The sequence below is a fragment of the Pseudomonas sp. EU05-FHT14B02 genome (assembly GCF_058791055.1).
In genome coordinates this window covers 1-57,127 of record NZ_JBYTDD010000007.1, presented here as the reverse complement: position 1 = coordinate 57,127, position 57,127 = coordinate 1, and the positions used below count along the sequence as shown (strand labels likewise).

General features: G+C 57.1%; 51 protein-coding genes and 2 pseudogenes (1 of these 53 cut by a window edge). 23 read left to right on the top strand and 30 right to left on the bottom strand.

Going from position 1 to position 57,127, the window contains the following annotated elements; translation table 11 throughout:
* The 6 genes from fadB to AC3WTM_RS09050 form a co-directional block, all read left to right on the top strand.
* Nucleotides 1–994, top strand: the final stretch of a protein-coding gene (gene fadB, locus AC3WTM_RS09075) for a fatty acid oxidation complex subunit alpha FadB (protein WP_102668931.1). Its footprint begins 1,154 nt before the window's first position; the window shows 994 of its 2,148 coding nt (coding positions 1,155–2,148); its start codon lies off the left edge, out of view; its stop codon occupies nt 992–994.
* Between the two features lie 29 nt (nt 995–1,023).
* On the top strand, nt 1,024–2,199 hold the full coding sequence (gene fadA / locus AC3WTM_RS09070) for an acetyl-CoA C-acyltransferase FadA (RefSeq protein ID WP_008023006.1): 1,176 nt from the start codon (nt 1,024–1,026) through the stop codon (nt 2,197–2,199).
* 99 nt (nt 2,200–2,298) lie between these two features.
* On the top strand, nt 2,299–2,535 hold the full coding sequence (locus tag AC3WTM_RS09065; protein ID WP_057715655.1) for a DUF1653 domain-containing protein: 237 nt from the start codon (nt 2,299–2,301) through the stop codon (nt 2,533–2,535).
* A gap of 114 nt (nt 2,536–2,649) precedes the next feature.
* The gene (gene topA, locus AC3WTM_RS09060; RefSeq protein WP_102668930.1) at nt 2,650–5,277 is read left to right on the top strand and encodes a type I DNA topoisomerase; all 2,628 of its coding nucleotides are present in this window, start codon (nt 2,650–2,652) and stop codon (nt 5,275–5,277) included.
* A 247-nt stretch (nt 5,278–5,524) separates the two neighbouring features.
* On the top strand, nt 5,525–6,049 hold the full coding sequence (locus AC3WTM_RS09055; RefSeq protein ID WP_102668928.1) for a DUF6586 family protein: 525 nt from the start codon (nt 5,525–5,527) through the stop codon (nt 6,047–6,049).
* A 94-nt stretch (nt 6,050–6,143) separates the two neighbouring features.
* Complete coding sequence (locus tag AC3WTM_RS09050; RefSeq protein ID WP_046041430.1) at nt 6,144–6,377, top strand: hypothetical protein; 234 nt, start codon at nt 6,144–6,146, stop codon at nt 6,375–6,377.
* A gap of 92 nt (nt 6,378–6,469) precedes the next feature.
* Here the strand turns inward: AC3WTM_RS09050 and sulA are convergent, their stop codons facing one another.
* Together sulA and lexA are read right to left on the bottom strand one after the other, a co-directional pair.
* Nucleotides 6,470–6,946: an SOS-induced cell division inhibitor SulA gene (gene sulA / locus AC3WTM_RS09045; protein ID WP_102668927.1), complete on the bottom strand. Its 477-nt coding sequence runs from the start codon at nt 6,944–6,946 to the stop codon at nt 6,470–6,472.
* A 10-nt stretch (nt 6,947–6,956) separates the two neighbouring features.
* The gene (lexA, locus tag AC3WTM_RS09040; RefSeq protein ID WP_007995278.1) at nt 6,957–7,565 is read right to left on the bottom strand and encodes a transcriptional repressor LexA; all 609 of its coding nucleotides are present in this window, start codon (nt 7,563–7,565) and stop codon (nt 6,957–6,959) included.
* A gap of 229 nt (nt 7,566–7,794) precedes the next feature.
* Here lexA and AC3WTM_RS09035 point away from each other — a divergent pair, with 229 nt between their 5' ends.
* The 3 genes from AC3WTM_RS09035 (at nt 7,795) to AC3WTM_RS09025 (ending at nt 10,421) form a co-directional block, all read left to right on the top strand.
* A complete protein-coding gene (locus AC3WTM_RS09035) occupies nt 7,795–8,502 on the top strand; it encodes a TetR/AcrR family transcriptional regulator (protein ID WP_102668926.1) in 708 nt (235 codons plus the stop codon).
* A gap of 158 nt (nt 8,503–8,660) precedes the next feature.
* A complete protein-coding gene (gene nagZ / locus AC3WTM_RS09030; RefSeq protein ID WP_102668925.1) occupies nt 8,661–9,671 on the top strand; it encodes a beta-N-acetylhexosaminidase in 1,011 nt (336 codons plus the stop codon).
* A gap of 12 nt (nt 9,672–9,683) precedes the next feature.
* Entirely contained in the window at nt 9,684–10,421 is a 738-nt protein-coding gene (locus AC3WTM_RS09025) for an S-methyl-5'-thioinosine phosphorylase (protein ID WP_102668924.1), read from the top strand.
* A 146-nt stretch (nt 10,422–10,567) separates the two neighbouring features.
* On the opposite strand, the gene AC3WTM_RS09020 is transcribed toward AC3WTM_RS09025, so the two are convergent.
* From AC3WTM_RS09020 to mfd, 3 genes are read right to left on the bottom strand one after another with little or no spacing between them, the layout of a single operon-like run.
* Complete coding sequence (locus AC3WTM_RS09020) at nt 10,568–13,261, bottom strand: DEAD/DEAH box helicase (protein ID WP_102668923.1); 2,694 nt, start codon at nt 13,259–13,261, stop codon at nt 10,568–10,570.
* A 10-nt stretch (nt 13,262–13,271) separates the two neighbouring features.
* Nucleotides 13,272–13,850, bottom strand: a complete 579-nt coding sequence (locus tag AC3WTM_RS09015; protein ID WP_102668922.1) for a CsiV family protein — start codon at nt 13,848–13,850, stop codon at nt 13,272–13,274.
* Nucleotides 13,851–13,860: 10 nt separating this feature from the next.
* Nucleotides 13,861–17,310, bottom strand: a complete 3,450-nt coding sequence (gene mfd, locus AC3WTM_RS09010) for a transcription-repair coupling factor (RefSeq protein ID WP_102685542.1) — start codon at nt 17,308–17,310, stop codon at nt 13,861–13,863.
* Between the two features lie 363 nt (nt 17,311–17,673).
* Between mfd and AC3WTM_RS09005 the strand changes: the two genes are divergently transcribed.
* The 3 genes from AC3WTM_RS09005 to sthA all read left to right on the top strand — a co-directional run bounded on the left by AC3WTM_RS09005 (nt 17,674) and on the right by sthA (nt 22,072).
* Nucleotides 17,674–19,137 carry a glyceraldehyde-3-phosphate dehydrogenase gene (locus tag AC3WTM_RS09005; protein WP_102668920.1) on the top strand — a complete coding sequence of 488 codons (1,464 nt, stop codon included), beginning with the start codon at nt 17,674–17,676 and terminating at the stop codon, nt 19,135–19,137.
* 295 nt (nt 19,138–19,432) lie between these two features.
* Nucleotides 19,433–20,470, top strand: a complete 1,038-nt coding sequence (locus AC3WTM_RS09000; protein ID WP_102668919.1) for an FAD:protein FMN transferase — start codon at nt 19,433–19,435, stop codon at nt 20,468–20,470.
* Between the two features lie 207 nt (nt 20,471–20,677).
* Nucleotides 20,678–22,072: a Si-specific NAD(P)(+) transhydrogenase gene (gene sthA, locus AC3WTM_RS08995; RefSeq protein WP_007984277.1), complete on the top strand. Its 1,395-nt coding sequence runs from the start codon at nt 20,678–20,680 to the stop codon at nt 22,070–22,072.
* 42 nt (nt 22,073–22,114) lie between these two features.
* On the opposite strand, the gene AC3WTM_RS08990 is transcribed toward sthA, so the two are convergent.
* Nucleotides 22,115–22,837: a glycerophosphodiester phosphodiesterase gene (locus tag AC3WTM_RS08990; RefSeq protein WP_102668918.1), complete on the bottom strand. Its 723-nt coding sequence runs from the start codon at nt 22,835–22,837 to the stop codon at nt 22,115–22,117.
* Nucleotides 22,838–22,851: 14 nt separating this feature from the next.
* Nucleotides 22,852–23,433 carry a PilZ domain-containing protein gene (locus tag AC3WTM_RS08985; protein ID WP_102668917.1) on the bottom strand — a complete coding sequence of 194 codons (582 nt, stop codon included), beginning with the start codon at nt 23,431–23,433 and terminating at the stop codon, nt 22,852–22,854.
* Nucleotides 23,434–23,527: 94 nt separating this feature from the next.
* On the opposite strand from AC3WTM_RS08985, the gene AC3WTM_RS08980 reads away from it, so the two are divergent.
* The 3 genes from AC3WTM_RS08980 to AC3WTM_RS08970 all read left to right on the top strand — a co-directional run bounded on the left by AC3WTM_RS08980 (nt 23,528) and on the right by AC3WTM_RS08970 (nt 26,780).
* On the top strand, nt 23,528–24,778 hold the full coding sequence (locus AC3WTM_RS08980) for a lipoprotein-releasing ABC transporter permease subunit (RefSeq protein WP_102668916.1): 1,251 nt from the start codon (nt 23,528–23,530) through the stop codon (nt 24,776–24,778).
* Between the two features lie 7 nt (nt 24,779–24,785).
* Nucleotides 24,786–25,469, top strand: a complete 684-nt coding sequence (gene lolD, locus AC3WTM_RS08975; protein ID WP_173677889.1) for a lipoprotein-releasing ABC transporter ATP-binding protein LolD — start codon at nt 24,786–24,788, stop codon at nt 25,467–25,469.
* Nucleotides 25,470–25,535: 66 nt separating this feature from the next.
* Nucleotides 25,536–26,780, top strand: a complete 1,245-nt coding sequence (locus AC3WTM_RS08970; protein ID WP_057715642.1) for a lipoprotein-releasing ABC transporter permease subunit — start codon at nt 25,536–25,538, stop codon at nt 26,778–26,780.
* Between the two features lie 106 nt (nt 26,781–26,886).
* Here AC3WTM_RS08970 and AC3WTM_RS08965 read toward each other — a convergent pair whose 3' ends face one another.
* Nucleotides 26,887–28,236, bottom strand: coding sequence for a heavy metal sensor histidine kinase (locus AC3WTM_RS08965; protein WP_102668915.1), 1,350 nt, complete (start codon nt 28,234–28,236; stop codon nt 26,887–26,889).
* Nucleotides 28,236–28,916: a heavy metal response regulator transcription factor gene (locus AC3WTM_RS08960; RefSeq protein ID WP_102668914.1), complete on the bottom strand. Its 681-nt coding sequence runs from the start codon at nt 28,914–28,916 to the stop codon at nt 28,236–28,238. The genes AC3WTM_RS08965 and AC3WTM_RS08960 overlap by 1 nt, the downstream gene beginning before the upstream one ends.
* Nucleotides 28,917–29,071: 155 nt before the next feature.
* Between AC3WTM_RS08960 and copI the strand changes: the two genes are divergently transcribed.
* A complete protein-coding gene (copI, locus tag AC3WTM_RS08955) occupies nt 29,072–29,593 on the top strand; it encodes a copper-resistant cuproprotein CopI (RefSeq protein WP_102668913.1) in 522 nt (173 codons plus the stop codon).
* 61 nt (nt 29,594–29,654) lie between these two features.
* The gene (queF, locus tag AC3WTM_RS08950) at nt 29,655–30,485 is read left to right on the top strand and encodes an NADPH-dependent 7-cyano-7-deazaguanine reductase QueF (protein ID WP_102668912.1); all 831 of its coding nucleotides are present in this window, start codon (nt 29,655–29,657) and stop codon (nt 30,483–30,485) included.
* 51 nt (nt 30,486–30,536) lie between these two features.
* On the opposite strand, the gene AC3WTM_RS08945 is transcribed toward queF, so the two are convergent.
* Together AC3WTM_RS08945 and pcrP are read right to left on the bottom strand one after the other, a co-directional pair.
* A complete protein-coding gene (locus AC3WTM_RS08945; RefSeq protein WP_102668911.1) occupies nt 30,537–30,800 on the bottom strand; it encodes a DUF4404 family protein in 264 nt (87 codons plus the stop codon).
* Between the two features lie 121 nt (nt 30,801–30,921).
* On the bottom strand, nt 30,922–31,542 hold the full coding sequence (gene pcrP / locus AC3WTM_RS08940) for an HAD superfamily inactivated hydrolase PcrP (RefSeq protein WP_102668910.1): 621 nt from the start codon (nt 31,540–31,542) through the stop codon (nt 30,922–30,924).
* A 201-nt stretch (nt 31,543–31,743) separates the two neighbouring features.
* Here pcrP and AC3WTM_RS08935 point away from each other — a divergent pair, with 201 nt between their 5' ends.
* From AC3WTM_RS08935 to rssC, 3 genes are all read left to right on the top strand, one after another.
* Entirely contained in the window at nt 31,744–32,433 is a 690-nt protein-coding gene (locus tag AC3WTM_RS08935; RefSeq protein WP_102668909.1) for an MlaA family lipoprotein, read from the top strand.
* A gap of 392 nt (nt 32,434–32,825) precedes the next feature.
* Nucleotides 32,826–34,007 (top strand): two-component system response regulator RssB, encoded by a 1,182-nt coding sequence (gene rssB, locus AC3WTM_RS08930; RefSeq protein ID WP_102668908.1) that lies wholly within the window; start codon nt 32,826–32,828, stop codon nt 34,005–34,007.
* Nucleotides 34,007–34,489, top strand: a complete 483-nt coding sequence (gene rssC, locus AC3WTM_RS08925) for an anti-sigma factor antagonist RssC (RefSeq protein WP_102668907.1) — start codon at nt 34,007–34,009, stop codon at nt 34,487–34,489. The genes rssB and rssC overlap by 1 nt, the downstream gene beginning before the upstream one ends.
* Before the next feature lie 103 nt (nt 34,490–34,592).
* Here the strand turns inward: rssC and tal are convergent, their stop codons facing one another.
* A complete protein-coding gene (tal, locus tag AC3WTM_RS08920; protein ID WP_102668906.1) occupies nt 34,593–35,519 on the bottom strand; it encodes a transaldolase in 927 nt (308 codons plus the stop codon).
* 473 nt (nt 35,520–35,992) lie between these two features.
* On the opposite strand from tal, the gene AC3WTM_RS08915 reads away from it, so the two are divergent.
* Both AC3WTM_RS08915 and AC3WTM_RS08910 read left to right on the top strand, forming a co-directional pair.
* Entirely contained in the window at nt 35,993–36,361 is a 369-nt protein-coding gene (locus tag AC3WTM_RS08915; RefSeq protein ID WP_102668999.1) for a hypothetical protein, read from the top strand.
* A gap of 71 nt (nt 36,362–36,432) precedes the next feature.
* Nucleotides 36,433–37,062 carry a hypothetical protein gene (locus AC3WTM_RS08910; RefSeq protein ID WP_371918568.1) on the top strand — a complete coding sequence of 210 codons (630 nt, stop codon included), beginning with the start codon at nt 36,433–36,435 and terminating at the stop codon, nt 37,060–37,062.
* Between the two features lie 37 nt (nt 37,063–37,099).
* Here AC3WTM_RS08910 and AC3WTM_RS08905 read toward each other — a convergent pair whose 3' ends face one another.
* The 14 genes from AC3WTM_RS08905 to AC3WTM_RS08840 all read right to left on the bottom strand — a co-directional run bounded on the left by AC3WTM_RS08905 (nt 37,100) and on the right by AC3WTM_RS08840 (nt 52,570).
* A complete protein-coding gene (locus AC3WTM_RS08905) occupies nt 37,100–37,561 on the bottom strand; it encodes a phosphohexomutase domain-containing protein (protein ID WP_256585980.1) in 462 nt (153 codons plus the stop codon).
* Nucleotides 37,562–37,629: 68 nt separating this feature from the next.
* Nucleotides 37,630–38,463, bottom strand: a complete 834-nt coding sequence (gene galU, locus AC3WTM_RS08900) for a UTP--glucose-1-phosphate uridylyltransferase GalU (RefSeq protein ID WP_102668905.1) — start codon at nt 38,461–38,463, stop codon at nt 37,630–37,632.
* 122 nt (nt 38,464–38,585) lie between these two features.
* The gene (locus tag AC3WTM_RS08895) at nt 38,586–38,897 is read right to left on the bottom strand and encodes a hypothetical protein (RefSeq protein WP_102668904.1); all 312 of its coding nucleotides are present in this window, start codon (nt 38,895–38,897) and stop codon (nt 38,586–38,588) included.
* Nucleotides 38,894–40,972, bottom strand: a complete 2,079-nt coding sequence (locus tag AC3WTM_RS08890) for a YjbH domain-containing protein (protein WP_102668903.1) — start codon at nt 40,970–40,972, stop codon at nt 38,894–38,896. The genes AC3WTM_RS08895 and AC3WTM_RS08890 overlap by 4 nt, the downstream gene beginning before the upstream one ends.
* Entirely contained in the window at nt 40,969–41,736 is a 768-nt protein-coding gene (locus AC3WTM_RS08885) for a capsule biosynthesis GfcC family protein (protein ID WP_371918569.1), read from the bottom strand. Before AC3WTM_RS08885 ends, AC3WTM_RS08890 begins: the two co-directional genes overlap by 4 nt.
* A complete protein-coding gene (locus AC3WTM_RS08880) occupies nt 41,733–42,392 on the bottom strand; it encodes a YjbF family lipoprotein (RefSeq protein WP_102668901.1) in 660 nt (219 codons plus the stop codon). The genes AC3WTM_RS08885 and AC3WTM_RS08880 overlap by 4 nt, the downstream gene beginning before the upstream one ends.
* Nucleotides 42,393–42,405: 13 nt before the next feature.
* Nucleotides 42,406–43,518 (bottom strand): polysaccharide biosynthesis/export family protein, encoded by a 1,113-nt coding sequence (locus AC3WTM_RS08875; RefSeq protein ID WP_173677890.1) that lies wholly within the window; start codon nt 43,516–43,518, stop codon nt 42,406–42,408.
* 1,131 nt (nt 43,519–44,649) lie between these two features.
* Complete coding sequence (locus tag AC3WTM_RS08870) at nt 44,650–45,753, bottom strand: glycosyltransferase (protein ID WP_158247439.1); 1,104 nt, start codon at nt 45,751–45,753, stop codon at nt 44,650–44,652.
* Between the two features lie 184 nt (nt 45,754–45,937).
* Nucleotides 45,938–46,426 (bottom strand): hypothetical protein, encoded by a 489-nt coding sequence (locus AC3WTM_RS08865; RefSeq protein WP_102668897.1) that lies wholly within the window; start codon nt 46,424–46,426, stop codon nt 45,938–45,940.
* The gene (locus AC3WTM_RS08860; RefSeq protein ID WP_102668896.1) at nt 46,423–47,433 is read right to left on the bottom strand and encodes a hypothetical protein; all 1,011 of its coding nucleotides are present in this window, start codon (nt 47,431–47,433) and stop codon (nt 46,423–46,425) included. The genes AC3WTM_RS08865 and AC3WTM_RS08860 overlap by 4 nt, the downstream gene beginning before the upstream one ends.
* 9 nt (nt 47,434–47,442) lie before the next feature.
* Nucleotides 47,443–48,600 carry a polysaccharide pyruvyl transferase family protein gene (locus tag AC3WTM_RS08855; RefSeq protein WP_158247438.1) on the bottom strand — a complete coding sequence of 386 codons (1,158 nt, stop codon included), beginning with the start codon at nt 48,598–48,600 and terminating at the stop codon, nt 47,443–47,445.
* Nucleotides 48,597–49,772, bottom strand: a complete 1,176-nt coding sequence (locus AC3WTM_RS08850) for a polysaccharide biosynthesis protein (RefSeq protein WP_158247437.1) — start codon at nt 49,770–49,772, stop codon at nt 48,597–48,599. Before AC3WTM_RS08850 ends, AC3WTM_RS08855 begins: the two co-directional genes overlap by 4 nt.
* Before the next feature lie 96 nt (nt 49,773–49,868).
* Nucleotides 49,869–52,094 (bottom strand): polysaccharide biosynthesis tyrosine autokinase, encoded by a 2,226-nt coding sequence (locus AC3WTM_RS08845; protein ID WP_102668893.1) that lies wholly within the window; start codon nt 52,092–52,094, stop codon nt 49,869–49,871.
* A gap of 35 nt (nt 52,095–52,129) precedes the next feature.
* Nucleotides 52,130–52,570, bottom strand: a complete 441-nt coding sequence (locus AC3WTM_RS08840; protein WP_102668892.1) for a low molecular weight protein-tyrosine-phosphatase — start codon at nt 52,568–52,570, stop codon at nt 52,130–52,132.
* Between the two features lie 682 nt (nt 52,571–53,252).
* Here AC3WTM_RS08840 and AC3WTM_RS08835 point away from each other — a divergent pair.
* A pseudogene (locus AC3WTM_RS08835) lies at nt 53,253–53,381 on the top strand (transcription/translation regulatory transformer protein RfaH); the annotation flags it as partial.
* A 343-nt stretch (nt 53,382–53,724) separates the two neighbouring features.
* Here the strand turns inward: AC3WTM_RS08835 and AC3WTM_RS08830 are convergent.
* The 4 genes and pseudogenes from AC3WTM_RS08830 to AC3WTM_RS08815 all read right to left on the bottom strand — a co-directional run.
* A complete protein-coding gene (locus AC3WTM_RS08830; RefSeq protein ID WP_102668890.1) occupies nt 53,725–55,119 on the bottom strand; it encodes an undecaprenyl-phosphate glucose phosphotransferase in 1,395 nt (464 codons plus the stop codon).
* Between the two features lie 348 nt (nt 55,120–55,467).
* On the bottom strand, nt 55,468–56,154 hold the full coding sequence (locus tag AC3WTM_RS08825; protein ID WP_102668889.1) for a winged helix-turn-helix domain-containing protein: 687 nt from the start codon (nt 56,152–56,154) through the stop codon (nt 55,468–55,470).
* A 34-nt stretch (nt 56,155–56,188) separates the two neighbouring features.
* Nucleotides 56,189–56,749, bottom strand: a complete 561-nt coding sequence (locus tag AC3WTM_RS08820; RefSeq protein WP_492587602.1) for an EAL domain-containing protein — start codon at nt 56,747–56,749, stop codon at nt 56,189–56,191.
* A 212-nt stretch (nt 56,750–56,961) separates the two neighbouring features.
* A pseudogene (locus AC3WTM_RS08815) lies at nt 56,962–57,048 on the bottom strand (winged helix family transcriptional regulator); the annotation flags it as partial.
* Nucleotides 57,049–57,127: the final 79 nt, after the last annotated feature.

The window sequence follows — 57,127 nt, the reverse complement described above, 5'->3', positions numbered from 1 at the left end:
CCTGTCCTACGGTGATTTCGGTCACGTGGATCTGGTGGTCGAAGCGGTCGTCGAAAATCCGAAGATCAAGCAAGCGGTACTGGCCGAAGTTGAAGACAAGGTAAAGGAGGGCACCATCCTGGCGTCCAACACCTCGACCATTTCCATCACCTTGCTGGCCAAAGCCCTCAAGCGTCCGGAAAACTTCGTCGGCATGCACTTCTTCAACCCGGTGCACATGATGCCGCTGGTGGAAGTGATCCGTGGCGAGAAGTCCAGCGAGCTGGCTGTTGCCACCACCGTTGCCTACGCCAAGAAAATGGGCAAGAACCCGATCGTGGTCAATGACTGCCCGGGCTTCCTGGTCAACCGCGTCCTGTTCCCGTACTTCGGCGGTTTCGCCAAGCTGGTCAGCGCTGGTGTGGACTTCGTCCGTATCGACAAGGTCATGGAAAAATTCGGCTGGCCGATGGGTCCGGCCTACCTGATGGACGTGGTCGGCATCGACACCGGCCACCACGGTCGTGACGTGATGGCCGAAGGCTTCCCTGATCGCATGAAAGACGACCGTCGCTCGGCCGTTGACGTGCTCTACGAAGCCAAGCGCCTGGGCCAGAAGAACGGCAAGGGCTTCTACGCCTACGAGACCGACAAGAAGGGCAAGCAGAAGAAGGTGGCCGATCCTTCGGTGCTGGAAGTGCTCAAGCCGATCGTTTACGAGCAGCGCGAAGTCACCGACGAAGACATCATCAACTGGATGATGATCCCGCTGTGCCTGGAAACCGTGCGCTGCCTGGAAGACGGCATCGTCGAAACCGCTGCCGAAGCCGACATGGGTCTGGTCTACGGTATTGGTTTCCCTCCATTCCGTGGCGGTGCGCTGCGTTACATCGATTCGATCGGTGTGGCAGAGTTCGTTGCCCTGGCTGACCAGTACGCTGATTTGGGCGCGCTGTACCACCCGACCGCGAAGCTGCGCGAAATGGCCAAGAACGGCCAGAGCTTCTTCGGTTAAGCGCCCCCAACTAGAGTGAGAGTGAACTTATGAGCTTGAATCCTAGAGACGTCGTGATTGTCGACTTCGGTCGTACTCCGATGGGCCGCTCCAAGGGCGGCATGCACCGCAACACCCGCGCCGAAGACATGTCGGCGCACCTGATCAGCAAACTGCTGGAACGTAACGTCAAGGTCGACCCGAACGAAGTCGAAGACGTGATCTGGGGCTGTGTGAACCAGACCCTGGAGCAGGGCTGGAACATCGCGCGCATGGCGTCGCTGATGACCCAGATCCCGCACACTTCGGCCGGCCAGACCGTCAGCCGCCTGTGTGGCTCGTCCATGAGCGCTCTGCACACTGCCGCGCAAGCGATCATGACCGGCAACGGTGACGTTTTCGTGGTTGGTGGCGTCGAGCATATGGGTCACGTGAGCATGATGCACGGTGTCGATCCGAACCCGCACATGTCGCTGTACGCGGCGAAAGCCTCGGGCATGATGGGCCTGACCGCGGAAATGCTGGGCAAAATGCACGGCATCACTCGCGAGCAACAGGACGCTTTCGGCGTGCGCTCCCACCAACTCGCCCACAAGGCGACCGTGGAAGGCAAGTTCAAAGACGAAATCATCCCGATGCAGGGCTACGACGAGAACGGTTTCCTGAAAACCTTCGACTACGACGAAACCATTCGTCCGGAAACCACCCTGGAAAGCCTGGCGGCTCTGAAGCCGGCGTTCAATCCGAAGGGCGGCACCGTGACAGCCGGTACCTCGTCGCAGATCACCGATGGTGCCTCGTGCATGATCGTGATGTCGGCGCAGCGTGCACAGGATCTGGGTATCCAGCCTCTGGCGGTGATTCGTTCGATGGCAGTGGCAGGTGTGGATCCGGCAATCATGGGCTATGGTCCAGTACCGGCCACACAAAAAGCACTGAAGCGCGCGGGTCTGGGCATTTCCGACATCGACTTCTTCGAGCTCAACGAAGCTTTCGCCGCACAGGCCCTGCCAGTGCTGAAAGATCTGAAAGTACTCGACAAGATGAACGAGAAGGTTAACCTGCACGGCGGCGCGATCGCCCTGGGCCACCCGTTCGGTTGCTCCGGTGCGCGTATCTCCGGCACTTTGCTCAATGTGATGAAGCAGAATGGCGGTACCTTCGGGGTAGCCACCATGTGCATTGGTCTCGGCCAGGGCATCTCCACCGTCTTCGAACGCGTTTAAGCGTCTCGTTGATGGAAGCCGGGGCCAAGTGCCCCGGTTTTTGTTTTTCCGGATTTATTTTTGTTTTTATTTTGAAAAAATTTGAGTGAGGGCCAAAGCATGCCGATACAACCTGGGCTCTACCAACATTACAAAGGTCCGCAGTACCGCGTATTCAGTGTTGCGCGGCATTCGGAAACCGAAGAAGAAGTGGTCTTCTACCAAGCCCTGTATGGCGATTACGGCTTTTGGGTGCGTCCCTTGAGCATGTTCCTGGAGTCCGTCGAGGTTGACGGCGAACAGGTGCCACGCTTTGCTTTGGTGCAGGCCGAACCGAGCGTTTTTCCGCAGCCATAAGGGGAGTGCGCGCAGAGCCCTGCGCTTGACCTCATCTTGTAGCCACTATATATAGCGGTGCCGCGTCAGGCGCCAACCGCCTTTCACTTCTCGAATTCAGGAATTTTCTGATCCATGGGCAAATCGCTGGTCATTGTGGAATCCCCGGCTAAGGCCAAGACCATCAACAAGTATTTGGGCAACGAATACGTGGTGAAGTCGAGTATCGGCCATATCCGAGACCTGCCCACCAGCGGTTCGGCTAGCGCCAGCAAAGAGCCAGCCGCCAAGCGCGGCAAGGCTGCTGCGGGTGAAGCGCCGGCACTGTCGCCGAAAGAAAAAGCGCGCAAGCAGCTGGTCGCGCGCATGGGTGTCGATCCGGATCATGGCTGGAAAGCCAAGTACGAGATCCTCCCAGGCAAGGAAAAAGTCATCGAAGAGCTGCGCCGGCTCGCCAAGGATGCTGACACCATCTATCTCGCAACCGACTTGGACCGCGAGGGGGAAGCCATTGCCTGGCACCTGCGCGAAGCCATCGGTGGTGACGATACCCGCTACAAGCGTGTGGTGTTCAACGAAATCACCAAGAAGGCGATTCAGGAAGCCTTCTCGAAACCAGGTGAGCTGGATATCGATCGCGTCAACGCCCAGCAGGCGCGTCGTTTCCTCGACCGCGTGGTGGGTTACATGGTTTCGCCGCTGCTGTGGGCCAAGATCGCTCGCGGTCTGTCCGCCGGTCGCGTGCAGTCGGTTGCCGTGAAGCTGGTGGTCGAGCGCGAACGTGAAATCCGCGCGTTCATCCCGGAAGAGTACTGGGAAGTTCACGCCGACCTCGGCACTGCAAAAGGCGCGACCGTGCGCTTCGACGTGGCCCGCGAGAAAGGCGAGGCCTTCAAGCCGCTCAATGAAACCCAGGCCATGGCCGCGCTGGAGAAGCTCAAGTCTTCCAGCTACAGCATCGTCAAGCGCGAAGACAAGCCGACCAGCAGCAAGCCGTCGGCACCCTTCATCACTTCCACCTTGCAGCAAGCCGCAAGCAATCGCCTGGGCTTCGGTGTGAAGAAGACGATGATGATGGCCCAGCGTCTTTACGAAGCTGGCTACATCACTTACATGCGTACCGACTCCACCAACCTTTCGGTTGATGCGGTGGCGATGGCGCGTGCCTATATTGAAGGCGAATTCGGCAAGAAATACCTGCCGGAAACCCCGAACGTCTACAGCAGCAAGGAAGGCGCACAAGAGGCTCACGAAGCGATTCGTCCGTCCGACGCCAATACCGAGCCAAGCAAGCTGTCGGGCATGGAGCGTGACGCTGAGCGCCTCTACGAGCTCATCTGGCGCCAGTTCCTCGCCTGCCAGATGCTGCCGGCGCAATACCTGTCGACCACGGTCACTGTCGGTGCCGGCGACTTCGAGCTGCGCGCCAAGGGCCGCATCCTGAAGTTCGACGGTTACACTCGCGTCATGCCGCAAATCGCCAAACCAGGCGATGACGACGTACTGCCGGACATGACCCAGGGCGACGCGATGAAGCTGATCAAGCTTGATCCGACCCAGCACTTCACCAAGCCGCCGGCGCGTTACTCGGAAGCCAGTCTGGTAAAAGAAATGGAAAAACGCGGCATCGGTCGTCCTTCGACCTACGCGGCGATCATTTCGACCATTCAGGACCGCGGCTACGTGGCGCTGCACAACCGTCGTTTCTATTCTGAAAAGATGGGCGACATCGTCACCGAGCGTCTGGCCGAAAGCTTCTCCAACCTGATGGACTACGGCTTCACCGCGGGCATGGAAGAGCATCTCGATGACGTGGCCCAGGGCGAACGCGACTGGAAAAACGTGCTCGACGAGTTCTACGGCGACTTCAAGAAGAAACTCGAAGTAGCCGAAAGCCCGGAACACGGCATGCGGGCCAATCAGCCCGTTATGACTGACATTCCGTGCACCACCTGCGGTCGCCCGATGCAGATCCGTACCGCGTCGACCGGCGTGTTCCTCGGTTGCTCGGGCTACAGCCTGCCGCCGAAAGAGCGCTGCAAGGCCACCGTCAACCTGGTGCCGGGCGATGAAATCGCTGCGGACGACGAGGGTGAGTCGGAGTCGCTGGTGTTGCGTGGCAAGCATCGCTGCCCGATCTGCAGCACGGCGATGGATGCCTACCTGCTCGATGAGAAGCGCAAGCTGCACATCTGCGGTAACAACCCGGATTGCGATGGCTACGAAATCGAAGAGGGCACCTATCGCATCAAGGGCTATGAAGGTCCGAGCCTGGAGTGCGACAAGTGCGGTAGCGAGATGCAGCTCAAGACCGGCCGTTTCGGCAAGTTCTTCGGTTGCACCAATGCCACCTGCAAGAACACCCGCAAACTGCTCAAGAGTGGTGATGCCGCGCCGCCGAAGATGGATCCGGTGAAGATGCCTGAGCTGAAGTGCGAAAAGGTCAACGACACCTACATTCTGCGCGACGGTGCATCCGGTCTGTTCCTTGCGGCCAGCCAGTTCCCGAAAAACCGCGAGACTCGTGCTCCGCTGGTGATGGAAATCATCCCGCACAAGGATGAGATCGATCCGAAGTATCACTTCCTCTGCGAAGCGCCGAAGAAAGATCCGGATGGTCTGCCAGCCGTGATCCGTTACAGTCGCAAGACCAAGGAACAGTACGTGCAGACCGAAGTTGACGGTAAGCCGACTGGCTGGAAAGCGTTCTACGACGGCGGCAAGTGGGCGGTCGAAGACAAGCGACCGGCAGCCAAGTCTTAACGCCGCGCCCCCTGTAGGAGCGAGCTTGCTCGCGAAGGGCGTCAACGATGACGCGGGCTTTCAGAATGCCCGCGTTGCTCTCAGGTCCATCGCGAGCAAGCTCGCTCCTACAGTCAGTGCGCAAGGCCGCATGAGAACCCTCGGGTTTTCATGCGGCCTTTTTGTTTTGGGCTTGCGGTTGGATCGGCTGATCCACGACACTGTCCAACCTGCATGAAGCAATTATTTCGTTGTGGAGGCTGCCGTCATGGCCCACGAACTGTATACCCGCACCAATCAGAAGATTTATTTCGCCGGCTTGTCGCTCGAAGCGCTGGCGCGCACTGAAGAGGGGCGGGCGATGAATTCGCTGGCGCTGATCCAGGCTGGGCGCGAATCCGCGCTGTTTCATCTGTACGGCGCGCTGCTGGGCCTGTGTCACGAGATCGCCGGTTTCTATCGCTTGCCTCAGGCCAATGCACCCCGTGCAGAGTTGTTGCTGACTCGCGAGGTGCTGGACACCATCGCCATTCCGGAAATGGCTGAGCTGGTCGAGTTGGCCAATAACCCGGAGACCTGGCTGGCCAAGTTGTTGGCTGCCCATGCTGCGTTGTTTCAGCCGCCGCGCGCCCCCCACAAGCCGAAAGGGGACGTGACCCAGCCACTGATTCAGGCTATCAATCTTGATGAAGACGAGGTGCCGCAAGAGCTGAGTCGGGAAGAGCTGGAGAGTTGGCGTCAGAATCTGAAAGCGCTGGCGATCCGCTTTCGCGAAGGCCTGAACGAGTGCTGACAGAAACAGTTTTGGGATGGCATTTGGTCAAGATCCCGAGCGAAGCCTGGCCGATGCCTATATAATCCCCGCCTTTCGTGGAGAACAGTCCTTTATGCCAACGTCCTTTCTAGAAATTGTCGAGTTACCAGACGGCCGTATCGAGCTGCGCAGGGCCGAGGACGAGGGTTCTCTGGTTACTTTGGATTTCTCCGAGGACGCCAAGGCATTCCTGCAAGGGCAGCACGTGGAAGTCGCCAAGGCGATGTTGAGCGTCGGTGTTCAGATGGCAGGTCGCCTGGTTGAAGGCGAATTCGACAAGGAAGAGGGGTCGCGGGTTCTTCATTGACCGCCGCCTGTCGCTTTTCTTGATGTCGTTACTCATCGGCTTCTCTATCCCTAGAGAAGCCTTGCGCGGTAAATCACGCGTTTGTCCGCCGGTTAACCCAGTCGAATATTCAGGCTCTGAGCGTCCCCTGTGCGGGCGGCGCTGATCAGTTGTTGTCGTAATTGGGGGCTCAGCGGGTTGATCCAGCTGACCACCGTATGGCTACGACCCAGGCGCAGGGCTTCGCAAGTCAGTTGCTGGGCGCTCTGGGTGCCCCGCGGCTGCAGCAGCAGAATGCGCTCGCGGTTAAGGCCGGCATCTCGCAGCCAGGCTTGAGTCAGGCTGGCAGGTGGTGCAATCAGTGTCAGCCAGCGTGCGTCCTGGTCCTGGCTCAGTTCCCTGAGGATCGGTGCCAGAAGGCTCAGGCAGTTCCCGGCTGCACCACGCAGTGACAGCTCGCTGAAAGCGTCAGGTTCGGCGCTCCAGGGGGACTCGACTACGTCTTTCAGGATCGGCGCCAATGGCTGTGCCATGAACGCTTCGAACAACGGCAGTTGGGTTTGCTGTGGTGATGTCTGTGGGAACTGCATGGTGCCTCCTTTAGCGGCGAATGACGCCGACGCTCAAGCCTTCGATCACCAGTTCCTGGTCTTGAAGGTTCACTTCGATAGGGGCGAACTCGGGGTTCTCGGCGATCAGCCAGACTTTGCTGCCGTCACGCTTGAAGCGCTTGACGGTAACTTCGTCGCCGATCCGCGCAACGACGATCTGGCCGTTACGGGCTTCGCGGGTGGTGTGGACCGCCAGCAGGTCGCCGTCAAATATGCCGATATCCTTCATGCTCATCCCATGGACGCGCAGCAGGTAGTCGGCGCGGGGATGGAAGAAGGCGGGATTGATGTTGCAGGACTCTTCGATGTGTTGCTGCGCAAGAATCGGGGCGCCAGCTGCTACCCGGCCAATGATCGGCAGGGTGGAATCGTCGGCCTTGGCTTCGAAGCCGGGAATGCGGATGCCGCGGGAGGCGCCAGGCGTCATCTCGATTGCACCCTTGCGGGCCAGTGCCTTGAGATGTTCTTCCGCCGCATTGGGTGACTTGAAACCCAGTTCCTGAGCGATTTCCGCGCGGGTGGGTGGATACCCGTTGTCTTCCAGGCAGCGCTTGATGAAGGCCAGAATCTCTGCTTGTCGTGGCGTCAGCTTTAGCATATCGATCGCTCTGTTTTTTTATACAGTGACTGGGATTATATACAGTAAGGCGGTCTTGGCAATGCTCCATTTTTCAGTCGCCGCCGGACGGTCAAACAGCCGGTGGATTGAAGCTTTGCCGTTGTGTGGTTAAATGTCTGACCGACCATTCCCGAAACGAACTGCCAGACTTGACAATGCACAGGCTGAAACGTATGTTTCAAACAAGTGTTTGTCAGGCGGAGTAGCCATGGCCCAGTCGGAAACCGTTGAACGCATTCTTGATGCCGCCGAGCAGTTGTTCGCGGAAAAAGGTTTCGCCGAAACCTCGTTGCGTCTGATCACCAGCAAGGCGGGTGTCAACCTGGCGGCGGTGAACTATCACTTCGGTTCGAAGAAGGCGTTGATTCAAGCGGTTTTCTCTCGGTTCCTCGGGCCATTCTGCATCAGCCTCGATAAAGAGCTGGAGCGGCGTCAGGCCAAGCCTGAAATCAAGCCGACACTCGAAGAGTTGCTGGAAATTCTCGTCGAGCAGGCACTGGTGGTGCAGCCGCGCAGTGGCAACGACCTGTCTATCTTCATGCGTTTGCTGGGGCTGGCGTTCAGTCAGAGCCAGGGGCACTTGCGTCGTTATCTGGAAGACATGTACGGCAAGGTATTTCGCCGCTATATGATGCTGGTCAACGAAGCAGCGCCACGTATTCCACCTATCGAGTTGTTCTGGCGCGTGCACTTCATGTTGGGTGCGGCGGCGTTCAGCATGTCTGGTATCAAGGCCTTGCGCGCGATTGCCGAAACCGATTTCGGCGTGAACACCTCGATCGAGCAGGTCATGCGCCTGATGGTGCCGTTCCTGGCTGCCGGCATGCGCGCCGAATCCGGCGTTACCGACTCGGCCATGGCCACGGCCCAGTTGCGTCCGCGTAGCAAATCGACACCGGTTGCCGCCAAGGTTTAACCGCACACGGGTGGGCGCGACAGCTGACATCCGCTAAGCTAGCCGCCCATGCCGACTCTCGTTCTGAACCCGTTTCCCATTGAAATCGCCGACCTTCCGGGCATAGCGTCTGGCGGCGAATTCGTTTGGGCCGGGTTTTCTGTTATCAAGGAATTTCTATGACTGCTGGCTTGCAAGGCTCGTTGATGGTGGACGTCGCCGGTACCTGGCTGACGGCTGAAGATCGCCAATTGTTGCGCCAGCCTGAAGTGGGTGGCCTGATCATCTTTGCCCGCAACATCGAGCATCCGCGTCAAGTACGCGAGCTGAGTGCAGCCATTCGCGCCATTCGTCCCGATCTGCTGTTGGCGGTGGATCAAGAGGGCGGCCGCGTGCAGCGCCTGCGCCAGGGATTCATGCGATTGCCCGCCATGCGCGCCATTGCCGACAACCCGAACGCCGAATACCTGGCCGAGCAGTGCGGCTGGATCATGGCCACCGAAGTGTTGGCCGTTGGCCTGGACCTGAGCTTTGCGCCGGTGCTGGACCTTGATTACCAGCGCAGCGCCGTTGTCGGCACGCGTTCGTTCGAAGGCGATCCCGCGCGCGCTGCCTTGCTCGCGGGTGCATTCATCCGTGGGATGAACAGCGCCGGAATGGCCGCCACCGGCAAGCACTTCCCCGGCCACGGCTGGGCTGAAGCGGATTCTCACGTCGCGATTCCCAACGACGAACGCAGCCTCGACGAGATCCGCGCCAATGACCTGGTGCCGTTTGCCAAGCTGAGCAAGCAACTGGCCGCGGTCATGCCGGCCCACGTCATTTATCCACAAGTCGATTCCCAGCCCGCCGGTTTCTCCCGCCGCTGGTTGCAGGACATCCTGCGTGGCGAGTTGCAGTTCGATGGCGTGATCTTCAGTGACGACCTGTCCATGGCGGGCGCTCACGTGGTCGGCGATGCCGCCAGCCGTATCGAAGCGGCGCTGACTGCCGGGTGCGACATGGGGCTGGTGTGCAACGACCGTGCGGCCGCCGAACTGGCCCTGAGCGCTGCCCAGCGTCTGAAGGTCAAGCCTTCCGAGCGCATTGCGCGGATGCGTGGCCAGTCGTTTGCCAGCACCGAATACCGTCAAGACCCGCGCTGGCTGGCCGCTGTCGGCACGCTCAAAGAAGCTCAATTGATTGATTAAGGACTGTTCGTTATGACGGTTTACGCGATTATCGGTGGCACTGGCCTGACTCAACTCGAAGGCCTGAGCATTCGCCAGTCACTGGCATTGGACACGCCTTATGGCGCACCTTCGGCCGATGTTCAGGTCGGCGAGTATGCCGGCAAGGAAGTACTGTTCCTCGCGCGTCACGGTCATCCCCATCGTTTTCCGCCGCATCAGGTCAACTACCGCGCCAACCTCTGGGCGCTGAAGCAGGCCGGTGCCGAAGCCATTCTGGCGGTCAACGCCGTGGGCGGCATCCATGCAGCGATGGGCACCGGGCATTTCTGCGTGCCGCATCAGTTGATCGACTACACCAGTGGTCGTGAGCACACCTACTTTTCCGATGACCTGGAGCACGTCACCCATATCGACTTCAGCTACCCCTACAGCGAGCCGTTGCGTCAGCAACTGATTGCGGCATTGGCGGCGGAAGGCGTGGGCTACAGCAGTCATGGCGTGTATGCCTGCACTCAAGGGCCGCGCCTGGAGACAGTGGCTGAAATTGCCAGGCTGGAGCGCGATGGCTGCGACATCGTCGGCATGACCGGTATGCCGGAAGCCGCCTTGGCCCGCGAGCTGGAACTCGATTACGCCTGTCTGGCGCTGGTGGTGAACCCGGCGGCGGGCAAGTCGACGGCGGTGATCACCATGGCCGAGATCGAGCAGGCCTTGCATGACGGTATGGGCAAGGTGAAATCGACACTGGCGCGGGCGCTCAAGGGCTGAGTCAGCCTTGGCACCGAGTTGACCCTATCGCGAGCAAACTCGCTCCCACAGTGTCCGCGTCTTTTGCGGACACCTCTGAACCTGTGGGAGCGACGGTGCGGCGATCCGACTTGCTCGCGATGACGGACTAAAAAACGCCGCAGATCTCAACGTTTTTCGAGGTTTTCCGGCAGCGGCGCAAACAGCGCCTCGATATCATCGCTCTGCAGTTTCCAGTCCCCGGCCTTGCGCCCATCCAATACGCCGGCCGCGAGGTCGGATTTTTCCTTTTGCAGGTGCTGAATCTTTTCTTCCACCGTGCCGCGCGCAATCAGTTTGTAGACGAACACCGGCTTCTCCTGGCCGATGCGATACGCACGGTCGGTCGCCTGGTTTTCTGTCGCCGGGTTCCACCACGGGTCGTAATGAATCACCGTGTCCGCTTCTGTCAGGTTCAGGCCAACGCCACCGGCCTTCAGGCTGATCAGAAAAATCTGACGCTTGCCGCTCTGGAATTCCTTCACCGGTGTGCGGCGGTCGCGGGTCTGGCCGGTCAACAGAGCGTAGGCCACGCCGCGTTTGTTCAGTTCGTCTTCGATCAGTGACAGCATTGAAGTGAACTGCGAGAACAGCAGGATCCGCCGACCTTCCTCGAACAATTCCTCGAGCATTTCCATCAGGCTGTCGAGCTTGCCTGACGTGCTGCCACGGCTTGGCAGGGTCGCATCGTTGACCAGGCGCAAATCGCAGCACACTTGACGCAGCTTGAGCAGGGCTTCGAGAATGATGATCTGGCTGCGGGCCACGCCTTTGCGGGTGATCTCGTCGCGGACCTTCTTGTCCATGGCCAGGCGCATGGTTTCGTACACGTCGCGCTGGGCCTCGTTGAGTTCGACCCAGTGGATGATCTCGGTTTTCGGCGGCAATTCGGTAGCCACCTGTTCCTTGGTGCGGCGCAGCAGGAAAGGTTTGATGCGGCCGTTGAGGTGCTGGAGTCTGACTTCGTTGGTGCGTTTTTCAATCGGCACGCGGTAATCGCGGTTGAAACTTTTGACGTCGCCCAGCCAGCCGGGCAACAGAAAGTGAAACAGCGACCAGAGTTCACCGAGATGGTTTTCCAGCGGTGTGCCACTCAGGCACAGGCGCTGCCGGGCATTGAGCTCGCGGGCAGCCTGGGCGGCCTTGCTGGTCGGGTTCTTGATGTATTGCGCTTCATCCAGCACCAGTATGTGCAAAGGCTGCGCCGCCAGGCGTTCGACATCCTTGGGCAGCAGCGCATAGGTGGTCAGGATCAGATCGTAGTCAGCCAGCTTGTCGAAGTGCTTTTTGCGGCCGGCACCGTATAGCGCCAGTACTTTGAGCTGCGGCGTAAAGTGCGCCGCTTCGTCGAGCCAGTTGGGGATCAGGCTGGTCGGCATCACCACCATGCATGGCCGATCGAGACGACCGGCATTTTTCTCGCTCAGGACGTGCGCCAGTGTCTGCAGGGTTTTGCCCAGGCCCATGTCATCGGCAAGGATTCCACCCACTTCCAGCTGCCGCAGCGATTGCATCCAGCTCAAGCCCTCAAGCTGATACGGACGCAACGTCGCATTCAGGCCGTCCGGGGCGACGGCCGTGTGGTCCTTGATGTCGCGCAGGCGCTGGGCAAAGGTGCGGATTTGTTCGCCGCCCTCCCAGAGCAGTGGCATGTCTTCCAGCGGGTTCAGGCGCGTGGCATCGGCCTTGCTCAGGCGCAGCGTGGTGTCGCCGGGCTCCTGCAGGTAGAACTCGCCGAGGGTGGCCAGCACCGGTTTCAAGCGACCGAAGGGCAGGGCGACTTGCAGCGGGCCGTGCCCGGAGTTCGGGCGATTGGGGATGTTGACCAGGATCAGCTCGTCGTCGCGTCGTCGGGCAAGGCGTTCCGGGTTGAGGATTTCGGTGTGGGAGCGCATCAGGTTGAGCAGGATCGGTAACAGGCTCAGACGTTCGCCGTTGACGATGATCCCCAGTTCCAGGTCGAACCAGTCTCGCTCCGGTGCCTGTTCGACTGTGGCGTACCAGTCGTCTACCGCCGTCAGGTCGAAACCGAAGTCCTCGTCGATCTGCAATTCCCAGCCCTGGGTGCGCAACTTCGGCAGTTCATTGAGGGTAAAGGTCAGCCAGGCGCTGTCATTGACCATCTCGAACAGCTCGCCGGCACTTTCCGGCAGGGCCTTGCTTTGCCGGGTGGCGATTTTGAAGCCGAGGATTCGCAGTTGCTCTCGGTAGGACTGTTCCACTTCCGGGTGGCGTTTTATCCGCAGCGTTTGGGTTTCCTGACGAATCAGGATATCGGTGTTTTTCTGCCCGGAAACGTACTCGTCCAGGTAACTGAAAGACAGCGCCGCGCGATGCTGGATGTAACGCTGCATTCGACCGTTGCGCGGTTCGAATGCGCTGAACTCGATGCTGGCCAGCCACAGGCGCGGAACGGGCTGCACATTGTCCACCAGCACTTGCGGCGGTGCTTTCGGACTGCGGTTTTCCAAGACTGCCTGGAGTTTTTCCAGGAGTTCGGCATCTTTGGCGGCAGCGGGGTAGTCGAGGGTTTCCTGCACTTGCAGGAGCACCGCCGCGCAATGTTTGCAGTTGCTGTGGACCGGGCAGGAGCAGGTAGCATCGACCATCAGCAGAGTGCCCTTGGCTGACTCGCGCAGGCGAATGGTCTGACGGTAAACGTTACCGCCAGAGCCTTCGCAAGCGGCGATGATCGTGGCGTCGCCGGCTTCAACGATCCTGACACGATTCTCCAGCGCGTAGCGGCGGCCACGCTCCAGGCTCTGTTCCTTGAATCGGCTGACCCAGGACGGCGCCAGGGGTTTACTCAGGGTCGCAGACATAAGGACTCTATCAGTCCGGAATTTCTTCGGGGGCTGGCCGAGGCGCAGGGGCGGTCAGGGAGGTGATCTTGATCAGCAGGCCGAGGTGGCCAGCGTCGAGGAAGTTCAGCTGTCCGTTTTTGGTATGGCTTTCTGTCTTGAGGCGTTCACTGGCAGTGACCAGGCCGTCGGCGTTTATCTGGTTGACCCAGAAGTCGGCGTCGACGTCGGTGAAACGCCCCAGTTTCATGTTCAGGGTGCCCTCGATCGGAAATTGGCCGAACTGTTCCTTGCCGTCGCTGATCGCGACTTTGGTGGCTTCCTCGCCCAGGTTCTGTTGCCAGGCTTTGTGCAGCAATACCTCGTATTGATTGCTGGCCGTGAGTTTTTCCACTTCGCCATTGAGGCTCGGCGTGCGCAGGCTGTCGGGGTTGATGCGTTGGGCACCGGCATCCCAGTCTTCCGGCGCGGCACGGCTGACAATCGCCGGCACGGCGTTTTGACGGACCAGAATCATTTCGACCTGATACAGGTCATTGGCAAATGCCGTGGGTGCAACCAGTGCCGGCATCAATAGGGTCAGCAAGGTCAGTGAGCGAAACAGGCGCATGCGGCGTCCTTCAAGCAGTTGTCGGAACGAGACGCTCGAAGAGCGCCTCTACAGTATTAAAGCGCTCTTCCGGGCGCTCCATCGGAACCATGAACTTGAACATCGTGGCGCCTTCGAATTTGTAGCGTTTTGGCTGGCTCTGGATCAGCTTGATCAGTGTCAACGGGTCGACCGGCGTCTGTGCGGCGAACTCGACGCGACCACCTTGGGGGCCGCCATCGACTTTCTTGATGCCCAGTTGCTCGGCCTGCAATTTCAATGCAGTGATGCGGATCAGGTTCTTGGTCGGCTCCGGCAACAGGCCGAAACGGTCGATCATCTCCACCTGCAAATCCTTGAGGCCGTCCTCGTCGGTGGCCGAGGCAATGCGTTTGTAGAGAATCAGGCGGGCGTGGACATCCGGCAGGTAGTCTTCCGGAATCAGCGCCGGTACCCGCAAGTTGACTTCCGGACCGCCGCCTAGCGGTTGATCGAGGTTCGGCTGCTCGCCCTTGCGGATCGACTTCACTGCGCGCTCGAGCATTTCCATGTATAGCGTGAAACCGACAGCCTGGATCTGCCCGCTCTGGCCGTCACCCAGCAGTTCTCCGGCGCCACGGATTTCCAGGTCGTTGGTGGCGAGCACGAAGCCCGCGCCGAGGTCCTGGGTGTTGGCAATCGCTTCCAGGCGCTTTTCCGCGTCCGGGGTGATTTGCTGGCGCGGTGGCGTCAGCAGGTAGGCGTATGCCTGGTGGTGGCTGCGTCCGACCCGGCCGCGCAACTGGTGCAACTGTGCCAGGCCGAACTTGTCGGCACGCTCGATGATGATGGTGTTGGCGCTCGGTACGTCGATGCCGGTCTCGATGATGGTCGAGGCAATCAGCACATTGAAGCGCTTGTGGTAGAAGTCGCTCATCACCTGTTCGAGTTCGCGCTCGCGCATCTGCCCGTGGCCGATGCCGATCCGTGCTTCCGGCACCAGTTCGGCCAGATCGGCAGCGCATTTCTCGATTGTCTTCACGTCGTTGTGCAGGTAATAGACCTGACCGCCACGGAGCAATTCACGCAGCAAGGCCTCTTTGACCGTGCTCTTGTTCTGCTCCATGACGAAGGTGCGTACCGACAGGCGACGGGCCGGCGGCGTGGCGATGATCGACAGGTCACGCATACCCGACACCGCCATGTTCAGCGTGCGCGGAATCGGCGTGGCGGTCAGGGTCAGGATGTCGACTTCACTGCGAAGCGCCTTGAGCTGTTCTTTCTGGCGCACGCCGAAACGGTGTTCCTCGTCGATGATCACAAGGCCCAGGTTTTTGATTTTGACGTCGTCCTGCAGCAGCTTGTGCGTGCCGATGACGATGTCGATCTTGCCTTCGGCCAGGTCCGCGACCGCCGCATTCACTTCCTTGGCCGATTTGAAGCGGCTCATCACTTCCACGGTCACCGGCCAGTCGGCAAAGCGGTCGCGGAAGCTGTTGTAGTGCTGTTGGGCGAGCAGGGTGGTCGGCACCAGAATCGCCACCTGGCGACCGCCGTGCACCGCAATGAACGCGGCGCGCATTGCCACTTCGGTCTTGCCGAAGCCGACGTCGCCGCACACCAGGCGATCCATCGGCTTGGGCGCAAGCATGTCTTCGCGCACCGCTTCGATGGTGGTTTGCTGGTCCGGGGTTTCTTCGAACGGAAAACCGGCGCTGAAGGTGGCGTAGTCGGCCTTCGGGTCGGCGAAAGCGTAGCCTTCACGGGCAGCGCGACGTGCATAGATGTCGAGCAACTCGGCGGCCACGTCGCGAACCTGTTCGGCGGCCTTGCGCTTGGCTTTCTGCCAGGTCTCGGAGCCCAGGCGATGCAGCGGGGCCAGGGCATCGTCGCTGCCGGTGTAGCGGGCGATCAGGTGCAGGTTGGCCACCGGCACATACAGCTTGGCGCCTTCGGCGTATTCCAGGGCGAGGAATTCAGCGGTCTGGTTGTCGATTTCCAGGGTTGCCAAGCCCAGGTAGCGGCCGACACCGTGGTCGATATGCACCACCGGAGCACCTTCGCGCAGCTCGGTGAGGTTCTTGATGACGGCATCGTTGTTGGCATCGGCGCGCTTTTCGCGGCGACGGCGCTGCATCACGCGCTGGCCGAACAGCGGGCTTTCGGCGACGAGGGCCAGGGCCGGGTCATCGAGCAGCAAGCCTTCGTCGAGCGGGGCGATGGTGATCGCCAGCCGTTCCTTGCCCGCGACAAAGTCCGGCCAGCTGTCGACGGTTTTCGGTCGCAGCTTCAAGCGCTCCAGCAGTTCCAGCAGCACTTCGCGGCGGCCTGCCGATTCGGCGGTAAACAACACGCGACCGGGGAATTCGTCGAGGAAACCAGCCAGTGCTGCCAATGGCTGGGTGGCCTTGGCTTCGATGGCCAGGTTCGGCAGTTCTCGAGCCGGGAAGCGCTCGCGGCCGCCACCGCTTTCAATGTCCTGCTGGCTGGCCACTACGCGCGGCCAGTTCTTCAGGCGCGCGAAGCAGTCTTCCACTGGAAGGAACAACTCGGCTGGCGGTAATAAGGGACGGGACGGATCGACACGACGTTCTTCATAGCGATTGCGCACATCGTTCCAGAAATTCTCGGCGGCCTGTTCGATGCCCGGCAGGGAAAACACTTGCGTGTCCTGTGGCAGGTAATCGAACAGCGTCGAGGTTTCTTCGAAGAACAATGGCAGGTAGTACTCGATACCGGCCGGGGTGATCCCGCTGTTCAAGTCCTGGAAGATCGGGCAGCGACGGAAATCGACATCGAAGCGCTCGCGAAAACGCGCCTTGAAGCGGGTCACGGCTTCTTTCTCCAGCGGGAACTCCTTGGCCGGCAGCAGTTTGACCGAGTCGACTTTGTCGATGGAGCGTTGATTCTCCGGGTCGAAGGTGCGCAGGGTTTCGATTTCGTCGTCGAACAGATCGATGCGATACGGCAGCTTGCTGCCCATCGGGAACAGGTCGATCAGCGAACCGCGAACGGTGAACTCGCCGTGTTCATACACCGTATCGACGTAGCGATAGCCCGTGGCTTCGAGCCGGGTGCGCATTTGCTCGACGTCGAGCTTCTGGCCGACATCCAGCACCAAACTGCTGCCGAGCAGGAATTTGGTGGGCGCCAGTCGGTGCAGGGCCGTGGTGATCGGCACCACCAGCACGCCATGACTCAACTCCGGCAGTCGATAGAGCGCCGAGATACGTTGGGAAATGATGTCCTGGTGCGGTGAAAACAGGTCGTAGGGCAGGGTTTCCCAGTCGGGAAAGTGCAGTACGGGCAAATCCGGGGCGAAGAAAGCCAGCTCCTGTTCCAGCCGTTCGGCACTTTGGCTATCGGCGGTCAGCAGCAGGGTAAAGCGCTTGGCAGCGCTGGCGGCCTCGGCGATAGCCAGGCTCAGGGCGGCACCGGGCAGGTTGCCCCAATGCTGTTTACCTGCCGCGGCAGGGAGAAGCGGTAGACGCAGAACGGGCACGGAAGGTTGAGCTCCAAGCGTTGCGACAAAGTCGGTAATTGTAGCGGTCAGGAGTGCCGCCTGTCAGTTGCAGACTGTGTCTAAAGTACGGGTTTGGCGAAATGTAGTGGTAAAGACAAAATTCTGCGCTTTTTTACCTAAAATTAATGAATATGTAGTGGCAAAAACAACGAGTGTTACGGAGGGTTACGGATAAGGAGACTTTGGCTCCAAAAAATTGACTGTGCTGAAAGCCCCGGTTTTATTGGGCTGGAGCGAGGCGTAATTTTTTTGAACGACGATTTGTTACGTAAAGCGCGACGGGCGCGCATTGCTACCGCTGTCACTCGGCGGCATAATGTAGCCCCTTTTTTCTGCCCCTACATGTGGAAGGTTCCCGTGACTCAGAAGCCCGACCAGTGTCTTGGTGAATGGATCGACCGTGAAGCACTCGCAGAAGCGATGATTCCGCTTATCGGTCAGCTCTACCGCAATAACAACGTGGTGAGCTCGATCTATGGCCGCAGCCTGATCAACCGCTCGGTGATTTCGATCCTCAAAGCGCACCGCTTTGCCCGTCATCGCCAGACCGACGAAACCGAACTCTCCGTCCACGAAACATTCCCGCTACTCAAGGCGATGAGCGAGCTCAAGCTCGGTGCCGCTTCGGTAGACCTGGGCAAGCTGGCGGCCAAATTCAAGGCCGAAGGCAATGGCCGTAGTGCCGAGCAGTTCGTCCGTGAAGAGATGGCTGACGTGGTTGGCCAGCAGAACGCTTCCGCCCGCAAAGGCACCGACGTTGTCCTTTACGGCTTCGGTCGTATCGGCCGTCTGCTGGCACGCATCCTGATCGAGAAAACCGGTGGTGGCGACGGCCTGCGCCTGCGCGCCATCGTTGTCCGCAAGGGCGCCGAGAACGACCTGGTCAAACGTGCCAGCCTGCTGCGTCGCGACTCGGTCCATGGCCCGTTCGATGGCACCATCACCATCGATGAAGCCAACAACACCATCACCGCCAACGGCAACCTGATCCAGGTTATCTACGCCAAGAGCCCGGCCGAAGTCGACTACACCCAGTACGGCATCGAAAACGCTCTGATCGTCGACAACACCGGTGTATGGCGTGACGCCGATGGCCTGGGCCAGCACCTGGCTTGCCCGGGCGCTGCCCGCGTAATCCTCACCGCACCTGGCAAGGGCGCGCTGAAGAACATCGTGCACGGCATCAACCACGGCGAAATCACCCCTGACGACAAGATCATCTCGGCCGCTTCGTGCACCACCAACGCCATCGTGCCGGTGCTCAAAGCTGTGAATGACAAGTACGGCATCGTCAACGGCCACGTCGAAACCGTTCACTCGTTCACCAACGACCAGAACCTGATCGACAACTTCCACAAGGGCAGCCGTCGTGGCCGCGCAGCGCCGCTGAACATGGTAATCACCGAGACCGGTGCCGCCACTGCAGCCGCCAAGGCTCTGCCAGTGTTGAAGGGCAAGCTGACCGGTAACGCGATTCGCGTTCCTACGCCGAACGTGTCGATGGCTATCCTGAACCTGAATCTGGAAAAGGCCACCACTCGCGAAGAGATCAACGAGTACCTGCGCCAGATGGCCATGCACTCGGATCTGCACAAGCAGATCGACTATGTCAGCTCCCAGGAAGTGGTTTCCACCGACTTCGTTGGCTCGCGCCACGCAGGCGTAGTGGACGCTGAAGCGACCATCACCCAGGATAACCGCGTTGTTCTGTACGTTTGGTACGACAACGAGTTCGGTTACAGCTGCCAAGTGGTTCGCGTGATGGAAGACATGGCCGGTGTAAACCCGCCAGCATTCCCGCGCTAAGCCTTAGCTGCACATGAAAACGCCCCGGCCTTGGTCGGGGCGTTTTTGTTTGTGCTGCTTTTGTCTATTGGGGGATGTGTTGTTCGCACTGGCCTCATCGCGAGCAAGCTCGCTCCCACAGGGTGTGGTGGTGTTTGCACGGTAGTGATCACGCCAGCTATCCAATGTGGGAGCGAGCTTGCTCGCGATAGCGGTCTGAGAGAGCTATCAATGCTGAATGTGATGGCCTCTTCGCGAGCAAGCCCGCTCCCACGGTTCTATCGCATAATGGCTGGCCCTGGCGGCGTGTCAGGGGATGCATTGGGGAGCTCGGGAATTGTTGATCAGGTGGCTGGGGGTGGCATTTTTGTTGCTCGGCGCACTATCAGGCTGCGGCAACGGCGACACTCTGGAGAGCTTCGGCGGCCCGACCATGGGCAGCACTTATTCGATCAAGTATGTGCGCCATGCCGACCTTCCGGCGCCGGACGAAGTCCGTGTCCAGGTCGAGCAGATCCTCGCTGACATTGACCGGCAAATGTCGACTTACCGCAGCGACTCCGACATCGAACGCTTCAACGCATTGCCGGCCAATCGTTGTCAGGTAATGCCGGCGCCGATCCTCGAACTGGTCCGCGTGGGCGAGCAACTGTCAGTGCAAAGCGATGGTTCCTACGACCTGACGGTGGAGCCGTTGCTGAATCTCTGGGGATTTGGCCCGCAGGCCCGCGGGGAAAAAGTCCCGACCGCCGAAGCGCTCGCCGAAGCCCGCCAGCGCGTTGGCCACCAACATTTGCGCATCGATGGTGATCAGCTATGCAAGGACGCCGCCGTCGAGGTCGATTTCAACAGCATTGCCGCCGGTTATGCGGTGGACACGATTGCCGCAAGACTCGAGGCGATGGGCATCCATGACTACCTCGCTGAGGCCACGGGCGAACTCAAGGCGTCCGGCAGGAAGGCCGACGGCTCGCCGTGGCGCATTGCCCTGGAAGAGCCGAGGGATGACCGGCAGGTGGCGGAGCGGGTCATTGTTGTCGACGGCTATGGTCTGTCCACTTCCGGCGACTACCGGAATTATTTCGAGCAGGACGGACAGCGTTTTTCCCACACCTTTGATGCCCGCACCGGTGCGCCGGTCTCACACACCCTGGCGTCCGTCACAGTGATTCATTCTTCTGCGTTGATGGCCGATGGCTTATCGACGCTGTTGCTGATTCTCGGCCCGGAACGCGGTTGGGACTACGCAGAAAAACACGATATCGGCGCATTTTTTGTGATTCGTGCCGATACAGGTTTCGTCACACGCAGCAGTCCCGCTTTTGAACGCATCAGTGGCGAAAAAACCGAATGATTTCGGCGATTTGAGCATTGAAAACTGGCGTTGTAGCGCAGGCAAAAGTAGCCTACGACGCGACCAAGGGTTAATGTGCGCGGCGTTAACGCTTCTATAGACTGTGTCCGGGTTCTGCACTGGCCCCAAATTGTTCCTTCATGCCACGCATTGGCGTGATTTAGCCGCAGGTGCCGAGGGTGCCGCGGCCTGTTCTGAGGAGTACGCATGGCTGTCTACAACTACGACGTGGTGGTGTTGGGTTCCGGCCCGGCAGGGGAAGGCGCGGCAATGAACGCCGCCAAGGCAGGGCGCAAGGTGGCGATGGTCGATAGCCGTCGCCAGGTCGGCGGCAACTGCACTCACTTGGGCACCATCCCGTCCAAGGCACTGCGTCACTCGGTGCGGCAGATCATGCAATTCAACACCAACCCGATGTTCCGGGCCATTGGTGAACCGCGCTGGTTCTCGTTCCCGGACGTGTTGAAAAGCGCCGAGAAAGTCATCTCCAAGCAAGTCGCTTCGCGTACCGGCTACTACGCCCGTAACCGCGTCGATGTGTTCTTCGGCACCGGCAGCTTCGCCGACGAGCAAACCATCGAAGTGGTCTGCGCCAACGGCGTGGTCGAGAAACTGGTGGCCAAACACATCATCATTGCCACCGGTTCGCGTCCTTATCGCCCGGCGGACATCGATTTCCACCACCCGCGTATCTACGATAGCGACACCATCCTCAGCCTCGGCCACACCCCACGCAAACTCATCGTTTACGGTGCTGGCGTGATCGGGTGCGAATACGCCTCGATCTTCAGCGGCCTGGGTGTATTGGTTGAATTGGTGGACAACCGTGGGCAACTGCTGAGCTTCCTCGACTCGGAAATTTCCCAGGCCCTGAGTTATCACTTCAGCAACAACAACATCACGGTTCGCCACAACGAAGACTACGACCGCGTCGAAGGCGTGGACAACGGCGTGATCCTGCACCTCAAGTCCGGCAAGAAGATCAAGGCCGACGCCTTGCTCTGGTGTAACGGTCGTACCGGCAACACCGACCAGTTGGGTCTGGAAAACATCGGCGTGAAGGTCAACAGCCGTGGCCAGATCGAAGTCGACGAGGCGTACCGCACCTGCGTGCCGAACATCTACGGCGCCGGTGACGTGATCGGCTGGCCAAGCCTGGCCAGTGCCGCCCACGACCAAGGTCGTTCGGCCGCTGGCAGCATCGTCGATAACGGTAGCTGGCGCTTTGTGAATGACGTGCCGACGGGCATCTACACCATTCCCGAGATCAGTTCGATCGGCAAGAACGAGCAGGAACTGACTCAGGCCAAGGTGCCGTACGAAGTGGGCAAGGCCTTCTTCAAGAGCATGGCGCGGGCGCAGATCGCTGGCGAACCGCAAGGCATGCTGAAGATCCTGTTCCACCGTGAAACCCTGGAAGTGCTGGGTGTTCACTGCTTCGGTTATCAGGCGTCGGAGATCGTGCACATCGGTCAGGCGATCATGAACCAGCCGGGCGAACTCAATACGTTGAAGTACTTCGTCAACACCACGTTCAACTACCCGACCATGGCCGAAGCCTATCGGGTAGCCGCGTACGACGGCCTCAACCGGCTTTTTTGACGGGCTCCGGCCGGTGGCCTGAGCCGGCCGGGGAGACCGATTTCAGCAATTCTCGAGCGTGGCGGTGGCCAAACCGGGAAAGTCTGTAATCAGGCTGTCAACGCCGAAGTCGGCGAGTCTGCGCATCAGCGCGGGCTCGTTGACGGTCCATACCGACACATGCAGCCCCTGACGCTGCGCTCTTTGCAGGCGTTCGGGCGTGCACAGGGTCCAGTTCAGCGCCAGAATTTCACAGCCGTAACTGGCCGCGACCTTCAGCGGGTCGAGCCAGGCGTATTCGGCCACCAGCCCCCGGGACACGTCCGGCACCAGTTCCAGCGCGGCCTTGAGCACTTCACGAGAACTCGAGGTGATGGTCACCTTGTCCATCAGGCCATGACGCTGCACCATTTCGCGAATCGCCAGCACGGTGGTCGCGGCACGCATCCGTGATGCACTTTTGACTTCCAGCTGCCAGTGATCGAAGTCGCACTTCTCGAACAGTTCCTCCAGAGTCGGAATCGGGCAAGGCTTGATCCAGCCCGGTCCACCCTTGCGTGCGTCATACGTCACAAGCTCGGCCGCCGTGTGTTCGACGACCTTGCCGCGACGGTCGGTGGTGCGCTTGAGGGTCGGGTCGTGGATGACCATCAGCTCGCCGTCCTTGGACAGGTGCAGGTCCAGTTCGCAGCGACGCACGCCGTGCTTGAGACATTCCTGAAAGCTGGTCAGGGTGTTTTCCGGTGCTTCGCCCTTGGCGCCGCGATGGCCGTAGATGAGGGTCACGGTTCTTCCTTAATTTAATTGCCTGATTCGAGTTGGTCGCGGGCCAGGCGTCGTTCCTGGGCCTGCTTTTGCAAGATGTGGCGGGCCAGCAGTTGGCGTTGGGCGTCGGTCAGGTGTTCGAACTCGGTGCCGACGTCATAGCCGTCGCCCTTGCGGTCGCAATGGGTGACGCGGGCGCGTAGCAGCAGGCCCAGGGCTTGCGGCATCAGCACCAGTTTGACCGACAGGCGTGCGCCGGCGGCAATGGGCGATGGATGCTGAAAGTCGATGCCGCCTTCGGAGATGATCACTGGCTGCGGTTCGCCAATTTGCCCGAGCGCGGTGATGGCGATCACCTGGCTGAGCAAGTCGATGCGTTTGTTCTGGGATTTGAGGAACGCCGCGAGGTTCCGGTCGCGTTCGCTGATCTGGCGCAACAGGTGTTGCGACTCGAATTCACTCAGGTGCAGTTCGCTGAGCAAGTTGAAGAGTGGGGAAGCATCCTGCAACACTTCCTGGCCTGTGGCTTCAGTAGCGGACAGGGGCCGAATTTCCAGTGCGATCGTATCCTCGATACGGTAGTATTCGCGGCGATCTTCTTCATCTAATGTCGACATGGCGAACCCATGGTAGCGGCGGTGGTCTGAGTGTAAAGCTGGTTATCGACCCCCGCCACAAGGACGTTCCTTTTCCCTCCGAACAAGCCCCGACATGTTCAGACCTCTCTTCGTATTTATCGGCACGCGTTACACCCGTGCAAAGCGTCGCAATCATTTTGTGTCATTCATTTCCCTGACTTCGATGATCGGGCTCGCCCTTGGCGTGGTCGTGATGATCGTGGTGCTGTCGGTGATGAATGGCTTCGATCATGAGATGCGCACCCGCGTGCTGGGCATGGTGCCCCACGCGACCATCGAGTCCGGTGAGGCGATCAGCGATTGGCAAGGCCTGGCCGCGAAGGTCAAGCAGAACCCGCAGGTGACGGCCGTGGCGCCGTTTACGCAAATGCAGGGTTTGCTGACCAATAACGGCAAGGTCTCGAAAGTCCTGCTCAATGCCATCGACCCGGCGCAAGAGCGCCAGGTGTCGATCATCGATCAATTCATGACCCAGGGAAAACTCGATGACCTGGTGCCGGGTGAGTTCGGCATCGTCATCGGCGACAAGGCCGCGGCCAAGCTCGGTGCGGCCATCGGCGACAAGCTGACCTTCGTCGCGCCCGAAGTCACGGTGACCCCGGCCGGGATGTTCCCGCGCATGAAGCGCTTTACCGTGGTCGGCATCTTCCATGTCGGCGCCGGTGAGCTCGATGGCTATCTTGGCGTCACCAACCTGCAGGACCTGGCCCGGCTGCACCGCTGGAAACCGGATCAGGTCCAGGGCCTGCGCCTGAAGTTCGACGATCTGTTCCAGGCGCCGCGCACCGCGTGGAGCATCGCCCGCGACCTCGGCGAAGACCGCTACTACGCCCGCGACTGGACCCGTACCCACGGCAACCTGTATCAGGCGATCCGCATGGAAAAAGCCATGATCGGCCTGTTGCTGCTGCTGATCGTTGCCGTCGCTGCGTTCAACATCATTTCCACGCTGGTGATGGTGGTGAATGACAAGAAGGGCGATATCGCGATCCTGCGCACGCTGGGCGCCACACCAGGCACGATCATGCGCACGTTCATGGTGCAAGGCACCGTGATTGGCGTAGTCGGTACCGCGATCGGCGCGGTGGTCGGGATCTTCGCCGCGCTGAACGTCAGCGCCGCGATCTCGGCCCTCGAAGGCCTGATCGGGCACAAGTTCCTCAACGCCGACGTGTACTTCATCGATTACCTGCCGTCGCAGGTGCAGAGCCAGGACGTCGTGATGGTCTGCTCCGCGGCGTTGGTCCTGAGTTTCCTCGCCACCCTGTATCCAGCCTGGCGTGCCGCGCGCACCCAGCCTGCGGAGGCGCTACGTTATGAGTGAGTCGGGCATGAGTGATAAAGCAATCTTGAGCTGCCGCAGCCTGGGCAAATCCTACGAGGAAGGCCCGGAATCGGTGGAAGTGTTGGCCGGCCTGCAACTGGAGTTGCACCCGGGCGAACGTGTGGCGATTGTCGGCAAGTCAGGCTCGGGCAAAAGTACCTTGCTCAACCTGCTGGGTGGCCTCGATACGCCGACCAAGGGCAGCGTCTGGCTCGACGGTGAAGAACTGTCGGCGCTGAGCGAGAAGAAGCGCGGCCTGCTGCGCAATCGCGCCCTCGGCTTCGTGTACCAGTTCCACCACCTGCTGCCGGAATTCACCGCCCTGGAAAACGTCTGCATGCCGCTGCTGATCGGCAAGACAGCGATCCCCGAAGCGCGTCAGCGTGCCACGGCGTTGCTGGAGCGGGTAGGGCTGGGGCATCGCCTGGAGCACAAGCCGGCCGAACTGTCCGGTGGTGAGCGTCAGCGCGTGGCCATCGCCCGCGCCCTGGTGAACAATCCGGGCCTGGTGATGCTCGACGAGCCGACCGGCAACCTCGATTCACACACCGCTCAGGGGATTCAGGACTTGATGCTGGAGCTCAGCACCTCGATGCGCACGGCGTTCCTGGTGGTGACCCACGACATGAACCTCGCCCGCCAGATGGACCGCGTCCTGCACTTGCAGGAAGGTTGCCTGACTCCCATCTAACGGATTGAAACCCGACGCGACCGAAAGGTGCGTCGGGTCTTTTATTTTTATACGGTGCCCCAGCGAATGTTCAGACCGTTATCGATCTTTATCGGCACGCGCTATACCCGCGCCAAGCGCCGTAATCGCTTTGTTTCCTTCATCTCGATGACCTCGATGATCGGCCTCGCCCTCGGCGTGCTGGCGATGATCGTGGTGCTGTCGGTGATGAACGGCTTTCAGCGCGAAATGAGCTCACGCATCCTCGGCATGGTGCCGCACGCCACTATCGTCGGCGTGAACCCGATTGACGACTGGAAGCCTGTGGCGGCGGCCGCGATGAAAAACCCGGAAGTGACGGCGGCGGTGCCGTTCACCGAGATGGAGGGCATGCTGTCTTACAAGGGCACGATGCAGCCGATCCAGGTCAGCGGTGTCGACCCGGCGCTGGAAGGCCAGGTGTCGATCGTCGCCAAGCACATCGTTCAGGGGAGCCTGGAAGCCCTGAAGCCGGGCGAATTTGGCGTGGTGATCGGGCAGATCACGGCGCGCCGCTTCCGCTTGAACGTGGGCGACAAGATCACCTTGATCGTGCCTGAAGTCAGCAATGCGCCGGGCGGCATTACCCCGCGCATGCAGCGGCTGAATGTGGTCGGCGTGTTCAAGGTCGGTGCGGAACTGGACGGCACCATGGCGTTGATCCACATGGCCGATGCCGCGCAGATGCAGCGCTGGGAGCCGAATCAGGTGCAGAGCGTGCGCCTGGCGGTGAAAGACTTGTATGCCGCGCCGCAAGTGTCGAACGACATCGCCACCGGGCTGGGCGCTGCCTACAAGGCTGACGACTGGACCCACACCCAGGGCAGCCTGTTCAGCGCGATGAAGATGGAAAAAACCATGATCGGCCTGCTGTTGCTGATGATCGTCGCGGTGGCAGCGTTCAACATCATCGCGACCCTGATCATGGTGGTGAACGACAAGGGGGCGGACATCGCGATCCTGCGTACCATCGGCGCCACGCCACGGCAGATCATGGCGATCTTCGTAGTGCAGGGCACGGTGATCGGCATCGTCGGCACCTTGATTGGCGGTGTATTGGGCGTGATTGCCGCGCTGAACGTCAGCCAGATAGTGGGCTGGATCGAGCGGGTCAGCGGGCAGCACATCTTCAGTTCCGACGTGTACTTTGTCAGTAACCTGCCGTCTGAGCTGCAAGGCGCGGATGTGGCGCTGATCTGCACGGCGGGGTTTGTCATGAGCTTCCTGGCCACGGTTTACCCGGCCTGGCGTGCGGCCAAGATCGAGCCGGCTCATGCACTTAGATATTCGTAACCAATAACACCGTCATCGCGAGCAAGCTCGCTCCCACTGTAGATCTGAGTCAGCTCGGTCAACTGTGGGAGCGAGCTTGCTCGCGATGAGGCTGGACCTGCCGGCCTCAATCCCCCCTTGGCAACTCGATCACAAACCGCGTCCACCCATTCTCCGATTCGCAACGAATCTGCCCGCCATGGGCACGGATGATCGACTGGGTGATCGCCAGTCCCAGTCCCGCATGTTCGCTACTGCCTTCACGACGCGCAGGATCGGCCCGGTAAAACCGGTCAAACAGGCGCGGCAATAGATCGTTGGAAATCTGTTGGCCCGTGTTTTCAACGGTCAGGCGCAAGTCTTTTGGTTGATCGACGATTCGCACCCGAACCTCGCCATCGACCGGCGTGAATCGCAGTGCGTTGTCCAGAAGGTTCGACAGTGCCCTGCGCAACATGCTGCGGTCACCTTCGATACGGGCATTGCCGTCACGGCTCAGTTTTACCTGCGCGTCTTCCGCCAGTGGCGCAAAAAACTCCAGCAGCAGATCCGTTTCCTGTCCCAGTTCCAACGGTTCGCGCTTGGGGATTAACAGTCCATGGTCAGCCTTGGCCAGATAGAGCATGTCGTTGACCAGTTGCGCCATCCATTGCAGCTCTTCGAGGTTACTGTGCAGGGCTTCGCGGTAGTCCTCGATGGGGCGAGGGCGGGTGAGGGTGACCTGGGTGTGGGTGAGCAGGTTCGACAATGGCGTGCGCAGTTCATGGGCAATGTCGGCGGAGAAGGCCGACAGGCGCTGAAACGAGTCGTCGAGGCGTCCGAGCATTGCGTTGAAGTTGTGGGCCATTTCCGCGAGTTCCGGCGGCATGTTTTCTTCAGGTAGCCGCGAGTTCAGCGATTGCGCGGAAACACCACTGGCCACCGCGCTGATCCGCCTTAACGGGCGCAAGCCGCTGCGTGCCGCCCAGGCGCCCAGCAGTGCGGTGGCCAGGGCTGACAGGCCGACGGTCAGCCAGATCAAATGCTGCATGCGTTGCAGAAAGTGCTGGTGATGGGTGATGTCCAACAGCAGGGTCAGTTGCGGTGACTCGGGTTTGTCCGAGAAAAGCGGCGCATTGAGGACGCGGTAATCTGTGCCTTCATGGCTCACCGTCGATAATCCGGACCGGCGCGGCAGTGCCTGGGGGATGTTGGTCGAGCTGTCATACCAGCGCTGGCCGTCACTGCCGGTGATTCGCAGGGACAGGTCAGCTTGCCGGCTCAGTTCCTCGGCCAGTTTCACTTCGCTGTCACTCGACTGCAAGTCGTGCAGGGCCCGACGCAAGCCAATCAGCTTGCCGTCCAGCAGTTGCTGGTCGAGTTCAACGAAGTGCGCCTCGCTGGCGCGGCTGAAGAGCACCCCGGCGAACAACGACACCACGGCGGTGCAAGCGGCGAACAGCAGGGCCAGGCGGCTGCTCAAGGAGAGACGGCGCATCAGGCGGGACGCTCTTCAAGGACGTAGCCCATGCCGCGTACGGTATGGATCAGCTTGTTGGGGAATTCATCGTCGATCTTCAGGCGCAAGCGACGGATCGCCACTTCGATGACATTGGTGTCGCTGTCGAAGTTCATGTCCCAGACCTGGGAAGCAATCAGCGACTTGGGCAGGACTTCGCCTTGGCGGCGCAGGAGCATTTCCAGCAGGGCGAATTCCTTGGCGGTCAGGTCGATACGCTGGCCGCTGCGCTCCACCCGGCGCCGGATCAGGTCCAGGCGCAGGTCGGCCAGTTGCAGGTTGGTCTCCTGCGGCGTGGTGCTGCCGCGACGCAACAGGCTACGGACCCGGGCAAGCAGTTCGGAGAAGGCAAACGGCTTGACCAGATAGTCATCGGCGCCCAGTTCGAGGCCGTAGACCCTGTCCTCCACGGCGTCACGGGCGGTCAGAAAAAGTACCGGTGTGTCCAGGCCGGCGTTGCGCACTGCCTGGAGAATTTGCCAGCCATCACGACCCGGCAGCATTACATCAAGAATCAGCAGGGCATATTCGCCGCTGAGGGCCAATTGCTGACCGGTGTTGCCGTCGGCCACCAGTTCCGTATTGAATCCGGCCTCGGTCAGGCCCTGGCGTAAATAATGGCCGGTTTTCGGTTGGTCTTCGACGATCAGCAGTTTCATGGGCGACTCATGGCAAGTGGAACGAAGGCTTTATACCGTGGGCAGCATTCGCACAGGGCAACCTGACAAAGTTGTAATCAGACTGTCAGGTTGCGGGCAGTGGCAGCAGTTTAGAGTTTTGCGCATGCTGAGCCCTAACTTGTTGGAGTATGACGATGTTTTTACGCAAATCCGTGGCGCAAACCCTGTGTTTGCTGGCGCTGAGTTCACCGGTGTGGGCAGACGCCGGGCGTACCTACGATTTCGGTCAGCCGGCCTCGACAGCCAAGGCGACCCGCAGCATCGAGGTGGTGATGGGGGACATGTCCTTCACGCCTAAGTCCCTCGATATCAAGGCCGGGGAAACCGTGCGCTTCGTGCTGGTCAATAAAGGCCAGTTGCTGCACGAGTTCAACTTGGGGGATGCGGCATTGCACGCCAGGCACCAGCAGGAAATGTTGCAGATGCAACAGAGCGGCATGCTGGCGCCAACCGGCATGAAGGCAATGGCCGGCATGGATCACAGCAAAATGGACCACGGCATGAAGCATGATGACCCCAACAGCGTGCTGGTGGAACCGGGCAAGACCGCCGAGCTGACCTGGGCCTTCAGCAAGGCCACCAGCCTTGAGTTTGCCTGCAATATTCCCGGTCATTACCAGGCCGGTATGGTCGGCAAACTGACTGTCAGTCAGTAAGCACTCAAAGGCGGGAGCAAAGGCTGATAGAATCCGCTGATTCTTCAGTCAGGTTTCCGCCATGCATCCCGCAGCCGAACACTCGCCGCTGGGCAAGTCCAGCGAATACATCGCCACCTACACGCCGTCCTTGCTGTTCCCGATTCCGCGCACCGCGAAGTGGGCGGAGCTGGGCCTGACGGCGCAAACCCTGCCGTACAAAGGCGTGGACTTCTGGAACTGCTTCGAGCTGTCCTGGCTGCTGCCGTCGGGCAAGCCGGTGGTGGCGATTGGCGAATTCAGCATTCCGGCGGATTCGCCGAACATCATCGAGTCGAAGTCGTTCAAGCTCTACCTCAACTCCCTGAACCAGACGCCGTTTGTCGATACGGCGAGCCTTGAGGCGACGCTGGTCAAGGACTTGTCGGCGGCTGCCGGCAAGCCGGTGGGTGTGCGCATTCGCAGTCTCAAGGAGGTCGAGAGCGAAGGCGTCGTGGCCTTGCCGGGCGTGTGCATCGATGAACTGGATATCAGTGTCAGCAACTACGAGCATCCACGGCCGGAACTGCTGCGTTGCGATGATTCGCGCATTGTCGAGGAGAGCGTGCACAGCCATTTGCTCAAGTCCAACTGCCCGGTCACCAGCCAGCCGGACTGGGGCAGCGTCGCGGTGGAGTACCGTGGCGCGGCGCTGGATCATGCAAGCCTGCTCGAGTACATCGTCAGTTTCCGCCAGCACTCGGACTTCCATGAACAGTGTGTAGAGCGGATCTTTCTCGACCTGCAGCGGTTGCTGAAGCCAGAGAAATTGACGGTCTATGCGCGTTATGTGCGTCGTGGCGGGCTGGATATCAACCCGTATCGCAGCACTGAAGAGATGCAGCTGCCGAACCATCGCCTGGTCCGTCAGTAACGAAACCCTGTAGGAGCGAGCAAGCACGCTCCTACAAAGGCATTGGTGGGTTCAGATCCCCATATTGGCCAAGGCCTGCCCGATGCTGCGCAGGGTGCCGGCAAGAGTTGGATGTTCGAGTTCGAAGCGGTCGACAGCCAGGTTGACGCCATCGGCTAGGCTGGAGTCCTTGGTTTTTGTTTCAAGATCAAGCTGCAGTTCAATCTGCTGCATGAGCGCGTGCAAATCCTCGCGCTCGACTTCGGTCAGCGGAGGATTCTGTTCCAATTGCTCGCGCAGGGCATTGAGCTGTTCTTGCAGTTCGCGGGCAGGCATGGCGTTCTTCCTTTTCTCGATTGGCACTGGCATAGACCGCAACGGAGCGCCAAGGCGGCGCGCCAAAGTTCTATGGCTCCCTTTAGATTAATCCACTCGCGCGCAACGTGCATGATCTCGATCAGGGCTTTTCGCCCTTGAACCGACGCAAGCTGATATCGATCAGGCAGGTGTCGAGTTCACCGAGGTGATCGATCACCGAATGCACGCCCAGGCCGAACAGCTGCATCGTGGCCTTGGCGCGTTTGATGTCGCGCTCCTGTTGGGTCAACGCGTTCCATTCCTGGGGCGTCAGCCCGCACAGCGAGCCGCAGGACGCCAGGCCGATAGTCCACAACCCGGCATTGAGCCCTGCTTGCAGCAAGCGGGGTTCGCCGCTCACCAGTACACAGCCGTCGAGTCGGTCGACATTCAGGGTCATCAAGGCTTGCCAGCAGGCATTCGGGGCGGGCCATGGAATGTATGTTTCTGGATGTTGCGAAGGTTTGATCCACTCCGGCAGTGCAGCGGCCAGGGAATGGCTGAGGGCAGGGGGGAGTTCATCGAGCCAGGCGCAGGGGATCTGCTGGCGCTGCAAGCTGCGCAGGCTATCCAGCGCGCCGGGCGTAGCCTCGGTGTGTTCGGTCGAGTGGCTGCCGTGCCGGTGCGTGTGTGCGCCGAAATCCACCAGGCAGCCACTGAGGCCGAACAGTACGGCGGTCAGGCTGGGTGCGGTTTGGGGCAAGGCTTCGGCGAGCGGCATGTGTACGTCCCTGAAATAGCCTGAAGGCTAGTGGGCGACGGTGACAGTTGAGTGACATGGATGTAAATCGCTCACATTTGGCACGATTCTTTCGGTGTTGCTTTCGTGCAAAGTGCCTTAAACGGCGTTTACGTCATATACTTGCCAACTTATTGCCTGGGCCAAGCGCCCGAGCCAGTACAAACCAAGGAGTTTTTTTCTATGCGCTGGAGCAATCATCTAGCCAGGATTTGTGTATGCGCCAGTGTGATGCTGGTTCCGTTCGTTGCCCAGGCAGCCACGGAAGAGGATCCTTGGGAAAGCGTCAACCGCCCGATTTTCAAGTTCAACGACGTGATCGACACCTACGCGCTCAAACCCCTGGCCCAGGGCTACCAGTACGTGACGCCGCAGTTTGTCGAAGACGGTGTTCACAACTTCTTCCGCAACATCGGTGATGTGCGCAACCTGGCCAACGATATCCTGCAGGCCAAACCTCGTGCCGCAGGCGTTGATACCGCACGAATCATTTTCAACACCACCTTCGGCTTGCTGGGCGTCATTGATGTCGGCACGAAAATGGGCCTGCAGCGCAATGACGAAGACTTCGGTCAGACGCTGGGCTACTGGGGTGTCGGCAGCGGCCCTTACGTGATGCTGCCTCTGCTGGGGCCAAGCACCTTGCGTGATGCGCCGTCCAAGTACGTCGACAGCTACACCGGCGCTTATCGTTACATAAACGATGTTCCGGTGCGTAACTCGTTCAACGCCCTGGATATCATCGATACCCGTGCCAACCTGCTGTCGAGCGAGAAGCTGATCACCGGCGACAAGTACACCTTCATCCGTAATGCGTACTTGCAGAACCGTGAATTCAAGGTGAAAGACGGTCAGGTCGAAGACGATTTTTGATCTCGACCGGTAAACTGAAGAAGGCGGCCATCAAGGCCGCCTTCTTTTTGTCTGCGAAGAGCCGCATGCAGATGAAATCGCGGTTTTCACTGTAGTCCAGGCCGGTTTGACTCGTGGGTTCGAACCTTCCATTGGGTTACGGATTTGCCTGTTCTTATAACTCTCGGTGATTTGACAAATAAAGACGTCAAGCGACCATCGGCGTGAGCTTGAAACGCCCCGCGGATGGGAGTACCGTCTGCGCCTTAGAAGGGCACCTCTGGTGAACGCGCGTGTAGGGCAAATGCCCGAAAGCGGTGCGACAGAGAGGCTAGAAAGCGAATCCAGTAGTCAGCGCCGGGCCAAAAATCCCCGCCTGCTACGCCAACCTAATTCTGGCGCCGTTTGCCCACATGCCAAAAACCAGTGCCACGCTGCTGATAATCGATGATGACGAAGTAGTGCGCGCGAGCCTCGCCGCCTATTTGGAAGACAGTGGTTTCAGCGTCTTGCAGGCCAGCAATGGTCAGCAGGGTCTTCAGGTATTCGAGCAAGACAAGCCCGACTTGGTCATCTGCGATCTGCGCATGCCGCAGATGGGCGGACTCGAACTCATTCGCCAGGTAACCGAATTGTCACCGCAAACCCCGGTGATCGTGGTGTCGGGTGCCGGCGTGATGAATGACGCGGTCGAAGCCCTGCGCCTGGGTGCGGCGGACTACCTGATCAAGCCTCTCGAAGATCTGGCTGTGCTCGAGCACTCTGTGCGCCGGGCACTGGATCGTGCGCGCCTGCTGCTGGAGAACCAGCGCTACCGCGAGAAGCTGGAGAAGGCCAATCGCGAGCTCGAAGCCAGCCTGAACCTGCTTCAGGAGGACCAGAACGCCGGTCGCCAGGTGCAGATGAACATGCTGCCTGTCAGCCCCTGGACCATCAACGAGTTCCAGTTTGCTCACCAGATCATCCCGTCGCTGTACTTGTCGGGAGATTTCGTTGACTACTTCCGGGTCGACGAGCGCCGGGTCGCCTTTTACCTGGCGGACGTTTCCGGTCACGGCGCCTCCTCAGCCTTCGTCACCGTGCTGTTGAAGTTCATGACAACGCGCTTGCTGTTCGAATCCAAGCGCAGCGGCACCCTGCCGGAATTCAAGCCTTCAGAGGTTCTTGGTCATATCAACCGGGGCCTGATCAGTTGTAAGCTGGGTAAACACGTCACAATGGTCGGTGGAGTCATCGACGAGGAGACCGGTTTGTTGACCTATAGCATCGGCGGTCATTTGCCGTTGCCAGTGTTGTACACGCCAGACAGTGTTCGTTATCTGCAAGGGCGTGGTCTGCCGGTGGGCCTCTTCAACGAAGCCACCTACGAAGACCACGTGCTGGAACTGCCACCGACGTTCAGCCTGACGCTGATGTCTGATGGCATTCTGGATCTTTTGCCAGAACCCACACTCAAAGAGAAAGAAGCGGCGTTGCCCCAACGGGTCAAGGCTGCGGGCGGCACCCTGGATGGGCTGCGGCAGGTTTTTGGATTGGCCACGCTAGGGGAGATGCCGGATGATATCGCCCTGTTGGTGTTGAGCAGGAATCTTTGATGAGTACCGGTAGAATCCAGTTCGCCGAGCAGGATGGCACCTTCGTCCTGAAGTTCGTCGGTGAAGTTCGCCTGACCTTGTGTTCGGCGTTGGATGCGACTATTGAGCGGATCTTCAACGCGTTGAATTTCAATTCGATCGTGATCGATCTGACCGAAACCCGCAGCATCGACAGCACTACACTTGGCCTGCTGGCCAAGCTGTCGATCCTGTCACGGCAGAAGGTTGGCCTGCTGCCGACCGTCGTCACCACCCACGAAGACATCACGCGGCTGCTGCAGTCCATGGGCTTTGAGCAGGTGTTCAACATCGTTGACAAGCCGGTGCCGTGCCCGGAATGCCTGGACGACCTGCCAGACCAGGATCAGTCCGAAGAAGTGGTGCGGATCAAGGTGCTTGAAGCGCACAAGATCCTCATGGGCCTGAACGACACCAATCGTGAAGCCTTCCATGACCTGGTGAATGCGCTCGAACGCCATTGATCCCCTGTAGGCGCGAGCTTGCTCGCGATGGCGTCCTGACAGTCACATACAAAAAAGGGCGAACCCACCAAGGTTCGCCCTTTTTGCATTACACCCGCTCAGATCACAGCTTGGCCTGCAACAACGCCTCGAGCTTCTCCTGATCTCGCGCGAACTGACGAATGCCTTCAGCGAGTTTCTCGGTCGCCATCGCATCTTCGTTGGACAGCCAGCGGAACTGCGATTCGTTTAGGCTCAGGCGCGATTCACCTGCATGGCCAGGTGCCAGTTTGCGCTCCAGCTTGCCGGTATCCGCGGCCAGCTTGTCGATGAGGTCCGGGCTGATGGTCAGGCGGTCACAGCCAGCCAGTTGCTCGATCTGACCCAGGTTGCGGAAGCTCGCCCCCATGACCACGGTTTTGTAGTCATTGGCCTTGTAGTAGTTGTAGATGCGCGTCACCGACTGCACGCCCGGATCATCCGCACCGGTGTAGTCGTTGCCGTTCGCTTTCTTGTACCAGTCGTAGATACGGCCCACGAACGGCGAAATCAGGAACACCCCGGCGTCGGCACAGGCGGCGGCCTGGGCAAAGGAGAAAAGCAGGGTCAGGTTGGTCTGGATGCCTTCCTTTTCCAGGATCTCGGCAGCGCGGATGCCTTCCCAGGTGGACGCGATTTTGATCAGCACGCGGTCGCGGCCAATACCGGCCTTGTCGTACAGCTCGATCAGGCGATGCGCACGTTTGAGCATGGCATCGGTGTCGAACGACAGGCGTGCATCCACTTCGGTGGAAATGCGGCCCGGAATCACTTTCAGGATTTCTTGCCCCACGGCCACGCCAAAACGGTCGCTGGCCAGGCCCACATCGCCCTTGCAGTCATGGACGCAGGCGTTCAGCAGCTCGGCATACGCAGGAATGGCCGCGGCCTTGAGCAGCAGGGAAGGGTTGGTGGTGGCGTCCACGGGTTTAACGCGAGCGATAGCCTCGAAGTCGCCGGTGTCGGCAACCACGGTTGTCATTTGTTTGAGTTGTTCCAGCTTGGAAGTCATGGGCGTGCTCTGTCCTATGGGTCTGATGACATTACCCGAGCGCTGACAGCCACTCAAGGGCGTGTACGTGTATCAATGCCCCCTGTGGCAACAACCTGAAAACAGGTGTTTGAAAGGTGGGGGGGCGGTATCGATAAATAGGATGCCAGGCGGGCTCACAGGTTCAACTCATCTGACGGTTATCGCCTTGCAATCAGATCACCTGACACCTGAATCTTCTGATAACGCTCACTGTGTCCTGGGTGTAACACCGCTAAATTTTTGAATTCTATATAGTTTGGTTGCGCCCTCAGTGATTGTTATAAAAAGTCAACTAAGTTGTCGCGAAGGCAATCTTGTTGTTGGTAGGGTGTTATCTAATAAGGTGTGATCGTTAGAATACGTCAAATATATAAAGCGAATAAAGTGTAGTGTGATAATAGAAAGTGTTTGCATGGTGGAAATGACTTCACAAAGTGAAGAGGTATATGTTTTTGGATGCGTTTGATGATCTGATGCTCGGCTACGCATTAAAAAAGTTGACCAACGTGTTTGAAGAGATCGTGGAAGTTTCGAAAAGCCCCTCTTCGGACAAGGCAACAGGCGTACAGGATATCAAGCAGACTAAAACTGCAAAAAAACTACATGTCTGGCTGGGACGTCTGAGGGTTAACACTCCTTATCAAGTGACGCATGTTCTGATCGATCAGATGCACGCCTCTCGAAAACTCAACCGCGACCTGCGCTTTGCGGCACAGGCTGCCTTGCTGGACGCGCTGGTAGAGGACGGACTGGCAATGCACATCGCGAGTTATTCGGTGCTTGTCGTAGAGAACCGTCTGAAGTGCTTTTCGGATCGATGAGCGCTGTATCTACTGAACACGCGCCCAGTGTCCATTACACTGGAAAATTGCATCAGATGTGAGGAAGTAGGTTGGAGTCAAAACTGTACATCGCACAATACGCCGGCATCACAGTCATGCTTCCAGCGGCCATGGTCGTCGCGGGTTGGTTATGGTGCACGGCATCCAGAAAACTCGCCCTCTTATGGCTAGGCGTTCTGTTCGTAGCCTATTTCGTTGTAGGTCTCAGCAAAGTGCTTTTCAAGGGCTGGGGAATCGGCCTGGAAAGCCTGGATATCGCGGTCATCAGTGGTCACGCAATGAACGCCTGCCTGGTGTCGACCGTTGTACTGAGTTTACTGTTGCGCCAACTGGATCATCGCCTTCGATGGCTGGCGCTGGGAGCGGGGCTGCTTTCGACCTGGTGGTTCAGCATCCAGTATGTCGGTCAGACGATTCATCCTCTGCCGGAAGCGATTGCCGGGGCGGTTGTGGGATCAGCCGCGGCGTGCGTCTTTCTTTTCAGACTGGAGAGAAGGGAAGTCCGCAAAATTCCTTTGCCGGCCCTGGCGCTGGGGCTAGCGGTGATTCTACTGAGTACGAGTATTCCCAAGTACACCGCCGAGGGGGTCTTGAACTCACTGGCAGTGACTCTATCGGGGGCAGAAAAGGCTTTTATGCAGCCTCATTGGCGAACTTCTGGCGGGCCGTCACGGTTATAGCGATTGGCTTGATGTTGAGTCCCGGCAAGAGGGTGGGCTAGGACTCGATACTGCTTTTCTCATCAATCCGGGCCAGCAACTCCGCAGTTTTCAACTGCATCAGTGCAACATCACCACGACTTTCAACGTTCAGCACGATTTCTGAATCGGTCTGCGAGAGGTGGATCTTGAAGCGCCATTCAGTGAACGTCAGGCTTAGGCCGCAGCTCTCGTCTACGTCCAGCGCTTTACTGGCGTACAACGAATGAAGATGCGTCAGTACGGCAGTCGGATTACTGACTGCACATCGAATGTCCCCGGAGGAGGGGAAAAGCCCGATGCGTTCCACCAGTAATCTGGGTTGAGGGGAGGTAGAGGCGGGTACTCTTTCGTACGTCCGCAACCAGGCCATCAATCCACTGTTGCCCTCGGTGAACTCCTGCCCCAAAACCATATTGCCCGGTGCAAAAGGGTCCAGCGATTTATAGACAGAGTCGATCGGTGATCTGGAAGCGTTCATATTGGTCTGCCTTGCAAAAGGTTTATGGCCGCTCAGAAACGCGGCACCCAAGAGCTGAAAATTACCGGTTACAGGCCTTTCTTATACAAATTCTCATAACAGAAATTGGTCGCGTCGATATAACCTTCCGCTCCGCCGCAGTCAAAGCGGTGACCTTCGAACTTGTATGCCAGGACACAACCGCTTTGTGCCTGCTTCATCAACGCGTCAGTGATCTGGATCTCACCGCCCTTGCCGGGCTCGGTATCGGCAATCAAGTCAAAGATATCGGCCGTCAGAATGTAACGACCAATAATGGCCAGATTGGACGGGGCATCTTCCGGTTTAGGCTTTTCAACCATGCTGTTAACCCGGTAAATACCTTCGCGAATCTGCTCGCCAGCGATGATGCCGTACTTGTGCGTCTGGTCGTTGGGTACTTCCTGAATGGCCACGATCGAGCAACGGAACTGCTTATAGAGCGTGATCATCTGCGACAGCACACCATCGCCTTCCAGGTTCAAACACAAGTCGTCGGCCAGTACCACTGCAAACGGCTCATCACCAATCAACGGACGGCCAGAGAGAATGGCGTGCCCAAGCCCCTTCATCTCCACCTGACGGGTGTAAGAGAAGGTGCAGGTATCCATCAACTCGCGGGTACCGTTGAGATAGTTCTCCTTGTCGGTACCACGAATCTGATGCTCCAGCTCGTAGCTGATATCGAAATGGTCTTCCAGCGCCCGCTTGCCGCGCCCGGTGACGATCGCCATGTGCTGCAGGCCGGCATCCCGTGCTTCCTCAACACCGTACTGGATCAGCGGCTTGTTGACGATCGGCAGCATTTCCTTCGGCATCGACTTGGTGGCGGGCAGAAAGCGCGTGCCATAGCCAGCTGCAGGGAATAGACATTTACGGATCATAGAAGCGTCCTTTTTTCCAATGTATAAGAGAAGTCGTCATTTACTGCGGAGAGCACTAAGATGCCCCCGCCAATAGGTAGAGCCTCCAAATTCTCACTTTGCTCACGGACGAAGCCGTGGTCTTAAGTGTCCGGGAGCTCAGCGGACTGTTTGACTGGATGCTTACATCGCCACTCAATCAAGCCGATCAGGATCCCCGTCAGCAGACAGCCCAAGGCGATCCAGCGCGCCTTGACCCACAGGAAGACCAACTGGCAACTAAAAGACAACGCGAAAAAACCTACAAAGTGATGCAGTTTGTCTTCCTGGGTAAAGGCTTCGGGAATCGGTTGCGCTCGCAAAGCGGCTGTCAGCAAGACCCCACTAACACTGATGAAAAACAGAGTGCGTATCCAGAGGGGAAGTTGTGTGACACCCAGGAACAACGAACTCATTCGGTGATTTTCTCAAAGTTCTTATAGAACGCATCTTTGTCGCGGCCATTGGTCATTGTGTACAGCGAATATTGGCGGTTAAGACGCGCGCCACCATCGCGGGTCAGCGGCGCCCAGACCAGGTTGGCGCGACGCATCGTGGAAACGCTCATCAGCTCGTCGAAGGGGACCGAGATATAGATACCTTTGTCGAAGCTACCCTCGCCGAACTCTTCTGACGAGGCTGTGGTGCGGGTGACCCAGCCACCGAACTTCACGCCGTTAGTGAACTCATGCGACAGATCGATCGTGGCACCCCAATCGCGCGCCAGGTAACGTCCAACACTGACCGCCGCCTGCAAGTCGAACGGCAGTTCGGTATAGGTCGTGATGTGACCGGTCGTGGTGTTGTAATCGCGCAGACCAAAACCTTGGTCAAAGTCACGCTGGCGTACAAAGTTCAAATCAGCACCCACGGCCCAACGCTCGCCCATGGGGCGGTACAGCAATTCACCTCCGACCCCGGCGAACATTGATTCCAGATAACCGCCATACACCATGCCATACAAGTCTTGATCCAATTGCTTGGCATGGTTGAGCTGAAATGTCGGCATTGTTACATCAGAGGTGATGACGTACTTACGCAAGTCAGTCCGCACTCGGGGCAGATTGCTCGGCGCGTCGTACGTGAACTTATCAAAGTTGTTCAGGAGATTGGTGCTTATGACCCCGCTCGTCCACGTGTTGCGGGTAAAGCGGTATTCTGCGTCCAAATCAGCGGTCAACTGGTACAGCAAACCGTCGGGACCGCCAATGTTTTGCTTGTAACCCAAGCCGATACCATAGGTAAAAGGTTCGGGTGCCTGGGTGTACAGCGTGTTTTCAATGTGTGGCGTGGCCCGGTTCAATTCGGTGGTGCGGTGCAGGTCAGTAAGGTCTTGCTGGTTGTTCACCACTTCCCGAAAGGTTTCGCGCGGCACACTGGTTTGTTCCACGGGCATGTCGTAACGCTTGTTCACCATCGTGAACCAGTCGATGTCGTCATTCGCACTGTTGTCCAGAATCCGGCTGGCCCGGCCCACACCTTTGGCCGAGTAGAAATAGCGCGACTGCTCGCCATACACAATCAACTCGGAATCGCGTTGAGCAATACGTTCGACCTTGTAACCGGCGTTGTTTTCCAGTCGTTTGGAAACCCCCGCCCAGTCGACCTGTTCGAGCGGCGCAGTTGGCGCGTGAGTCGGCAGCGCTTCGACAGCGGGGTCGTAGCGCTTGGCCGGCGCCTTGCGGCTGGCGAAGTTGGTATGAAAAGTGATGCCGAACAGCGCGGTGTTGCCGCGCTCCCAACCGGCGGTCAGATCGATAGAGTCACTTAGCTTGAAGACTGCCCCGATGTTGATGGGCGAGTCCTGCTCCTGGTTATTGTTTTGCGGTTCGTGTTTGTAGTCGTTACCGTCGAACTCGAGTTTCAAGCTCAAGGGCGACCAGGGTGTCTGATAGGACACGCCGCCAAACAACGCGGGCGAGCCGCGAAAATACGAGTTGGTATTGACGTCGCCCGTACCCGAGTTTACCGGCCGTGTATCAAAACGCTCGTCGATGTGCCCCAGCGGGTTCTCGAGGTCCCCACGGTTACCGATGTAGCCCCAGGCAATCCCCAGGCTGAAATCCAGATTGTAGTAACGTTTGTTCGCCACAAAGTATTCGCTGGAAAACAGGCCGGTGCCCCCAATATCCCGAAAACCGAGCGCGACCTCGGGTAACCAGTGGCTTTCTTGCCAGAGGCGGGCTTTGGCATCGACCGCCTTGTCTTTATAGCTCTGGTCGCCACTTAATGACTCGGGCCCGTATTTACGGTTGCTGATGGAGGTATAACGGAAACTACCTTCCAGCCAATCAAGGGGCTGTATTGAAATGCTATAGCGCGAATAAGGGTCTGTCCGGTTGGCGTTCAAGCTGAATTCGCCGGCGGGTGCCATCCGTGCGGTAGGGGTTTGCAACAAACCCACACCACCGAAATCATTCTGGGTAAAACGCGGCTCTCCATGAGCCAAGCTGAAGGGCAATAACACTACAGCGGCAAAACGTAACTTCAAGGGGCCACCTCGGGCAGCGGTTGGGTGGCGAGAAACTGAGCAAGCTGCTCGTTCAGATCGGGGGTAGGCAGATCCGGATCATCATTTCGCACGGGTACCAGAATGGTGCTGCCGGCGGCGGCAATCACCCCGTCTTTACGGTTCCAGGCGGCAATGCCGATCTGCTGGACCTGGCCATCGGGCTGAATCAACCACAGGTAATCGGCATCTGCGTCGGTCACCGGCAGACAGCTTTTGAGATACTCATGGGCTGGTTGCAGGGCGCGATAAGGCAGCGTGCAGGGCTGTTCAACTGCGCCCAGAACAGTGACCGTCGTCGGGCGTAGAGGGTAAATCAGCTGGTCGCCGTCACTGAGCGAGTAATTGCGGGCGAACGCAACCTCCAGCGCCACGGGGTCGAGCACCGCAACTTTTCGGCCGGTGACGGGCAGTCGGCTGACCTCTTCAAACAGACGCGCAGCCAAGGCCGCAAGGCTGCTTTTTTCTCCAAGCAAGGCCCCACGTTGAAGCAATTTCAGATCGAATAGCACGCCGGCCTTAAGGCGGGTTTGCTGTTCCAGCAGTGGCTGGTGCAGCCAGGCGGCGGCCAACCAGTAACTTTCTGCGTTCGGGCGTGCCTCGCTGACGGCATCGAGCAAGCGCGTGCCTGGCACGAACGTGAAGGATCCCGCGTTCAGTACATCACCCGTGACCGTGACAGCGGCCTGAGTCATCGTAGAACTTGCCAGCAACAGGCAAGCCGACAGCGTTTTTGAATATCTCACCGAGCCGTCTCCCGGTCAGGGCGCAATTGCACAATCTTCAAGAAAAGTCCCGGCGTGAGATGTTGTTCGCTCTGCAGGATCAAGCCATCGTCAGGCCTGATCCAAAAACGGTTGGTGGCCTTGAATCCCAGCTCGGGGATGTCGACGCGTTCATCTATGCGCTGCAACGCATAGTCCTTGTCCAGGATGGTGACGGTTTCGATGCCCTGTCGACTGAAACGACTGTTAACAGCCAGTCCGACCCGCGGCCCCTGATAGACATCAATCCAGCGGGTACTGCTGTAACCGTCGGGCAATTGCTGCAAGCCACGCTTGAACGGCGACTCACCGTCGAAGCGCGTGCCATCGAGATTGATGCTCAGGCCGACAGTGCGCACGACCAGACCATCGCGCATCAACAACACTTGCTTGCCGGAGGCGACCCAGAACTCCAGATCGTCCTGCTGGCGAAGCTTCGCCAGCACACCTTCGCTGACGTCCGTGGTGACCTTGATCTGCGCATAGGGCACGGCCTCCACTTGCGCTGCGGTCACTTGCAGCGGCTGGACGCCCAGTGTGGCGGCTTTAAAGGTATCCAGGGACGCCTGCATCAACGGATTGCAGCCACACAGCAGTAAACCCACCGCCAGGCATGAGCTGTTACGCAAAGTTTTCAAAGCGGCTCAAACCTTATCGACTGCTGGCTTCACTGAGATTGTTTTGAGCCGCTGCTCCGGTACCCAGGATAGTGGCCGAGGGCAGCAACTGGCTGATCAAGCGGTTCCAGCGGGTCACGCCTGCAGGGCCGACGTAGACGATGTCCTGGGGTTGCAGATCGAAGCGGGTGGCGAGAGCAAACGCGGTAGGCGATTCGGCGTCCAGCTGGAAGACTTTTGCTGGCTCGGTTTCAAGATTCTCGGCGCCTCGAATGACATACAGCGCATTGCCGTTGGACGTGGTCTGGTTCAGTCCCCCGACCGTTCCGATCGCATCCGCCAGATTCATCCGGTTGATTTTGTACGTGAGTGCCCGTGGCTGGTTGACCTCACCCATGATGTAGATCTTTTTCCGGTCGTTGTAGGGCAGGTACAACTGATCGCCGTCTTTTAAATAGACGTTGTGCAACTGCGAGCCCTTGCTGTTAAGCGAGTCCAGGTCGAGTGGATACTCACGTCCGTCCCGGGTCAGTGTCAGACCGGCAAGGTCGGCAGTCAACGGATCGACAGTCGCAATACCCATGGCTTCGACGACAGTGAGTGGCGACGTGGTTATGGGTTGTTGACCGGCTTTTAAAATGGCACCGGAAATAACGACTTTTTGACTGGCAAACCGCAAAACACTCAAGTCAACCTGGGGGCTGTCGACAAATTGCGTCAGGCGCTCGGCAATAAAACCGCGTAGCTCCTCGATGGTTTTACCTGCGGCATGAATATTGCCGATATAGGGGTAAAACAAGGTGCCGTCCGGCCGTACCAAGCGACCGTTCGCATCAATTTGCTGTTGCGCACCTGATGGTGCGGTCAACTCAGGATGGTCCCACACCGTGATGTACAACACATCATTGGCGCCAATCCGGTAAGCCCCCGGCTTGAACGCCAACAACTCGGCTGGCAACGAGGCTTGCACTTTTGTCGCCGCGTTCTGGGCAATCAGTTTGGGCGTTATCGGAATCAACTCGATCCGACTGCTTTCCGGTGAGCCATCACGGCCGACCTGACTGGTATCCAAGTGTTGACCGGGTGAGAACATACAGCCTTGCAGGGCTACGCCTGCAAGCACAGCGAGCGACAAACTACGAATCATGATTGAGGACACTTGTGGAGGGAACACATCAGAGCTGAACCACCCGGATTGCTCCGGGTGGTGGAAGGCTATCGACCTCGCGGTACGCTTAGCGAGTACCGGTGGTGCCGGTAGTACCAGTAGTGCCGGTAGTGCCGCCGCCATTGCTGCTGCCACCACTGGATGACAGCGCAGCGGCTCCAGCTACAACGACGGCGCCGAGGCCGAGAGTGGCCTCTGTGGACAAGCTGCCCACGAGAGGGGTGGACTGATTCAAAGAAGCGTTGTTTGCAGGTGTGCCCGGAGCGGAAGACGCTGCAGGGGGCTCAGCGGCTAGAGCGGAGGCACTTAAAGACAGCAATAGAGCGGAAGCAAGTAGTTTGGTCATAGTAGATTCCTTTTTGATGCATCGTCGGTATTGGCGGTGAAACTAAAAAACGAGCGAGCAAGGCCAAAAACGCTGAGCGTCCATTAACGTTAAGGATAGTATTGATTCGAACTCGTTGAGAGTGGACCTTTGGGTCATTCCTCAGTGAGGTTTATCCTGCAATTATTGCCTTAAGAATACCTGTGTAGGAGGCTCGACAGGTCTGACGTTTTCTAACGTGCCCACTGTTTATAACAATTGTTGTCGGGTATATGGTGCAGGTGTCATGGTTCGCGCCTGATCACCACGCCATGCGAGAGATGCTACTGGCTATAGCCTTGCGGGTTAGAGGCTTGCCGGTGCCAAGTATCGGCCATCATTTCCTGCAAACTACCCTTGGCCCTCCAGTCGAATTCATGGGCGGCATTTTTCGGGGCAGCCTAGCACTGGGGAATATCCCGCAGGGTGACGTTCAACCACTTGATGAGACACTGCTCGGCCCCCAGCTTGCTCAACGGTCCGAATCATTTCCAGCACGCTGAACTGATACCCAGATTCAGATGTTCACCCTTGTTGTTTGGATGGCTGTCGGTAGCGCACTCATATGTCCGTAGGCCAAATCCCTGACACCGCGGCGGCACAACCAGTACATCGGCCGACAGGTGTTAGGAATCAATGACCTCGGGGCCAACCCAGCGGTGATATAGGGGATAACCATATCACCGATATTGCAAGTTGGCTTGGGAGTTAATATATTTTAAGCTTAAATTTTATTAGCCGCATGTTTATGCTTCGTTTGTTTCAAGCTTTTTGGATGTCGGACTATTGTTATAAATGTTTAAGACAGCAGTGCACATAATTTCAGATTTGAATTTTGCCTCGTAACGCTCATAAGAATTGCGCCCCAGTTTGCTCCACGTTGAGCGAGGTATTCTTTTCAAAAGAGCCACGAGTTCACGGGAAGAACCTGGTTCAAACAAAAATCCGGTTACCCCTTCCGCTACAACTTCCGGAAGCGAGCAGCATCGGCTAGCAACGACGGGCAGGCCATAACTGTGGGCTTCTGCCGCCACCAAACCGAATGACTCCCACCTGCTGGGCATGATCAACACATCAGCGTTACTAAAATAACCAGCTAAATCAGAGGGGTGTAGCCATCCAACGTAGTTAATGTTATTCAGTTTTTTTGGCGGAGGGCCACCCTGTACAGTGTCTCCTACTGCAGTGAGGCGAAAGGGGTGTCCCTCAAGCAGGGCCATTGCGTCCACCAAAGTATCAAATCCTTTGGCATGGTCGAATCTACCTACGTAAAGTAGGTTCACAACGTCGCGGTCGAAATGATTAATAGCCTGAACTGGTTGAGGCGGTTCGACACAGTTATTTACGATGATTATCTTTTCTTTCGAAAACCCTTGGGAAAGCGCTGCCTCTTGTTCAAATTTACTAACGCATATGACCGTGTCAGTGATCTTGAGGAGTAGTCGCTCAATTAATGCGAATGCTCTTTTTTTAGCGTTTCCACCATCCATTATGAACGCCCATCCGTGAGGGCAATAAATAATTTTTGGTCTATAAAAAGGTAGCATGAAAAACAATATGAGTCGTCCGCAAAGCCCAGCGAACGTGCTATGGAGATGAACAATATCAGGTCTGCGTGTATGCAGGGTTATAGAAAGAGCGACTATGAATTTAAGCAGTGACGGAATGTTTCGGCCGGTCGAGTTGTAGGTCTCGATATTCTTTAGCGGAACACTAATCAACTCGACAGCTTGTGTTTTCGGCACAAGGCAGGTGGATTCGAGCCCCGAACTTATCTGGGAAAGCATAAGCTGTCTTGCTATGGTCGCAACGCCACCCTTTATCGTTTCCGCAACATGTAAAACTTTCATATGGTCTCGCATCAAGAGGCAAGTATTGAATTTTAGTCGGAAGTGTATTTTTGACTAGCAAGCTCTTTCGGTTGCAATATTTATTGCTCTCCTGCGTCGGATCGGATTTGTAATAAATATCCGAGAGAGTGATGAAATAATTAACGCTAATTCCCTCAGGCTTGAATTTTCGATCAACGTGCATTTACTGGAGAAACCCGACTCTCGAGTCTTGCGGTGCTCGTAGTGGGAAATGTTTACCGTACACCGCCTGGATGAACGACATGGCGCGCCCGATGAATTGGACAACCTTCTTCATTCGCGCCGAACTATCGCGAAAGTTCGTCCCGCCATGAAGGCGGTACAACGCCTTGATATGTTTGGCCAGGAAAAACGTGTACGCCAGGCAAAGGCCGACTTTGGCAAAGGCACTGTGTGCAAAGATCACGATGGGCCGTATCTGTCGGACAGCCGACGCCAGTTTGACCGCTAGCAAGAAGGTTCCGAACACACTTCGCCCGCACTCATGAGTAATCACATTGACGGAGATGACCTGGGCTTTGTGAGCTTCGGGGATTGGATAGGAAAACCCACAACTCAAGGCCTCGCGCTTGAGCCCCGGTATATTCAGGTAACTGGCGATGCCCCCTTTTGCCGTCTCGGCGACGTTTAACAAGCGGCGCGTTCTATTCATGCTCGTGCCCCGTCCATAGCGTGGTTGGCCGGTGCCCTGGGCACTGCGTAAAGACAGAAGGCGTAGGCCGTCATGTGCCTGAGGAACGACCCTAGGTCCGGTTCGAAAAAGGTCTGGATCAGGAAGTTAGCCATTAGCAAGGCCATCAGCGGATGGCTGTAATTTTTGTTTCTGACCATGAGTACGATCACGCTCCACAGCACCATGGAGAGCAGGAGTTCCTGGGGCCGAAAAGAGAACGCCGGTGCAAACAAAAACCGCACGGCGCCGTACAGCGAATTGGGCAACGCGGTGACAATGCCATTGGGCGTCAACAGGTTCGAGAAAATAGTTTTCGAATCACTAAGGCCTTCTCGACTGGTATTGACGGTATCCCGGGCCAGTTGCAACTGCGTCCAGACGTCCCCAGGCAGCACTAGGCAGGCCACCAGCGCCAGACACAACAAGGTCGTACGCAAGCGTCCATGTGCGGAAAAGAAACAGGTCAAAAACACCATGCCCACAGCAATGAACGCGTAGTAGAACCTGAAAAAGTAGGCATACAGCAGGTACAACGAAGCCACGAAAACCACCTTGAACACTTTGCTTCGGCCTGAGAGGCAAGCCAGGCAACAGCTGAGGTTCATGACGATCACGATCGCCTCTTTCGAGAGCTTCAAATTGAACAAGGTGAACGGCACCATGTACAACAACGTGAAGCCGACCAGTTCGTAGCGCTGGGAGCGGAACGACATCAGCAGCACTACGCTGATAACGCCGACCAGCAGGAATACTTGCGATCCGTCGTCCCCTAAGTTGCTGAACACCCAGGCGGTGCTGACGAACGAGTCGGTCTGGGCACTACCCAGGTCGACGTAATTTATCAAGTTGCTGATGGTGCCGGCATCGGTAAAGAAGTGTTTGGGCAACAACACGTCCTGAAACATATAGATCGCAAGCACAAACGACATCAACAATAGGCACAGCAACAGCCGTGCCCCCAGAGTTACATCCTGACGGTTATCCATTATTGATCATTACGCCAAGTGACTTTCGACTTCGTCCATCAACTCATGAATCAACGCTGAGCCAGGGCTCGTCATGCTGAAATTCAGGTGTTTATCGATCAACTCGACGGTCTGTTCGGCCGTTGGGAGTACCGTGTCAATAAACAGGTGCTCGCGGTTGATCGACTTGAAAAACGAATGAAGCTTGGTATCCCAGCGCAGGCCAATAGACGTGATACCCAGCGAGTAGGCAATAATATTGGCGTGCAACCGGTGCGCCACGATCAGGTCGTAACGGTTGATAGTGTTCACCAGATCACTGGGCGTTTTCGGTTTGTCTTCACACACGTCGACCAATGGTCTACACGCGTTGTAAATTTCGTCCTTCAGGAACTCGTCTTCGCTCGCGCCGTTTGTAAACAGTGAGACGTGATACCCCTTCCGATCGAGCAACTCGACCAGGCTTTTGAAGTAACTGCGGGTATGCTCTTGGAAAGGCTTGCCGAGTCGCCCTTGCACATCGAGCCCCTTGGGATTGGAAATACAAATGCCGATCCTTTTGTGCTGATCGCAAGGCACGCTTTCAACTCTATAGCACTGCTTGGAATTGACCCCAGGGTCCGGAACGACCTTGACGTCGAGGTTTGGGTTGATCAATCGGATGAAATTCTGCCTGGACTCTTCGTCGCGCACCGAGATCGACTGTGGATTGAAGTTCTTTAGCGCCCGTCGAAACAGTAGTTTTCCCAGAGGACTCAGCGTGGGTGATACGCCGACAAACGCGATCACGGTTCTCAAAGCTGGCAATTGCTTGGCGATCAACGACAGAAAATACAATTTAAGCGGGAAGTTGAGCTCTTCATCGAGAAACAGTTGTCCACCGCCTACGGTCAGCAAATCAGCCTCGGCCAGTTTGGATCGCCAGGATTTACGCCACACCCATTGGTATTTCAGATAGAAAAATAACGCCAGCAAAGGTTTGCGGCCGACGGCCGGAATAGCGTGGAGCATCCTGAATTTAAGATCCGAGGAAGTCGCGCCCGTTTCGAAATCATCCCGCCCGGCAATGTCCAAAGGTGACACCTTCGCGGCCTTCTCAGTGCTGTTGTACAAGTTCTTGATGTTTTCAAAAATGATTCCGTCGCCTAGGTTCTGACTGAACGGAACCCCTCCAATCACGATATTCATGCGCGCTCCTGAGTAGAATGAAAGCGGGTCAACAAAGCCGTCAGCAGCACGGCTAGCACGATGATTGCCGCCGTCAGGTTGACCCCTAGCAACATCGCGCCAGTGGTCAAGGTGTAGTGGTGGTCGATTAAGTGAATGGTGAAGCCGGCAAGGCCGACCAGCATGGCCAGCAGCACGTAATGGTTGAATCCGGATGACTTGAGAATGGTACGGCCAGACTGGATGACGGCAAGGCTGACTGGCAGGATCGCCAGCTGCGACAACCCGATGCCGCTGAACGCTTCGCCGAAGATCAAAGCCGGAATGCGATCGCCCCCCAAAAACAACAGCCCGCCATACACTGCGCTTGCCCCTACACCCAGCAATGCCAACTGCGCGCATTGCCGGTAGTAGGCACCGTTGTCCTCAGCCCGCAGTTTCATCAGCCTTGGCAGGTAGTGATTGGACAGAGCAATACCAAAGTATTGAGCTGGCAGGATCAAGGTCATGACAATGCGAAAAAAGGCCGAGCCAGCAGTGTCACCGGAAGCCAGCAGGAAGATCACCATGCCATGGGTCATCGTCCACAACACAATTTGGGCGGCGCTGTTGCTGATGCTGAATCCAACCCAGTCGCGGGGCTCGATGACGTATCGTTTCCCAGTGCCTAGGCGTCGCCAGAAAAACAACGCAGGAGCGCCGAGGCACAGGGCAATCAGGGCAACGATCAAGTCGAGCGAGGCGCTCTCGAGGGGCAGCAGCGTGGACAGCACGGCCACTTGCAACAGGGGCGGAACCAGCAGGCCGGACGTCTTGCGATTGAGAATGGCCAAGCTGCGCAAGGACCAGTACATGATAAACGCCATGAAGAAGAACGGCATCAGGACGACAGTCAATGGGCGGCCCGTGGTGATCGCGAAGTAGCCCGTGGCAACTATCGCGAGCGCAACTACCGGATACAGTATATTCAACAGGCTGCGCGGTTCGAGCGACTGCCCGCGCCGGCCAAACATCAGTAGGATATCGGCGGCGGTGCTGGCATGAATGATGCTGAGCAGAATCACCGACGAATACAGTGCAGAGAACAAAGCGAAGTCATTGAGGTTCAGTGCGCGTGCGGCAATGACTTGGGTGAGGAAGAAACCACCCGTATAGGCGCCCTGTTCCGCTAATGTCCCAAGTATCTTTTTCATATGTGTCCTGGAAGTGTGAATCTTATATTGCACGTGCAGTAACGAGCGGCCTTAAAACTCAGGCGCGCTCGGCTTTAATTAATGGCAGCGCACTAATTAAACACTTTCTGACTTATATTCGTAATTGTAATAACCGTAATCGGCATAGCCATATTTTGCCGAGGCGCGCTTTTCAACGCCATTAAAAATGGCGCCTTTCAATTCAATGCCATTTTGAGCAAAGCGGCGCATGGTTAATTCAATTTCACGAACTGGGTTAAGTGCAAAGCGCGTCACAATCAAACTTGTACCCGACTGGCGGCCGACAATCGCCGCATCCGTCACCGCCAGCAGCGGTGGAGTATCAAGAATCACCAGATCGTACTGGGCGCTGACTTGGTCCAGAAAGGTGCTGAAGTTCGCGTGCATTAACAGTTCTGAAGGGTTGGGCGGTATTTGTCCGCGACCGATAACGTCAAGGTGCTCGAATTCAGTTTTATTGATCGCAGTTGCCAGGTCGCAGCGCTTGACGAGTAAATCAGAAAGCCCGTTTTCAGCGGGAGTTCCAAATACCTTATGCAAATACCCTTTGCGCATATCCACGTCGATCAGCAATACACGCTGGCCGGTCTGAGCGATCACTGCTGCGAGGTTGGCGGAAACGAACGTTTTACCTACCTTAGGGCTCGGGCCGGAGATCATCAGGCGATTATTGCCGGCTTCGAGCATGGCGAAGTGCAGACTGGTGCGCAGACTGCGCAAACCTTCTATGGCCAGGTCGGTGGGGTGACTGCTTGCCAGTATGGGGGCGACCTTGTTGGCGCGGCCTCGGCCGTTCCGGAGGATTTTGCTTTCTTCACCTTTTTGCAGTGTGCTGAAAGGAATCGATGCGTACACCGGCAACCCCAGCTGTTCAATTTGCTCCGGATTTTCCACGCCGCGGTTAAGGGCTTTGCGAAAAAGCACCAATGCAGTAGCCAAGAAAGCCCCGAGCAGGGTGGCAATGAGTACGATCAGGACTTTTTTGGGTTTGACGGGCTTGCGCAGATCCACATCGGCTGTATCGATCAAGCGCGCGTTACCCACGGTGCCGGCACGCATTACATCCAGTTCCTGGGATTTATTCAGGAGCTGGGTATAAATTTCGGTGCTGACTTTTACATCGCGGGTGAGGCTAAGCAGTTCTTGCTGTGTTGAAGGCAGACCCTCGACTTTTTTGGCCAAGCCGTCCTGCTTCGCTGTCAGTTCACCTAATTGGCTGAGCAAGGCCCGATAGGCGGGATGCTGGCGGGTAAACTTGCGATCCATTTCCGCTTGCTGCAATTTCAGTTCGGAGATGCTGGTATCAAGCGCCACGATCTGATCGAGAATGGCTTTGGCTTCAAGACTGATATCGATGGATTTACTACGAATTTGATACTTGTTCAGGGCGTTTTCGGCTTTCTCCAGATCTTTCCGGACCTGAGGCAGTTGATCTTTTAGAAACTCCAAGCTTTGAGCGGCTTCGGCCGATGTCCGCTCGACATTTTGCCGTACATAGAGCTTTGCGATTTCATTGAGGATTTGAATGGCTTCAGCCGGTTCCTCGCTTTCAAGAGCCATTCCGATCATACCGGATTCTTTACCGCGCTCTGATACTTCCAGTACCTTTTGGTACTTCAAAATACTGGTCAGGCGTGGGTCACGCACAATGCTGAACGTTGTACCAGGATTCGCCTGCAACACTTCGACTTGCAGTTTAATGCCGTCCTGATCATAGGCTTGACCCACTTGGCCTTCGATCAGGACATTGTTGTCTTCATCCAGCAAAGTGAAGTGGCCACTTTCACCGCTGATGAGGGTTAATTCCTGACCCAAAAACTCTTGTGGGAGTTCGAGCTGAAATATTTTCAGGGTTTCGCCACCCCAGGCAAAACTGTTCATGCCAAGTAATGGCTTTGCGACCGTATTAACCGTGTCTGGTTTGAACCGACGAGCAATAAAGTCGCCGATCACCGGAAACCGGTTCGGCTCGACAGTAATATCGAGCGATAGATTGTCGACAACCTTGCCGACGATGGCGCGCGATTTGATTAATTCAATTTCTGTGGCTGAAGGTGACTCTTTACCCAACATGCTGTTGATGTCGGAGAAGCCGAGCATGTCATTTTTTTTGGCCTCCACCTGTATCAAGGCAGTTGCCTCGTAAACAGGAGTGGCCAACACCGCATACGCCGTACCAGCGGCCATAGAGGCAGCAGTTATCCCGGCAATCAACCATTTATGATCGACCAGTGTCCCGAGTAGGCCCATCAAGTCGATATCATCATCGTCATGTGAGGTTAATGCTGGAGTTTGCTGCATAAGTGAGTTCTTTTTAACAGGTATCGAGGAATGGTTTAGCGTGCGAGACGCGTTGCCCAGGCGGTTACTGCTTCTTCAATCAACGCGTATGCATGCACAAAAGCAGGTTTGCCTTGACGGTAGGGATCGCTGATTTCGCGGTTGTTCTGCCACTTGCCCAGCAAGAAGACTTTTCCACGCGCTTCAGGCGCGATCTTGAGAACGCGGTCTATATGCGACTGCTCCATCACCAAGATCAGGTCCGATTCGCTAATGGCGGCAGGGGTCAGTTGATTGGCCTTGTGCTCTTGTGGCGGATGGCCGTGTTCTTCCAGTACGATCCGGGCGGTGGGTTCGATCGGGTGGTCTTGTAGCGCGCCAAGACCCGCGGAGCTGACTTCGATGTCGGACCGGACCAGTGCTTCTCGCAACAAGTGCTCTGCAGTGGGGCTTCGGCAAATGTTGCCAATGCAAACGATTAGAATCTTATTAAACAAGGCAACCTCCCTGGAAATTCCACACTTGCGGTGATGGTGCAATTGGAAAGACTGAAATTCTGTTTTTCTTTAACGGCACTTTTTTGACGACTTGCAGCTATTGGGTATATGCCTCTTTCCGTGAGGAGTTACCGTGCTGGATCAGCTTTCTCACTGCGAAGACTCTGGTCTGCTGAAATTTGGACTTCGAGCGTGCTTGACAGTTGCTATGCTAAAAATCATAACTGCCAACCCATGACAACATCAACCATTAAATGCTATGCGACCAGTGATTACCAAGTTGCAAAAAAATATCCACGAATAAAGGCAGATATTAAATAACATTCCCGGTTTTTATCGGACGAATTATAACATTTTCGGTTTTTTTTGTGTTGTTCTGTATTGGGGTGTGTTAGGCGTTGTGAGGTGTGGTTTGATGAGAAGTGTAAGGGAGTTACTTTGGATAAAGCGTTCTCTAGCATTCGGTTATTGCCAAAAGATTTCGCGTTTTTTAAAGGGCGAAGTTTCCATGATCGGCCAATTCCGTTTTTCAGGTGCGTTTCCATCCTCAGGAAAAATCCGTCGCAAGGTCGTGGAGAAAGCCACGGAGCTACTTGACCACATAAGCGCAGAAGGGGTTGATTGTGTTGCTTCGGCTGTTCGAACGACCCTGCCTGGGAGTCTCACTGCTAGCGCATGATATTTGGTTCAATGCAAGGCGAGCCAGGACGAGCGTGCAGAGATCAATCTGGTTAACCAGGGATATAGCTGCTTTCGCTCTACGGACCGGCGCGAGCGTGATTTACAGGAGGGGGGGGAGCTGCGAGTGTTGCTCCTGATGACGCTGCTGCAGTGTGAGCAAACGATTAGCATGCCCTTGTTGGTATCAGTAAGCATTGAGGCGGCGCATTGCTCACTTGTAATCATCGGAATCTTCCTTGCGCTGTTGCGGCAAACTCCAGTGTTGTCGCGTCCTTACTGAATCGCCTACTCAGGACTTCGAGGCCTTGCCGCCGTGGGGGAGTGTGGCTTGTCCGCGAATAACAATGGCGCGTAAATGAAAAGTCGCCGTGTTCTCTTCGCGGGCGAACCCAGCTCCCCACGGGGTGGTTGTCGCTCAGGTTTCTTAAGTTGCCGGTGCTAGTTTAACGCCGCCTGATGCTGCGGGTGCGCCCTCAATAAATGTCTTTTGACAGCAAGGTGAACGGCGTCTTCACCAGGATTTTCACATCCAGCCACAACGACCAGTTATTGATGTACTTGAGGTCGATCTCGACGCGCTTCTGCATCTTGTCGATGGTGTCGGTCTCGCCGCGGCAACCGTTGATTTGAGCCAGCCCGGTGATTCCCGGTTTGATTCGGTGGCGAGCCATGTAGGCGAGAATCTTGCCGGAGTAGTAGTTGTTGTGCGCAACGGCATGAGGGCGAGGTCCGACCAGCGCCATATGACCTTGCAATACATTGAACAGCTGCGGCAGCTCGTCAATGGAAGTGCGACGGATAAAGCGCCCGATCGGGGTAATTCGCGAGTCGTTACGACTGGCTTGCTTCACCTCGTGATCGTCGTGAACGCGCATGGACCGAAACTTCCAGACTTTGATGACCTTTCCGTTCCACCCGTGGCGGTCCTGTTTGAAAAATACCGGACCATGGGAGGTGAATTTGACGGCCAGGCCAATGATCAACAGTAACGGGCTTAGAGCGATAATGGCCATCAGAGCCACGCTTTTATCGAACAGGCTTTTACTCAATGCGGCAGTGGGTTGGCTGGAAAGCGGGCATTCAATCAAGTGGATTGCCGGCATGCCATCCACATCACTGACCGAGTGATTGAGCAGCGTCAGGCTGTTCAAGTCCGGGACCCAGACAACATCGACGTGGGCATCCAGCAAGTCGACATACATTTCTTCGATTTGTACCGCTTCGCTCAGGGGGAGCGTGATGTACAGACGTCGGATGTCATGAGTCTTGATCAGTTCGAGCAGTTCCTCTTGCGGGCCTACTACCGGTGGTGCGCCGGTCTCCAGCAAAGGAGTGGTGTCGGAGCTTACCAGGCCGACCAATGGGAAGTGCTCGAGGGCACGAAGCTTGTTAGCCAATCCCAGTGCCAGTTCGCCAGTACCCACAATCAGCGTTCTGCGCTCAACTTGAAGCGCCCGTTGGTAGTACTTCGAAAAACCATGCAGTGGGACGTACAACAGCGCCTGCCCGAGGTAGCTGCAGATAGCCCATGTCAGAATGATCTGACGAGAAAACAGTTCGTTGGCCTTACAGAGGAAGGCGACAATAGCCAGTGCTGCCAGTGTCATTGACCAGCCCATCAGAAGTCTTACCAGACCCTCCAGGTAATTGTCCTTCTTGGCGTAGACGCCACACCAGGAATAGGCGGGAACCGATGCAAGTACAGTAAGGGTTGCACATACTCGATAATAGAACTCAACCGTACCCGTCTTGTAATAAACCAGTATTAACAATAGGGCAACAACAAAGCCCAGGCCAAGAGCCCACTGTCCCCAGAAGGTCAGTCCTTTGAGAGTGGTATTTCGATTGATACGAAGATTGTTAACCATACGTTATCCCCAAAATACGTCCATTCGCGTTTCGACAGACAAAAGCCAAAATTAATGCAGTAAGAGTTATTGTTCAGATTAGATGGCGGAGCATTGATGACCGAAGCGCCAAGAGGGCGGCGCCGTCATCAATGGATAGATTAAATTATTAGGGAGAGCACTGTCTGACGACTTTTAACGAGTGGGCGGTGGATATGGTTGATATATCTGGGTGAGAGCGGCGTTAGAAATAGTCTGGGTTCAACTTTATTAACGCGGCTTTTTAGAGGAGGCGGGTGGATAGGGGGAGATAAATTGGCGTGCTTTTTTATTGTTGTATTGCACTGCCGGGGCGAACGCCTGAATGGTTCAGGCTGATTTTTTTACGCGTACGATTTTTTGTATCAGGCAGTACCCACGATTCCTTACTGCACGGAAAAGACGTTCGCCGTTACTGGCGTTTTTAAACTTATCCTGTAGTCGGCTCAGGCACATTTCGAGACCCCGATAGTGTTCAGGCTCTCTGCCGATGCTGCGGATAAGATCGTCCTTGCTGACCACGCGATCTTCATGGTGCAGCATTTTTTTCAGCAGCGTGGCCTCCAGGCCAGTCAAGGCAATCTCCACGCCATCTTTGGTCAGCGCGCCGTTGCCATCGCTCAGTCGCCAGGTTTCAGTCAGTGGCGCGTGCGGTTTGGTCGACAGTGAGACGCATTCCCTGGTGTCATCTCTGGCGTTGTCCGCAGTTGATGTGAAGTGAGTAAATTTTGTTACGGATTGGACAGCTTGCCATTCGGACTTGAACGTCGAAAGGATGCGCTGGGTATCATGCTTGATAACCGGAGGAACCATCTTGGCTACCTGCGGGGAAATAAATTCCATAAGCTTGGGGGCGGAAGTAGGTGGGGCAACACCTTCAAAAAACATCTTTGCTTGTGACGTACCGTAACTGTTATATCGCTTGCTGGTCAGTAATGCCTCAAGCTCTAGTTGTAGTGCGGGGTTATGAGTAACCACGACAAAGTATTTTCTAGGGAGGTTTGTGCTGCTATCCATGGCTCTCTCCTGATTTGCACATCTGGGTGTTGATTTAAAGGTTGTCGGCGGGGGAGTAATGGCTCCCTTGGAAGTAATCAAAGGGCAGCGCACGTGCCAGTATATGGCTGGCAGCGTGCTCGACTCTGTCTGCTATAAAGGAGACTTTTGTGTTGTGAGTGAGCATGGTCATGCGTTCGTGGAGGCGATTGAACAATTCTGGATTGCCGCTGAGCTTGAGACTCAAGTCTAGAGACGAAGTAGAGATCTTTATATAGTCGAATAGATTCAGGGTTGTAAAGATTTCGATGCTTTCATCGTCGATGTTGTAATCGTCGAGTGCGATTTCTATGCCGTGATCTTTCAATAGATACACGTTATGAAGGATTTTCTTTTTTTCTGCGAAGCTGACTGCCGAGAGGGGGAGTTCATTAAGCGCGATAACCAGTGTCTGGCCAAATTCGCGCAGAGCAGCGCCGGACTGAATCAACTCTTCCGTGAGAGCGGAGTTGGCGAGATCCGACTGTCTTACGCAAACAAACCTACGGCTTAAGTACTTGCTTCCGTTAGTGGTGTCACGATCTTTTAGCGAGAACGCAATCAGCCTGGTTTGCATCAGTACTTCACTGTAGATCCCACTCATCTGATGCGCCTCTGGCGCGCAGGGCGCGGAAGCAGAATCGTCAAAATGTATTCTGATCTCGCTGGCAAACGGGCAGTCATCCCGAGTGAGGATCAATTGTCGAGACAGGTAATGCTCTGCGTGATCGTAGAATCGCACGCTCCCTGTTGCGTTCATAAAACAGAAACTCCCTTCTACATTAAGAATCAGGTTGTCGAGATCAGACCCCTGATTAAACGATATCCATGCCCACGGATACTTTGAATGGCGTTGGTTCCATACATGCCTTTTATTTGGTTCTTCACGGAATCCTGGGAAACACAGAAACAAGAACGCCGATTTGTTTGATGATGTTCGTGCGAGCAAACACAT

Bases quoted from the DNA above. Each gene is read 5' to 3' on its own strand.
- AC3WTM_RS08850 (WP_158247437.1), bottom strand. From the start codon at position 49,772: ATGAAAAAGATACTTGGGACATTAGCGGAACAGGGCGCCTATACGGGT.
- nagZ (WP_102668925.1), top strand. From the start codon at position 8,661: ATGACTGCTGGCTTGCAAGGCTCGTTGATGGTGGACGTCGCCGGTACC.
- AC3WTM_RS09055 (WP_102668928.1), top strand. From the start codon at position 5,525: ATGGCCCACGAACTGTATACCCGCACCAATCAGAAGATTTATTTCGCC.
- AC3WTM_RS09025 (WP_102668924.1), top strand. From the start codon at position 9,684: ATGACGGTTTACGCGATTATCGGTGGCACTGGCCTGACTCAACTCGAA.
- AC3WTM_RS08865 (WP_102668897.1), bottom strand. From the start codon at position 46,426: ATGAATAGAACGCGCCGCTTGTTAAACGTCGCCGAGACGGCAAAAGGG.
- AC3WTM_RS08875 (WP_173677890.1), bottom strand. From the start codon at position 43,518: ATGATTCGTAGTTTGTCGCTCGCTGTGCTTGCAGGCGTAGCCCTGCAA.
- queF (WP_102668912.1), top strand. From the start codon at position 29,655: ATGCATCCCGCAGCCGAACACTCGCCGCTGGGCAAGTCCAGCGAATAC.
- sulA (WP_102668927.1), bottom strand. From the start codon at position 6,946: ATGCAGTTCCCACAGACATCACCACAGCAAACCCAACTGCCGTTGTTC.
- AC3WTM_RS08870 (WP_158247439.1), bottom strand. From the start codon at position 45,753: ATGAAAGTTTTACATGTTGCGGAAACGATAAAGGGTGGCGTTGCGACC.
- AC3WTM_RS08965 (WP_102668915.1), bottom strand. From the start codon at position 28,236: ATGCGCCGTCTCTCCTTGAGCAGCCGCCTGGCCCTGCTGTTCGCCGCT.
- fadA (WP_008023006.1), top strand. From the start codon at position 1,024: ATGAGCTTGAATCCTAGAGACGTCGTGATTGTCGACTTCGGTCGTACT.
- AC3WTM_RS08820 (WP_492587602.1), bottom strand. From the start codon at position 56,749: ATGCAAACCAGGCTGATTGCGTTCTCGCTAAAAGATCGTGACACCACT.
- AC3WTM_RS09065 (WP_057715655.1), top strand. From the start codon at position 2,299: ATGCCGATACAACCTGGGCTCTACCAACATTACAAAGGTCCGCAGTAC.
- AC3WTM_RS08935 (WP_102668909.1), top strand. From the start codon at position 31,744: ATGCGCTGGAGCAATCATCTAGCCAGGATTTGTGTATGCGCCAGTGTG.
- AC3WTM_RS09000 (WP_102668919.1), top strand. From the start codon at position 19,433: ATGCATTGGGGAGCTCGGGAATTGTTGATCAGGTGGCTGGGGGTGGCA.
- galU (WP_102668905.1), bottom strand. From the start codon at position 38,463: ATGATCCGTAAATGTCTATTCCCTGCAGCTGGCTATGGCACGCGCTTT.
- topA (WP_102668930.1), top strand. From the start codon at position 2,650: ATGGGCAAATCGCTGGTCATTGTGGAATCCCCGGCTAAGGCCAAGACC.
- rssB (WP_102668908.1), top strand. From the start codon at position 32,826: ATGCCAAAAACCAGTGCCACGCTGCTGATAATCGATGATGACGAAGTA.
- AC3WTM_RS08970 (WP_057715642.1), top strand. From the start codon at position 25,536: ATGTTCAGACCGTTATCGATCTTTATCGGCACGCGCTATACCCGCGCC.
- AC3WTM_RS09035 (WP_102668926.1), top strand. From the start codon at position 7,795: ATGGCCCAGTCGGAAACCGTTGAACGCATTCTTGATGCCGCCGAGCAG.
- lexA (WP_007995278.1), bottom strand. From the start codon at position 7,565: ATGCTAAAGCTGACGCCACGACAAGCAGAGATTCTGGCCTTCATCAAG.
- AC3WTM_RS09050 (WP_046041430.1), top strand. From the start codon at position 6,144: ATGCCAACGTCCTTTCTAGAAATTGTCGAGTTACCAGACGGCCGTATC.
- AC3WTM_RS09020 (WP_102668923.1), bottom strand. From the start codon at position 13,261: ATGTCTGCGACCCTGAGTAAACCCCTGGCGCCGTCCTGGGTCAGCCGA.
- AC3WTM_RS08960 (WP_102668914.1), bottom strand. From the start codon at position 28,916: ATGAAACTGCTGATCGTCGAAGACCAACCGAAAACCGGCCATTATTTA.
- AC3WTM_RS08980 (WP_102668916.1), top strand. From the start codon at position 23,528: ATGTTCAGACCTCTCTTCGTATTTATCGGCACGCGTTACACCCGTGCA.
- AC3WTM_RS08845 (WP_102668893.1), bottom strand. From the start codon at position 52,094: ATGCAGCAAACTCCAGCATTAACCTCACATGACGATGATGATATCGAC.
- AC3WTM_RS08860 (WP_102668896.1), bottom strand. From the start codon at position 47,433: ATGGATAACCGTCAGGATGTAACTCTGGGGGCACGGCTGTTGCTGTGC.
- AC3WTM_RS08945 (WP_102668911.1), bottom strand. From the start codon at position 30,800: ATGCCTGCCCGCGAACTGCAAGAACAGCTCAATGCCCTGCGCGAGCAA.
- AC3WTM_RS08830 (WP_102668890.1), bottom strand. From the start codon at position 55,119: ATGGTTAACAATCTTCGTATCAATCGAAATACCACTCTCAAAGGACTG.
- rssC (WP_102668907.1), top strand. From the start codon at position 34,007: ATGAGTACCGGTAGAATCCAGTTCGCCGAGCAGGATGGCACCTTCGTC.
- AC3WTM_RS09015 (WP_102668922.1), bottom strand. From the start codon at position 13,850: ATGCGCCTGTTTCGCTCACTGACCTTGCTGACCCTATTGATGCCGGCA.
- AC3WTM_RS08825 (WP_102668889.1), bottom strand. From the start codon at position 56,154: ATGGATAGCAGCACAAACCTCCCTAGAAAATACTTTGTCGTGGTTACT.
- AC3WTM_RS08985 (WP_102668917.1), bottom strand. From the start codon at position 23,433: ATGTCGACATTAGATGAAGAAGATCGCCGCGAATACTACCGTATCGAG.
- AC3WTM_RS09005 (WP_102668920.1), top strand. From the start codon at position 17,674: ATGTGGAAGGTTCCCGTGACTCAGAAGCCCGACCAGTGTCTTGGTGAA.
- AC3WTM_RS08905 (WP_256585980.1), bottom strand. From the start codon at position 37,561: ATGAACGCTTCCAGATCACCGATCGACTCTGTCTATAAATCGCTGGAC.
- sthA (WP_007984277.1), top strand. From the start codon at position 20,678: ATGGCTGTCTACAACTACGACGTGGTGGTGTTGGGTTCCGGCCCGGCA.
- tal (WP_102668906.1), bottom strand. From the start codon at position 35,519: ATGACTTCCAAGCTGGAACAACTCAAACAAATGACAACCGTGGTTGCC.
- lolD (WP_173677889.1), top strand. From the start codon at position 24,786: ATGAGTGATAAAGCAATCTTGAGCTGCCGCAGCCTGGGCAAATCCTAC.
- pcrP (WP_102668910.1), bottom strand. From the start codon at position 31,542: ATGCCGCTCGCCGAAGCCTTGCCCCAAACCGCACCCAGCCTGACCGCC.
- copI (WP_102668913.1), top strand. From the start codon at position 29,072: ATGTTTTTACGCAAATCCGTGGCGCAAACCCTGTGTTTGCTGGCGCTG.
- AC3WTM_RS08855 (WP_158247438.1), bottom strand. From the start codon at position 48,600: ATGAATATCGTGATTGGAGGGGTTCCGTTCAGTCAGAACCTAGGCGAC.
- AC3WTM_RS08895 (WP_102668904.1), bottom strand. From the start codon at position 38,897: ATGAGTTCGTTGTTCCTGGGTGTCACACAACTTCCCCTCTGGATACGC.